Annotated in this window: 40 protein-coding genes (2 of these 40 cut by a window edge); 35 read left to right on the forward strand and 5 right to left on the reverse strand. The window is 44.8% G+C overall.

Translation table 11 applies throughout. The annotated features are described in order from the left end of the window. The 12 genes from A8709_RS09950 to A8709_RS10005 form a co-directional block, all read left to right on the forward strand. On the forward strand, positions 1-3,546 hold the 3' portion of the coding sequence (locus tag A8709_RS09950) for an Ig-like domain-containing protein (protein WP_065852203.1). The gene continues 573 nt to the left of window position 1, outside the view; the window shows 3,546 of its 4,119 coding nt (coding positions 574-4,119); its start codon lies beyond the left edge, outside the window; it ends in the stop codon at positions 3,544-3,546. Continuing rightward, positions 3,543-5,390 carry a heparinase II/III domain-containing protein gene (locus A8709_RS09955; RefSeq protein ID WP_065852204.1) on the forward strand — a complete coding sequence of 616 codons (1,848 nt, stop codon included), beginning with the start codon at positions 3,543-3,545 and terminating at the stop codon, positions 5,388-5,390. The genes A8709_RS09950 and A8709_RS09955 overlap by 4 nt, the downstream gene beginning before the upstream one ends. Positions 5,391-5,456: 66 nt before the next feature. Then, complete coding sequence (locus A8709_RS09960; protein WP_065852205.1) at positions 5,457-7,433, forward strand: beta-galactosidase trimerization domain-containing protein; 1,977 nt, start codon at positions 5,457-5,459, stop codon at positions 7,431-7,433. A 62-nt stretch (positions 7,434-7,495) separates the two neighbouring features. Beyond that, positions 7,496-8,635 carry a serine hydrolase domain-containing protein gene (locus A8709_RS09965; protein WP_065852206.1) on the forward strand — a complete coding sequence of 380 codons (1,140 nt, stop codon included), beginning with the start codon at positions 7,496-7,498 and terminating at the stop codon, positions 8,633-8,635. 274 nt (positions 8,636-8,909) lie between these two features. Further along, a complete protein-coding gene (locus A8709_RS09970) occupies positions 8,910-12,053 on the forward strand; it encodes an ATP-binding protein (protein WP_065852207.1) in 3,144 nt (1,047 codons plus the stop codon). Between the two features lie 3 nt (positions 12,054-12,056). Continuing rightward, positions 12,057-13,154: a BTAD domain-containing putative transcriptional regulator gene (locus A8709_RS09975; protein WP_065852208.1), complete on the forward strand. Its 1,098-nt coding sequence runs from the start codon at positions 12,057-12,059 to the stop codon at positions 13,152-13,154. 202 nt (positions 13,155-13,356) lie between these two features. Then, the gene (locus tag A8709_RS09980) at positions 13,357-14,769 is read left to right on the forward strand and encodes an RtcB family protein (protein ID WP_065852632.1); all 1,413 of its coding nucleotides are present in this window, start codon (positions 13,357-13,359) and stop codon (positions 14,767-14,769) included. A 471-nt stretch (positions 14,770-15,240) separates the two neighbouring features. Further along, positions 15,241-16,356, forward strand: coding sequence for a slipin family protein (locus A8709_RS09985; RefSeq protein ID WP_065852209.1), 1,116 nt, complete (start codon positions 15,241-15,243; stop codon positions 16,354-16,356). A 317-nt stretch (positions 16,357-16,673) separates the two neighbouring features. Next, positions 16,674-18,095 carry an RtcB family protein gene (locus A8709_RS09990; protein WP_065852210.1) on the forward strand — a complete coding sequence of 474 codons (1,422 nt, stop codon included), beginning with the start codon at positions 16,674-16,676 and terminating at the stop codon, positions 18,093-18,095. Between the two features lie 25 nt (positions 18,096-18,120). Continuing rightward, positions 18,121-18,912 (forward strand): TatD family hydrolase, encoded by a 792-nt coding sequence (locus tag A8709_RS09995; RefSeq protein ID WP_065852211.1) that lies wholly within the window; start codon positions 18,121-18,123, stop codon positions 18,910-18,912. Between the two features lie 80 nt (positions 18,913-18,992). Further along, a complete protein-coding gene (locus tag A8709_RS10000) occupies positions 18,993-19,415 on the forward strand; it encodes an AraC family ligand binding domain-containing protein (RefSeq protein WP_141692481.1) in 423 nt (140 codons plus the stop codon). 72 nt (positions 19,416-19,487) lie between these two features. Then, positions 19,488-19,850, forward strand: a complete 363-nt coding sequence (locus tag A8709_RS10005; RefSeq protein ID WP_065852213.1) for a Gfo/Idh/MocA family protein — start codon at positions 19,488-19,490, stop codon at positions 19,848-19,850. 40 nt (positions 19,851-19,890) lie between these two features. Here the strand turns inward: A8709_RS10005 and A8709_RS10010 are convergent, their stop codons facing one another. From A8709_RS10010 to A8709_RS10020, 3 genes are all read right to left on the reverse strand, one after another. After that, a complete protein-coding gene (locus tag A8709_RS10010; RefSeq protein ID WP_065852214.1) occupies positions 19,891-20,568 on the reverse strand; it encodes an ABC transporter ATP-binding protein in 678 nt (225 codons plus the stop codon). Further along, positions 20,565-21,692: an FtsX-like permease family protein gene (locus A8709_RS10015; RefSeq protein WP_065852215.1), complete on the reverse strand. Its 1,128-nt coding sequence runs from the start codon at positions 21,690-21,692 to the stop codon at positions 20,565-20,567. Before A8709_RS10015 ends, A8709_RS10010 begins: the two co-directional genes overlap by 4 nt. A gap of 427 nt (positions 21,693-22,119) precedes the next feature. Then, entirely contained in the window at positions 22,120-22,677 is a 558-nt protein-coding gene (locus tag A8709_RS10020) for a GbsR/MarR family transcriptional regulator (RefSeq protein WP_065852216.1), read from the reverse strand. A 347-nt stretch (positions 22,678-23,024) separates the two neighbouring features. On the opposite strand from A8709_RS10020, the gene A8709_RS10025 reads away from it, so the two are divergent. The 19 genes from A8709_RS10025 (at position 23,025) to A8709_RS10115 (ending at position 52,022) form a co-directional block, all read left to right on the forward strand. After that, the gene (locus A8709_RS10025) at positions 23,025-24,119 is read left to right on the forward strand and encodes a putative 2-aminoethylphosphonate ABC transporter substrate-binding protein (RefSeq protein ID WP_065852217.1); all 1,095 of its coding nucleotides are present in this window, start codon (positions 23,025-23,027) and stop codon (positions 24,117-24,119) included. 90 nt (positions 24,120-24,209) lie between these two features. Continuing rightward, positions 24,210-25,244, forward strand: a complete 1,035-nt coding sequence (locus tag A8709_RS10030; protein WP_065852218.1) for an ABC transporter ATP-binding protein — start codon at positions 24,210-24,212, stop codon at positions 25,242-25,244. A gap of 13 nt (positions 25,245-25,257) precedes the next feature. Further along, entirely contained in the window at positions 25,258-26,958 is a 1,701-nt protein-coding gene (locus tag A8709_RS10035) for a putative 2-aminoethylphosphonate ABC transporter permease subunit (protein ID WP_065852219.1), read from the forward strand. Positions 26,959-26,992: 34 nt separating this feature from the next. Then, positions 26,993-27,787, forward strand: a complete 795-nt coding sequence (locus A8709_RS10040; protein WP_065852220.1) for an HAD family hydrolase — start codon at positions 26,993-26,995, stop codon at positions 27,785-27,787. Further along, the gene (locus A8709_RS10045) at positions 27,777-28,118 is read left to right on the forward strand and encodes a DMT family transporter (RefSeq protein WP_084224797.1); all 342 of its coding nucleotides are present in this window, start codon (positions 27,777-27,779) and stop codon (positions 28,116-28,118) included. The genes A8709_RS10040 and A8709_RS10045 overlap by 11 nt, the downstream gene beginning before the upstream one ends. Before the next feature lie 374 nt (positions 28,119-28,492). Beyond that, positions 28,493-32,560 carry an S-layer homology domain-containing protein gene (locus A8709_RS10050; protein WP_065852221.1) on the forward strand — a complete coding sequence of 1,356 codons (4,068 nt, stop codon included), beginning with the start codon at positions 28,493-28,495 and terminating at the stop codon, positions 32,558-32,560. Positions 32,561-32,656: 96 nt separating this feature from the next. After that, positions 32,657-34,270, forward strand: a complete 1,614-nt coding sequence (locus A8709_RS10055) for an Ig-like domain-containing protein (protein WP_065852222.1) — start codon at positions 32,657-32,659, stop codon at positions 34,268-34,270. 87 nt (positions 34,271-34,357) lie between these two features. Then, entirely contained in the window at positions 34,358-35,485 is a 1,128-nt protein-coding gene (locus tag A8709_RS10060; protein ID WP_244163146.1) for a HupE/UreJ family protein, read from the forward strand. A gap of 224 nt (positions 35,486-35,709) precedes the next feature. After that, a complete protein-coding gene (locus A8709_RS10065) occupies positions 35,710-37,173 on the forward strand; it encodes a spore germination protein (RefSeq protein WP_244163147.1) in 1,464 nt (487 codons plus the stop codon). Beyond that, the gene (locus A8709_RS10070; RefSeq protein ID WP_244163148.1) at positions 37,151-38,248 is read left to right on the forward strand and encodes a GerAB/ArcD/ProY family transporter; all 1,098 of its coding nucleotides are present in this window, start codon (positions 37,151-37,153) and stop codon (positions 38,246-38,248) included. The genes A8709_RS10065 and A8709_RS10070 overlap by 23 nt, the downstream gene beginning before the upstream one ends. Further along, on the forward strand, positions 38,245-39,360 hold the full coding sequence (locus A8709_RS10075) for a Ger(x)C family spore germination protein (RefSeq protein WP_065852225.1): 1,116 nt from the start codon (positions 38,245-38,247) through the stop codon (positions 39,358-39,360). The genes A8709_RS10070 and A8709_RS10075 overlap by 4 nt, the downstream gene beginning before the upstream one ends. Before the next feature lie 244 nt (positions 39,361-39,604). Continuing rightward, positions 39,605-40,909: an ABC transporter substrate-binding protein gene (locus tag A8709_RS10080; RefSeq protein WP_065852226.1), complete on the forward strand. Its 1,305-nt coding sequence runs from the start codon at positions 39,605-39,607 to the stop codon at positions 40,907-40,909. Between the two features lie 13 nt (positions 40,910-40,922). Then, positions 40,923-42,761 carry a sensor histidine kinase gene (locus tag A8709_RS10085; protein ID WP_065852227.1) on the forward strand — a complete coding sequence of 613 codons (1,839 nt, stop codon included), beginning with the start codon at positions 40,923-40,925 and terminating at the stop codon, positions 42,759-42,761. Further along, on the forward strand, positions 42,739-44,286 hold the full coding sequence (locus tag A8709_RS10090) for a response regulator (protein WP_065852228.1): 1,548 nt from the start codon (positions 42,739-42,741) through the stop codon (positions 44,284-44,286). The genes A8709_RS10085 and A8709_RS10090 overlap by 23 nt, the downstream gene beginning before the upstream one ends. A gap of 289 nt (positions 44,287-44,575) precedes the next feature. Next, positions 44,576-47,362 carry a beta-galactosidase gene (locus A8709_RS10095; protein ID WP_167357045.1) on the forward strand — a complete coding sequence of 929 codons (2,787 nt, stop codon included), beginning with the start codon at positions 44,576-44,578 and terminating at the stop codon, positions 47,360-47,362. Between the two features lie 18 nt (positions 47,363-47,380). Then, entirely contained in the window at positions 47,381-48,355 is a 975-nt protein-coding gene (locus A8709_RS10100) for an ABC transporter permease (protein ID WP_065852230.1), read from the forward strand. A 59-nt stretch (positions 48,356-48,414) separates the two neighbouring features. After that, positions 48,415-49,311: a carbohydrate ABC transporter permease gene (locus A8709_RS10105; RefSeq protein WP_084224866.1), complete on the forward strand. Its 897-nt coding sequence runs from the start codon at positions 48,415-48,417 to the stop codon at positions 49,309-49,311. A gap of 38 nt (positions 49,312-49,349) precedes the next feature. After that, on the forward strand, positions 49,350-50,927 hold the full coding sequence (locus A8709_RS10110) for an ABC transporter substrate-binding protein (RefSeq protein ID WP_065852232.1): 1,578 nt from the start codon (positions 49,350-49,352) through the stop codon (positions 50,925-50,927). 24 nt (positions 50,928-50,951) lie between these two features. Next, positions 50,952-52,022 carry a LacI family DNA-binding transcriptional regulator gene (locus tag A8709_RS10115; protein ID WP_341833419.1) on the forward strand — a complete coding sequence of 357 codons (1,071 nt, stop codon included), beginning with the start codon at positions 50,952-50,954 and terminating at the stop codon, positions 52,020-52,022. A 102-nt stretch (positions 52,023-52,124) separates the two neighbouring features. On the opposite strand, the gene A8709_RS10120 is transcribed toward A8709_RS10115, so the two are convergent. Beyond that, positions 52,125-52,811, reverse strand: coding sequence for a response regulator transcription factor (locus A8709_RS10120; RefSeq protein ID WP_065852233.1), 687 nt, complete (start codon positions 52,809-52,811; stop codon positions 52,125-52,127). A 35-nt stretch (positions 52,812-52,846) separates the two neighbouring features. Further along, positions 52,847-54,322 (reverse strand): sensor histidine kinase, encoded by a 1,476-nt coding sequence (locus tag A8709_RS10125; RefSeq protein WP_065852234.1) that lies wholly within the window; start codon positions 54,320-54,322, stop codon positions 52,847-52,849. A 128-nt stretch (positions 54,323-54,450) separates the two neighbouring features. On the opposite strand from A8709_RS10125, the gene A8709_RS10130 reads away from it, so the two are divergent. From A8709_RS10130 to A8709_RS10145, 4 genes are all read left to right on the forward strand, one after another. Further along, on the forward strand, positions 54,451-55,767 hold the full coding sequence (locus A8709_RS10130; RefSeq protein WP_244163149.1) for an ABC transporter substrate-binding protein: 1,317 nt from the start codon (positions 54,451-54,453) through the stop codon (positions 55,765-55,767). A 75-nt stretch (positions 55,768-55,842) separates the two neighbouring features. Beyond that, positions 55,843-56,733 (forward strand): carbohydrate ABC transporter permease, encoded by an 891-nt coding sequence (locus A8709_RS10135; RefSeq protein WP_065852235.1) that lies wholly within the window; start codon positions 55,843-55,845, stop codon positions 56,731-56,733. A gap of 34 nt (positions 56,734-56,767) precedes the next feature. Then, positions 56,768-57,646, forward strand: a complete 879-nt coding sequence (locus A8709_RS10140; protein WP_084224799.1) for a carbohydrate ABC transporter permease — start codon at positions 56,768-56,770, stop codon at positions 57,644-57,646. 7 nt (positions 57,647-57,653) lie between these two features. Beyond that, positions 57,654-57,671: the 5' end (the start) of a sulfatase family protein gene (locus A8709_RS10145; RefSeq protein ID WP_065852236.1), read on the forward strand. It continues 1,392 nt past the right edge of the window; only the first 18 of its 1,410 coding nucleotides appear in the window; the start codon lies at positions 57,654-57,656; its stop codon lies off the right edge, out of view.

Here is a 57,671-nt window from a genome sequence, read left to right on the forward strand (position 1 = left end):
ATGACGCTGGCGCGCTGGCCGAATAATGGGACGGTTCAGATGGGCGATATTATCGATGCGGGGCCGACTCGCAAAGATGCTGATTTGCAGAACCGGGGAGGCACGTTCAGTTACACTTACGACCGGCCGCAATTCTGGACGAACGCGGATGATATTTGGCTGGACGGGATTTTCGGCTATAGTTGGGAATGGTCGTACAACAAAATCGCTTCAATTGATACCGTGAATAAACAGATTACACTGCGCTACGGTGAAATGAGCGGTTTGTTCAAGAACTGGTATCCGGATTTTCATTTCGCACAAAATTTGCTGGAGGAAATCGATATGCCCGGCGAATATTATATTGACCGTACGAGTGGTATCTTGTACTTCTTGCCAACAGCCGCCTTTGAAGCGGAGCATCCCGAGATTCAAGTTACGATGCTGAAAACGCCGATGATTAATTCGGTCGGTGTTTCCCATGTCACATTCGAAGATCTGACGCTGGAGAATGGCCGCGATTCGGCTGTGGTGATTATGGGAGGCGATCACGTTCTGCTTTCCCACTGTGAGATACGCGATTTTACCAATGGCGGTGTGCAGATTAATACGCAGAGCCGGTGGCTCTATAATGATTTTGCGACAGCAACGGGGGTGTATCACGGGATTACGGGAAGTCATATCCATCATATCGGCGGGACGGCGGTCACATTGAACGGTGGCAGCCGTGTCACGCTGGAGCCAGGTAACAACTATGTAGAAAACTCTCACATCCACGATTTTGCTTACTATCACAAGGCGTACAATCCGAGTGTTATTCTGACGGGCGTCGGTAACCGCGTGTCACATAACGAAATTCACGATGCGCCGCATCCCGGCATTTTGATTTTCGGCAACGATCAATTGGTGGAGTACAACAACATTTATGATGTATGTAAAATGTTTTCGGACCTCGGGGCCATTTATATGAACGCAGGCGAGACGCCGCAGCAGCGGGGAACGGTCATTCGAGGAAATTATTTCCATAACATTGGTGAATCCAAAGCTGGCGTTGAAGGCGTCTATCCAGACAATTTCACGATGGGGCTGACGATCGAAGATAATATTTTTTACAAAATGGGCAACTCCGCCGTAAAAAATAACGGCGGCGCACATATCAAGACCCGAAATAATCTGTTTATCGACAGCGAAGTTCCTTATGATTATGCGGATATTTACTTGGGGGATGCGCCAACCAAACCGATATCGAGCAATTATATGCCTAAATGGCAGGCTTTGTTTACCCAAAATAATAATTTCGTAGGGACGCCGTATTTGGTTAAATACCCAGAGTTGGCTGACTTTTTTACCGAAAATAGATATTATCCGACGACGAATACGTATCAGAATAATGTGATATATAACCCTAGCAAGGCGCGCAGCTTCATCACCAACGCGCAAGGGGCGTACGATAAGTTTAATCTGCTGCAGTATGCGAACAATTGGGTGACGAACCAAGATCCAGGCTTTGTGAATCTAGCAGCAGGCGATCTCAACTTGAAAAGCGATGCTGAGGTTTTCCAACAAATTCCCGGCTTCCATGCTATTCCATTCAATGAAATGGGGATTATCGGAAAAGCGGGGCCATATCTGGCACCTGATATCATTCCAGTCCAAGGTGTCCGGGCTTACGACGCAAACGTGACTGTTGGAATCGGCAAAACGTATGCGCTGTACACGGCCGTGCTGCCTTGGGACGCGACGAATCCGAAACTGCTGTATACGTCCAGTGACTCGAGCGTGGTCAAAGTGGACAGTAAAGGAACGATTAAGGGAGTCAATGTCGGCCAGGCGGTCGTCACAGTCACTTCAGCAGATAATCCGCTGCTTCAGGACGAGGTACAGATTAACGTCGAAATAGGAGATGGTATCTATGAATATACCGACTTTGAAACAGGGCGCAACAGCTGGCCAGTGGATCCGAATCGGGCTGTCATAGATGTGGACGGCAATCATATGTATAAAGTGCTGAAAGGTGCGACGGCGGTTTCACCGAACGAATATACCAATTACGAGTTAACGTTCAAAATGAAGACACCGCCAACCATGCCGAGCCTAGGTACGATTTATATGTTCGACAGGCTGGGTTCGAATGGTGGTGGGCGCATCGGCTATCGCAAGCTCGAGGACGGCACGTCCAAATGGCTGCTGTATAATTCGGCTTGGGCAACCGTTAAGGAAGTGAATCTGCCTTATGCAGATTTGGCGCCAAATACGGTATATAGCCTCAAGCTGCTGGTAAAAGGCGCTGAGATTAGCCTATACGTGAATGGTAATCTGAAGCTAAAGGCGACAGATGCTACGCATAATCCGTCTGGTACGGTCGGCTTCTATGCCGGAGGCTTCGACTACTTACTGTTCGATGACATTAAGCTGTCGGTGCCGACGACGAAGGTTGCCGGGCTGCTGCTGGATCGAACCAGCGCGAATCTCGGTGCTGACGAACACCTGCAGCTGCAGGTGAGCTTCGATCCTTCGGACAGTGTGAATCACGCTGTCACTTGGACATCGAGCAATCCGAGCGCAGCCAGTGTTGATGCGAACGGGCTGGTGACGGCGGTCGGAACGGGCGAGGCGGACATTACCGTCACGTCGGTTGAGACGCCTGAGGCGACGGCAACGAGCCACATTATCGTATCGGACGTACTGCTGAAGACGGATTTTGAATCCGGTGGAGGCGGCTGGCCAGTTGATCCAAACCGTAGCATTGTTACCGTAAATGGTAACCATAAGTATCGGCTGCTGAAAGGGGCGTCCGCCACGTCCCCGCGTGCATTTACGAACTACGATCTGACGTTCAAAATGACAACGCCGGCCACGATCCCGAGTGCAGCTACGCTCTATATTTTCGACCGTTTGGTATCTGGCAGCGGTGATCGAATTGGATACCGGAAGACGGTGGACGGCGCGTCTCAATGGATTCTTTATAATGGGGCCTGGGCAACTGTGAAACAATCGAGCCTGAACTATGAGGACTTGGTTCCGAATACAGAGTATACCTTTGAACTGATCGTCAATGGCGCGGATATTTCCCTATTTGTCAATGGGGTACTTAAGCTCAAAGCTTCTGATCCTGCGCACAATTTGACCGGCACGATCGGGTTCTATGCAGGCGGCTTCGATAATCTGATGTTTGATGACATCATGGTCACCCAACTTCGTCAGCCGATAACGGAGGCATCTATGACGCCAGCCCAGCCGGATGGAGCAAACGGCTGGTATGTACATCCGATTACGATTCAGTTAAGTCGGGGTGATCGTTCGTCCACCTTGGCACAAACGAGCTACAGTTTGGACGGCGGAGCGACCTGGCAGCCCTATCAGACACCGATTGTGATTGATACGGACGGCGTACACTCCGTTTCATATCGCTCTGTGGATCAAGCAGGGAATGAGGAGGCCGTCCAAACGGTTAGCATTCAGCTAGCTATGACGGCTCCAGACCAAACCGCTATGACACCTGGCGTGAATCAGGCGTTGAAGGACAGCGAAGTGCTTGACGTTGGGCCCATAAGGAGATTTCGATGATTTCGTTCCATCTATTAAGAGAAGCAATAATAGCCGTTCAAGAAAGGCCCCCAACGTTGGCGGGCGAGGCGCTGACTGCTGGGAAAAGAAAAGAGCTGCTGGAAGCGCCGCATCTGGCAGAATTGATTAATGAAATACATGTGGAAGCGGAGAGGGCCGGGCGTGAGCCTGTTCCTCCGCTGTCTTTTGCGGATTTCCAGATTGTTCATTCGTCAGGAAGCCGCAAGGAATACGAAAAACCGTACTTCGAACGAAGGAGACGCTTGCTTGCCCTTGGGCTGGCAATGGCTCTTGATGATACCGATGCATATAAAGAAACGCTGGAAAATCTGATCTGGGAGATTTGTAATGAATATGCTTGGGCCGTACCAGCGCATTTACCCAATTCGATTGAACAAGTGTTGGCGGCGCGTGTCCCTCCGAACCGCTATGTTGACTTGTTTGCTGCTGAGACGGCTCATGCCTTGGCTGAAGTGCTGTATCTCATAGGGAATCGCTTGAATGATTGGGTGACGCACCGGGTGAAGCAAGAAATCGAGCAGCGGGTGTTCCAGCCTGTGTTCGAAAGCTCACACCATTTCATCTGGACATCGATGACGAACAACTGGTCGGCCGTATGCGGCGGCGCCGTTGGCATGGCAGCGCTGCTGCTGATCGATGACCGGGAGCGTCTTGCAGGTATGCAGGACCGGGTTGTAAGCGCGATGGACAGCTTTCTGGCGGGTTATGGAATTGACGGCTGTTGTCCGGAGGGGTTCGCTTATTGGCGTTACGGTTTTGGCTATTTTGTTTATTGGGCAGAGATGCTTTACGAATTTACTCGCGGTACGATTGACTTGCTGAAACAGGACAAAATCAGGCGCATTGCACAATTCCCGGCAGCCGTTGTGCTCAGCGCCTCCGCCTGCATCAATTATTCCGATTGCAGGCCGACCATCAGGCCGCCTACCGGAATGATCAGCCGCTTGTGCAGCAGACTTACGATCGCTCCGCCGGCAATGACGAGCGTGCCTTCGTTCCATGACGATCATTGCTACCGATGGCCGTTCCTGGTCCGCAACTTGCTTTGGACCGAACCCGAACGGCTGCATGCGCCGGGAGCGGTGGGGATCTTCTACTTTGCCAGTACGGATTGGCTGGTGGTTAAACGCGAAACTTCGAAGGGCTTGCTTGCTTTTTCGGCCAAGGGAGGTCACAACCACGAGCCGCACAACCATAACGACCTCGGTCATTTCATTCTTCATACTGAGGGCGATACACTGTTAGCGGATCTCGGCATGGGTGTGTATACACGCGAATACTTCGGGAAAGAACGCTACACCCATTTGCATACTTCCTCTTTGGGTCATTCGGTTCCTGTCATTAATGGGGAGCAACAGGCAGCAGGAGAAGCGTACAGAGCAGTTGTGACGAGAAATGATACAGAGAATGGCACTGTCAATTTTGAAATAGATCTCACGCATGCGTACAGACCGGAGGCAAGAATCCACGCTTTACACCGCTGTTTCGAGTGGAAAGTCTGCCAGGATGAAGCAAGAGCAGAGTTAAAGTTAACGGATCATTTCGTATTTGGTGAGGCTTCGGTTGAGACTGAACGGAGCATAATAGAGCATTTCATCAGTTTCCACAAGCCAGTTATTTGCAATGACCAAGTAGTCTGGCAAGGAGAAAAGGGGAGTGTCGTTTTACGATATGAACCGTCGGAACTGTCGGCATATGTGGAAGCGATCGAACTGCCATCTCGTGATACGAATCCATTGTCGGCATATTGCTTACGTCTCTACGCCGGACATTTGAATCAAATATATGCGTGCAGACTGGTCATGGAATGCCGTCTCCACTGAACTTGTTCAATGAAGAGGGGAATATTCAACTATATTTAGGTATTGGAATAGAAAGGAAGAGAACACATGCGATTTCGTCAGGTACATCTTGATTTCCACACCTCCGAAGCAATAACTCCGATTGGAGCTTGCTTTGATAAGAAGCAGTTTCAGGAGATGCTGAAGCTTGGCCATGTGGATTCCATAACCGTTTTCTCCAAATGCCATCACGGCTGGGCTTACCATCCGTCTGAGGCGGGCGAAATTCATCCTGGGCTGAATTTCGATTTGCTGGCCGCCTTGATCGAGGCAGCTCATGAAATTAACGTGAAAACACCAGTATACGTATCGGCTGGCTTGGATGAGAAACTGGCAAGACGACATCCAGAATGGCTCATTCGCGATGAGAATGACCAAACGAATTGGGTAAAGGGCTTCATGCTGCCTGGCTATCACCAGTTTTGCTTGAATTCTCCCTATTTGGAAATCCTGAACGACCAGATTCGGGAGGTCGTGTCTACATATGATCTAGACGGCCTGTTTTTGGATATCATTGGAGTCCGTAAATGTTACTGTCATAACTGTGTAGAGAGCGTAAGGCGGATGGGCAAGGATCCAAGGGATGAAAGCGTAATGCGAAGCCTCTGGGAGAAAACGTACGCTACTTATACGGCAAGGGTGAAGGACACGGTTGAATCGATTAAGCAGGGGCTGCCTATCTTCCACAATGGCGGACACATTGCGCGCGGCCGTCGCGATCTGATTCGTATGAATACCCATTTGGAACTGGAATCGCTGCCGACTGGAGGATGGGGCTATGACCACTTCCCACTTTCGGCTAGGTACGCGCAAACGCTTGGTGTCGATTTTCTCGGCATGACCGGAAAATTCCACACATCTTGGGGAGAATTTGGCGGTTATAAGCACCCAAACGCTCTCCGTTACGAAACAGCGCTCAGCATCGCCAATGGCGCCCGCTGCTCAATCGGAGATCAGCTGCATCCCGACGGGTACATGGATGAAGCGACGTATGCTCTGATCGGAGCGGCCTATCGTGAGGTCGAGTCCAAGGAGGCGTGGTGCGTAAAGGCGATGAATGTTGCGGATGTAGCGCTGCTGACATTGGAAGCAACCGGCATGCATCCGAAGGCAAAAGCGGAATCCGGGCGCTCGTTGGATTCCGACGTAGGGGCCGTACGCATGTTGCTTGAGGGGAAGTTCCTGTTTGATGTCATCGATCAGGAGAATGACTTTACAGCCTATAAGGTGTTGGTCCTGCCGGATTATGTAGCGGTAGATGATACGCTGCGAAGGAAACTGGAGCAATTCTTGCTTCAGGGTGGTAAAATTCTAGCTACGGGCTGGTCCGGACTGGATCCAGAGGGCACTCGATTCGCAATTGACTTCGGGGTGCGGCATTTAGGGGAAAACCCCTACCGTCCCGACTATTTCCGGCCACTGTTCAAGCCAGGAAGTCTGAGTGAAGCTTCGTATATTTTCTATTCTCAGGGGCAGCAAATCGAGCTCGCTGGCGGATTGGAGCTGGCACACCGTGAAAATCCCTATTTTAACCGCGATATGTTAACCTTCTGCTCGCATCAGCATACGCCAAGCAGTTATGCATATGGAGGACCAGGTATGGTCGAAAGTGAAAGCGGTATGTATATCGCCTGGAACCTATTCGAAGATTATGCAACCAAAGGCAGTCTGATATTGAAGGAAGCGGTCTTGTATGCGTTGAATCGTCTGCTTCCTGACAGGACATTGCAAACAAATCTACCGGCCCAAGGTGTCGTCACGCTGCAAGAACAAAAGGAAGAGAAGCGTCTGGTCAATCATCTGCTGTATGCGTCCCCTGTCCGCAGAGGAAAAAACGTCGAAGTGATCGAGGATATTGTTCCAATCTATGACGTCGAGGTTTCCGTTCGAACTTCCAATTGCGTGAAGAAGGTCTATTTGGCACCGCAGATGGAATCGCTCCCTTTCAGGCAAGAGGATGGGACGATTTTCTACACAGTACCTAAGCTGGAGTGCCATCAGATGGTTGTTGTCGATTACGAATGACACGTGATGGGGTTGCTCAAGGCACAGGAAAAAATCAATTATTCGGAAAAAGGTGAGGTATCATGGACTTCAAACCGCTATCTCAATTTATCGACAGCATCACTTCCTGGCGCATCCCGTGGGCGGAGGTGCTTGTCATGTACCGGAATGAAACGGTTTTCCGTTATCGTAACGGCTACGTCAACCTAGAAGAGAGGACACCAATTGATGATAGACGGATCATCAATATCTATTCGATGACGAAGATCATGACGTGCGTTGCTGCACTTCGGCTCGTTGAGAAGGGAGCTATGCTACTGAACGACCCGCTATCAGCGTATTTGCCGGAATTCACTGAAATGTTTGTGCAGAAGACTTTGTCGGACGGAGAAGTCATACGCGAGAGGGCAAAGCAGCCCATCAGGGTGCGTGATCTGTTTACCATGACGGCTGGTTTCTCCTATGACCTCGGAGCGCCTTCCATCAAGGATGTTGTGACACGGACAAATGGCAAAGTACCGACCCGTTCCTTTGCAGCGGCGCTCGCGAAGGAGCCGCTTCTATTCGAACCAGGTACACGATGGAATTACAGCTTGTGCCATGATGTCCTTGCAGCACTCGTCGAGGTTGTGGATGGAAGACGATTCAGCACATATATCCGGGAGGAAATAACCGGACCATTGGATATGCAGGATACGGGCTTCGCTCTTTCGGGCGAGCAACAAAGCCGTCTGGCTCCTCAGTATACGTATAACGAAGCGTTAGGCAAGCCCATACGCAAGGATGGGAACGCGTATCGGATCGGTACGGAATTCGAAAGCGGCGGGGCGGGGTTGCTGTCTACCGTAAGCGACTACGTTCTGTTTCTAAATGGGCTGACCAATCAGGGAACGAGCCCGAATGGCATACGCATTCTGTCGCCGGCTTCAGTGAACCTGATGCGGGCGAACTATTTGTCCGAGCGTATACGCGACGATTTCTCCTGGGAGCAACTGAAAGGTTATAGTTATGGACTGGGCGTCAGAACGCATGTCTCCAAAGCAGACAGTGGATCGCTGAGTCCGCTCGGCGAATTTGGCTGGAGCGGTGCAGGCGGATGCTTGGCCATCATGGATCCGGATTCACAACTGACCGTCATGTATGCACAGCATTTGCTGAACAATCAGGAGCCCTACGTGCATCCGCGTTTAAAAAATATCATGTATGCCTGCTTGGGTTTGTAAATGCCATTTTGTTCATCTCTTGTTTATCCGGTATTTGTATAATAATACGGATTACTGTCGAAAAGTTAATTCAAAGTTGCTTCTATTGTGCAGCGTCTGCTTCAAAAATCGGAGCTCATCTAGTTTCATTTCGTTCAGCTACAGAAACCGCTTCGCTAGCAGCGAAGCGGTTTTATTTTTATTATTTTAGGACGCATGTCAAATAGGAATTCACGGTGGCGATAACGAAATAGTTTATATCGTTAAGTAATCGTACAGGAAGGAGGAATTGAGTGTGATTCGAAACGAAAGAATGAATTGGTTTGCAAGGGTCTTATTTGTCAGTCTGATCGGATTGATCGGTTTTTCGCTCGTTCCTCTTTCCGGGAAGATCGGAGGCGGCGAGCACCACAGCCAATGGGTCGTGCAGCATGGAGTTTTGGATCTCAAGCAGTGGAATCCCGACGCTGATCCGGTCATTCCATTGGATGGCGAATGGGAGTTCTACTGGAACCAATTGCTAGAACCGGATGATTTCTTGCAGCCGTCTAGCTTGCCTAATGACGGCGCAATTTCTTATATAAAAGTCCCATCCCCGTGGAACGGGAAGCTAATTAACGGCGTCAAGCTGCCGGTGTATGGGTCGTCAACGTACAGGATGGTACTGACTGGACTTTCCTATACCGGTGAGTTAGCGTTGAAAAAAACGAATATTCGTTTTGCCAGCAAGATTTATGTGAATGGACGTATGCTGATGGAGGATGGGCAATTGTCCGGCGACAAAACAGGCTATCGTGCGGGTAACCATCCGCAGCTAGGCGTTTTTTCCGCGAATACGAACCGTATCGAAATTATCGTGCAGGTAGCTAACTACGATTATGTAAATTCAGGTTTGGTTGACTCGTTGCGGTTAGGGTCAGCCGACGGATTGATTGCAGAACGGCAGCTAGCGCTCAGCAAGGATTTCGTCGTACTAGCTATCCTAGGAACGCTGGCGTTGATTTACTTGATCTGTTTCGTGGCTGCTTTCGCTTATCGCATCAGAGACTATTCGCTTGTGCTGTTGGCGTCCATCTGTCTGTTGTTCGGACTTTACCATGGGCTAATGGGAGAGCGGTCGCTGTTTTTTCTGTTGGAGGGCAGATTCTCTTTCGAAGTCTTATATAAAATGAAGGATTTCGTCTCGGTTGCTGCTTGCCTGGCACTGGCGTTATTTTTTTACGATTTGCATCGTAGTAAGCTGTCGCTCAGGATTGCGCAAGTCGTGTCATTCGCGCTAATCGGATTTATGGTCATCATTCCGTTGATATCCATCCGTGCCTATACGCCAATTCAGGTCTATGTTGTCGCCTTATATCAAATCGTTCAAGTCTGGAATTTCCTTATAGCTGCGCAATTATTTGTACGAGGTGAGCGGGGATCACGGTTTAAATTGCTGATGCTGTGCGTTGCCGTTTTAATGATTAATATGTATTCACTGGATGTTATCCTTTTCGGATTAGGCATTCACAAAAGCGCCTGGCTGGCTCAGATTTGCATTATTATTTTCAATGTCGTTATGGTACCTGTTGTTGTACTTCGTTTTTTTGAAGCGTATCAGACGATTGACAAAATGAAAGATCAACTACAGCGGCTTGATAAAATCAAAGACGACTTTCTGTCGAACACCTCCCATGAACTGCGAACGCCGTTGAATGCCATCGTCAATATTTCCCAGTCATTGCTTAAGGGAGTGGAGGGTCCGCTTACAGATACGCAGGCTCGCAATGTGTCCATTGTGGTAGAAAGCGGCAGAAGGCTGATGATGCTCGTTAATGAATTGCTCGATTACTCGAGGCTCAAGCACGGTGATTTGGCGCTTCAACGAAACGCAGTTGATGTGAAATCGTATGTCGAGTCGGTTATCCAGATTCACGTCTTTTTGCTGGAGGGCAGAAGCACGAAGCTCATCAACGGCTTGCCGGATCATCTGCCTCTCGCTTATGCGGACGGCAATCGCCTCATTCAAATTTTGCACAATTTGATCGGTAATGCGATTAAGTTTTCCGATCGAGGTGTCGTCAAAGTGAGCGCTGAAGTGAGGGGAGAATGGATGGAGGTACGTGTGAGCGATACCGGAATTGGAGTCGCTGCGGATATGCGCGAACGCATTTTCCTGGATTTCGAGCAGGGAGGAGCGGCTGAATACGGCGGAGCTGGACTCGGACTAAGCATTACGAAGCGTCTGGTAGAGCTGCACGGCGGACATATCGAGGTTGATTCAGAGCCGAGCCAGGGGGCAACGTTCCGCTTTACACTGCCGCTGGCAGGACAGAAGCAGGAATCGGGTGAAGACGGAAAGTTGGCTGAATCCGTTGCATCGCCTTTGCCCGGAACTGTCAGCGTACCCCCTCCTGCGTATCCTCTTTTTGTTGCCGGGAAGGAAAAGGAGCCTATTCTGCTGGTGGATGATGACTTTGCGAATCTGCAAAGCATGATGAACATGTTCAAGCTGGAAGGGCGTACCTACATCGTTGTCGACCGAGGGCAATTGGCCTTGGAAACGTTGTTCAGTCATCCGGATATCTCTCTTGTCGTGCTGGAGCTTATCATGTCGGACATGTCCGGCTACGAAGTGCTTGGGCGTATTCGAGAAAGATTCTCGCCGTTCGAACTGCCGGTGCTCGTGCTGACGGCCCGCAATAGCAGCGAGGATATTCGGATCGCACTGGAGAACGGAGCGAATGATGTCGTGGCGAAGCCATTTGAATCGGAGGAGCTCATGGCTCGTGTACGTAACTTGACCGAGCTGAAATCATCAGTCAAGCTGGCTAGGAATGCAGAGATCGCTTTTTTACGGTCGCAGATCAAGCCGCATTTTCTGTATAACGCGCTTACGGCCATTGCCGAACTGTGTGTAATCGATGCCGAACAGGCCGAGCAGCTCACACTTCGACTATCGCGTTATTTGAGAAGTAGCTTTGATTTCAAGCACCTCGAAGCGATGACTACGCTGGAGAACGAGTTGGAGCTCGTCAAATCTTATGTCGCCATTGAACAGGCGAGATTTGGTACGAGACTGAAGGTGGAATACGTCTTAGAGGCAAATTTGGGGGTGATGATCCCCCCTCTCGTCATTCAGCCGATTGTGGAGAATGCGATTCGACACGGCGTGATGTCCCGTTCGAAAGGCGGGACGGTGAAATTGACCGTTATCGAAGGGGCACGAGGCGGTGTATTAGTACGTATCGAAGACAATGGCTGCGGCATGAATGAATATCAGTTGAAGTCAATCTTGAAGCCAGATACGGAAGTCGGAGGCATCGGTTTATGGAATATTAGCCAACGGCTGCGTTTGCTGTATGGCACGACATTGCGCATCGATAGTCAGGAAGGCATAGGTACGCGCGTTGAGATGGAACTGTCGACAAGCCACATTTTAGAAAGAGAGGTGACGTAGCGAATGCTGCGCTTAATGATCATAGACGACGAGGAAATGGCGATAAGAAGATTGAAGCGCCTCTTGTCTGAAATGGGTGGAATCGGAAGCATCGAAACATTCTTAGATCCTCAGGAAGGATATGAATATGCAAAAGAGCATGACGTCGATGTCGCTTTTCTTGACATCTCCATGCCCGATATAAACGGAATGAGAATGTCGGTGTTGTTAACCGAGATGCGGCGAAATATCGATATTGTGTTAGTGACAGGTTCTGATGAGCATGCCGTTAGGGCCTATGAAATTAACGTGCTGGATTATATCGTAAAACCCGTTACGTCGGAGAGGCTGGCAGTCACCATGGAGAAGATTCGAAGGGTTCGTCGTCAGGAGGAACCCATCCCGAATCTGGACGTTCAATTGTTCGGAGGTTTGAAAATTATCCGCCGTACGAGCGAAGGAAAGAAAGAGACAGTTCGATTGCGAAGTCCGAAAACTGAGGAATTATTTGCTTTCCTAGCTTGCAAAAGAACGGTCACCCGGGAAGAAGTGACGGACATGTTGTGGCAGGATTTAGCCCCGGACAACGCAATGAAAAATTTGAATTCAACGCTGTACGCTATCCGCAAAGCGATTGGATACGACCGGTCGGGCGGCGGGATTACAACAGCTGGCAACGAGATTCGCTTGGAAACGGACGACCTGAGGTGCGATCTATATGAGTTTGAGCGATTAATGAAGGAACTTAGACGATCGCCCGGTGAGAGCGCGGCTCTGTTGGAAGAGTCGGAAGCTCTTTATAAGGGACCTCTACTGCAAGGCAGATCCTATGAGTGGGCCATCGAGCTAAGTCGATCATTAGAGCATCAGTTTATAGATGTATTGGAGCAGACTGCTCAGCATCATCGGAACCATGATCGTCCGCAGCAAACGCTGCATTTCTACAGTGAAATACTGAAGATCGATGATATGAGGGAAGATATTCATTACAAAATGATGCAGTTATATGCAGAGCTCGGACGAAAAAATGAAGCGATGAGGCAGTATCGCGAATTGGAGCAATTGCTGCAACGAGAGCTTGGGACATCGCCGGATCGTCGACTGGAGGATGTAATTTCATAAACCGACCACAATATGCTGAGAGCGTCCCTGATGGGACGTTTTTTTTACTATTATTTGATGCGGCTAAAGATTTATAGGTTGCCGAGCAATGTTGGAAGAAAATGCTAAAATTCTCACCTGTCGTCATACTTTCACCCTGTTCGTGCGTAGGGAAATAAGCGAAGATAGCTCTAGAAGAAAAACGGAGGTTAACCAAATGGATATGAAAACAATGGTGCACGGCGGTAATCATTACGAAATGAATCTAGAGCATGGCAATCTTCATGTGTTTGCTAATCCGGATGTGTTTCAATCTTTTGAAAACAAAGTATTTGAAATGGCAGATAATAACCTGCGGATTCCGCGCAATATGCATATGAGCTACACGCCTGACGCCCATGTTGGTATTGGTACATGCATTGGGACAACGGCAGTTTGGAGTATGAAAGATGGGTTCGTTTCCCCTTCCATTGTAGGGGTGGACATAGGCTGTGGCATGCGTGTGCACACGACATCTCTGCATAAACGTGATATGCAAGACAAAGGTGTTCGTAGAGCATTAATTAAAGCGATCGAGAAATATGTCCCAACCAACGAGCGTACCAATACGAATTATGCAGATATCGATATCATGGATGTCGTCAAAAACGGTTTAAAAGGACTCCCAGCGAAATATATAACAGCTGAACAGTGGCTGACACATGTCGAAGAGTCAACGTTCAAATTTGATCATGACTACCTTGCAAGGTTGCCGGAAAAAATCCGCAAATATGCCCACGGGCAGCTTGGGTCGCTCGGTGGTGGGAACCATTTTATCGAGATTCAGTATCTCGAAGTGGCGGAGGCTCAGAAGGATTTGGCGGCAAAATGGGGCTTATTCGATGGTCAGGTTGTCGTGATGATTCATTCTGGCTCTCGTGCATGGGGAGCTATGTTGGGGCAAGAATTCACCAAGGTGTTCAGAGAAGCGATGTACAGCTGGGGTGTTGTCAATCCAGATCGGAATCTCTTATACGCGCCAATTGCAAGTCATGAAGGGCAAACCTACTTAAATCTCATGTATTCCGCTCTAAACTTTGCAGTCAGTAATCGTCATATGATTGCCTTCGGTGTGCAAGAAGCGTTCCGAGAAGTATTGGGCGAAAATATGGAAATGCCAGTCTTGTATGACCTCATGCATAACTACGCGCTAAAGGAATTTCACCGCAATCAACCGATGCTTGTGCATCGGAAGGGTGCGACTAGAGCGCTGCCGCCAGGTCATTTCCTGAATGCAGCCCCCTATAGAGAGACGGGTCATCCGGCATTAATCCCTGGTTCTATGGGAACCTCATCCTACATTATGGTGGGGAGAGACGAAGGGGTGAAGAACTTCTACTCCATTTGTCACGGTGCGGGCAGAGCGAGATCACGGAAAGCAACCAAAGAGCTTGTCACCGTTGATCAATTCGCACAATCTATGAAAGTTGGGACGGATGATGAGATATTGGTTAATCATCGCTCCCTGCAAACCATCCTTGATGAATGTCCGCAAGCCTATAAAGATGTGGATCAAATTATTGATAGTGTTGTGGGTGCATCATTAGCTGATGTGGTGGCGACTTGTAAGCCGATGGTTGCGATTAAAGGTGTTTAGAAAATGGTAGTGATGATAGACGTCAATGGACGTATATTCATAAATTTGAATGTAGGTACGGATGACTTTACCTAGGCTAGGATTTCAAATCGTCCAGCAGTGCAACACATTTCTATGTGTTTGTATACTGTAATGTTCATTTCGGCCTACATTTCCCTGGTGAAGGGGTTCGAATCCCCAATCGTGTTGAACGATTAATCTAGCTGTAAAAACCCTAAATGATCGTGTACTGGAGTCTTCTGTGGCTTTCAAATGGCACACTGCGCTACGGCTATGCAGTCTGCAGATACCGATTGCAAGCATGCTTAAAACCGTTTGTAAATGGCGGGCAGATTACGGTTTAATAGTGAAACCCAACGTCTCCAACTAGTTTTCGAATGGCGTTATACATGACTTGTATTCTTAAGCAGAACTCCGCCCTAAGCGCAGGAGGACTCCAACTACGTGATCTACCCTTCAAGGAGGTTTACCATGTTTAAAAAAGTGACGATTCAAAATGACGAACGAGGACTGCTTTTTCGTAAAGGCAGCTACTATAAAAGCTTACAACCAGGCACATATCGCCTGTCACCCTTTTCGGATGATCATGTTGAGATTTTAAATGTCATGCACCGTTTTCATGTAGAAGGGAAAGATCTGCCATTGTTTATACATGACGATATACTCATTCAAGAGCTGGATATCATACAGGTTCAAGACCATGAATATGTCCTGCATTATGAAGATGGCAAGCTCGTTGAATTGTTGACAACTGGAAGCTATGCTTTTTGGAATGTTTTGAAGAAGCACACCTATCTTCGTGTAGATATCCGTCAGCCTGAATTACCTAATGAAATTGATCTCGCGATCCTTCCTAAGATAAGTAGTTACTATCAAACCTTTGATGTGGCTAATCACGAGTGTGGCGTTCTGTTTTATAACCATGTCATGCAAAAAGAGCTGGCTCCTGGCAGATATTATTTTTGGAGGGGACCAATTGGCGTATCTGTGAAAACCATTGATCTGCGTCAACAGCAAATGGATATGACAGGGCAAGAAATGATGACGGAGGATAAGGTAACCCTGCGACTTAACTTTGTATGCCAATATCGTATTATGAACCCACTTCGAGCGCTTGAAATCAAATCGTTTGAAGATCAAATGTACATTGGGCTGCAGCTTGTCTTACGTGAGTATGTGGGTACTTTGAAATTAGATGATTTGCTGAAAATGAAACAAGAAATCTCCAGTTACGTTTTGACACGCTTGAATGAGAAAAGTGTAGATTATGGCGTACAGTTCTTGTCAGCCGGTGTGAAAGATATTATTTTGCCAGGCGATATAAAGGATATCCTGAATACGGTCTTGTTGGCTGAGAAGAAAGCGCAAGCCAATCTCATTACGCGGCGTGAGGAGACAGCTTCTACGAGAAGCCTGTTGAATACGGCTAAGCTTATGGATGAGAACCAAACCCTGTTTCGCCTAAAGGAGCTGGAGTTCCTTGAGAAGATTTGTGAGAAAATCGGGACGATTTCTTTTAACGGTGGAGGCAACTTATTGGAGCAGTTGAACTCATTTGTTGGAGAAAGAAACATGTCCAAGAACTGATAAATTTTATTAATAGACATGATCATTATAATTAATCTTTCCGCCGCAGATGGATTGACAGTTCTTACCTTTGACTCGTATGATGTTTGTAAATGAATGGAAAGGAGGCCGACGATATGATTCGCAATCAAATTTCTATCAATAACCTGACAACTGAAAAGCAATTTATCCCATCGGTCTCAACCGGATTTGTGACGAATACGTAGGTACGCATTACGTACGCCTAGTTTAAATTTGACATGATATAGCCGTAGACGATGTTGGTCTATGGCTTTTTTGCGTCCACATCATAAGGGAAATAGAGAGGAACATAACGAATGAAAGAAAATTATAGTAGGCAGGTCCAGCTCCCATCAGGAGTCGTCCATGTGTACGCAGGATCTGAGTTGTTTAATGCGTTAGACTACCAAGTATTTCAGATGGCCAACAACAATTTGCAGATACCCAATCAAGTGTATATGAGTTATACGCCTGACGTACATGTCGGTGTTGGTACATGTATAGGCACGACAGCGGTTTGGAATATGCATAACGGATATGTATCACCGTCCATTGTTGGCAGCGATATTGGTTGTGGCATGCGCGTGCATATGACGAATTTGCATAAAGATGAATTAAAGGAAGTGAAGCTGCGCCGCAAGCTGGTGAAGACGATCGAGAAGTATTTGCCCGTTGAAGATCACGCGCGTGGCCATTTCTCTGACATTCGATTGGAACACATCGTCACCAAAGGACTGCATGGACTTCCAAAGAAGTATATACCCGACGGCTATACACCTCGTAAGGCGACATCGCTTACACATGTAGAGAGCAGTAAGTTTTCAATGGATGAAAATGCCTTGAATCGATTGTCGAGCCAAGTTTGGCATCGATCACATCGTCAGCTTGGGACGCTGGGGAATGGGAACCATTTTGCAGAAATTCAGTCGATTGAAATTGCGGAAGAGAACAGGGAGGTGGCTGAAGCCTGGGGACTATTTGATGGTCAAGTGGTCATTATGATTCACTCGGGATCGCGCGCATGGGGTGGCTCTGTGAGTCAAACTTGCAGCAGTGACATGTTGAAGGTAATGCGGATGAACGGATTAGGAACGGCCGATCCTAAGCTGTTGTTTGCACCTTTAGAACATTCGGCAGCTCAGACTTATGTGAATCTGATGTATTCAGCGCTCAATTATGCGGTTGTAAATCGCCACTTGATTGCCTATGCCATTCGGGAGGCTGGAAAAGATGTGTTTGGCTCGAAGTTTGAAATGACCACTTTGTATGATCTTATGCATAACTACGCGTGGGAGGAAAAGCATGAAGGGCAGTCCTATTTTGTTCATCGCAAAGGGGCAACGAGGTCGCTTCCACCCGGGCATCCTGATAACCCACAGCCTTATTTAACAACAGGTCACCCCGCACTGATTCCGGGTTCAATGGGGACAGCATCCTACATTATGGTAGGAGCAACGGATGGCAAAGCCAACTTTCACTCCATTTGTCATGGAGCAGGACGAATTCGCTCACGGAGTGCGACGAAAAGATTGATTACCCTGAATGAATTTGCTTCTTCCATGCGAGTAGGTACGGATGAGGAAATTGTAGTAAACCAAAGGTCGTTAGAGTCTATTCTAGATGAATCGCCTCAAGCATACAAAGATGTGGATCAGATTATTGAAAGTGTCGTCGGAGCGGGCTTAGCTAAAGTTGTAGCTAAATGTAAACCTATGGCGACAGTAAAAGGTGCTAAATGAAACATGTGAGAGGAGGCACACTACAATGACTAATCAACTTATCGACATAGGTGTGAATTTAATGCATCGCTCTTTTGATCAAGACCGCGACGAGGTGGTTGCAAGGGCAGTTGCGTCGGGAGTGACCCCACTCCTATTGACGGGCACAAGCATAAGAAGCAGCGACGATGCGTCGCGATATGCAAGTAGATTTCCTGGGAAATTATTTACGACAGCAGGGATACATCCGCACGACACACGCAATTGCAAAGCGCACACGATGGATAAGCTGCGTCAACTGGCGAAGCTGCCTCAAGTGGTTGCTATTGGTGAATGTGGACTGGATTATAACCGTGATTTTTCACCTCGCGATGTACAACGGAAATGGTTTGAGGAACAGATTCAGCTTGCCTGCGAGCTGCAAATGCCGCTTTTCCTGCATGAGAGAGAAGCTCATTATGATTTCGTTCGTCTCATGAAGCCGTATGTCGGTTCAATTAAAAAGGCTGTTGTCCATTGCTTTACGGGATCGCTGCAAGAACTGCAGGTTTATCTACAGCTAGGATTTTATATCGGAATTACAGGCTGGATTTGCGATGAACGTAGAGGCAAGCACTTGCGTGAGTTGGTGAAGAAAATACCATTAGATCGTTTAATGCTAGAAACCGATGCGCCATTTCTTACCCCAAGGGATTTGCCCATAAAGCCGCAGGATGGCCGCAATGAGCCTGCTTTTCTCCCGCACATTGCAGCGACAGTTGCTGCATGTCTGGGTAGATCTGCCCAGGAAGTTTCAGATGCAACAGCACAAACAACGAAGGATTTTTTTGGGATTTGATTTATGATCGCATCGTATCGTGAACCAGGCCAACAAATGGCGTATAATGGTAATCGAAAAGAGATGTCCGTAAGAAGGATGTGGCACGGGTGTTAACAGATGTGATCTCCGCACTGCTGGAAATAGCAGATTTAAAAATCCTAAAATTTGATAGCCATCATCGAAATGAGATGAACTATCGCGATCGGATTTTTGAAGAGTACTATATGATGACTTATATACGTAAAGGATCTGCCAAGCTGAAAGTGCAGGATAAGATATATAATTTGCTGCCTGGAACCGTTATCTTTATACCTCCTCATCTCAAGCATGATCAATACAAAGATAGTGAGGAAGAGACTGAATTCCTTTGGTGGCACTTTACGTACAACATTCATCAGGTTGTGGATGTCTTGCCATTTCTACACATTCCCTACATCTATCCTTTGAAAAACCATACCAGATTTGAGGAAGTAATCAGCGGTTTATGCCGGTACATCGCAAAGCGAAGGAAATTCTACTAAGCGGTAAATTAGGCAAAGTACTTAGTTTTAGCACAACGTTTGGGCACTCAGGACCCGAGCATTGGAGCGTGGATGGCAAAAATAGCTAGTCAAGAGCATGCCTTTTCAGGCGCACTAGGCGATTTAGGCATCCATAAAGTTGATTTGCTGCAGTGGCTGCTGGTTGATCGTTTCAGCGAAGTGGGGGCTTTGTGCTCAACCTTGCACAAGCCTACGAATGTAGATGATCATGCGTTGCTACTGTTAAAAACTTCCAATGGGAATGCAGGCTCCTTAACAGCTAGTTGGACTTACTATGCCAAAGAGATAAATACGACGATTCTGTTCTCTGAAAAAGGGATAGTAATCATCGGGACAGATCCATCTTTCGGTGTGATTGTCGAATATCAGGATGGATCACGAGAGTGCTATGATACGACCACTATAGGAAATTAAAAACAGAGTACGCAACGTTGCGCGCTCTGTTTTCTTTTTTTTATTTCTCGATTAGTTTTCCATTCTCAAGAAAAAGTACGCGATCACAAAGAGGCAGTACTCGCTCATCATGCGTAACCATCACCGCGCTCTTTCGCTGATCCTTGACTTGCTTGGCGATCATACTTACGATATCGAGCCCTCGAGAAGCATCTAGACTGGCTGTTGGTTCATCGGCGAACAGGACAGCAGGGTCATTCATCATGGCTCTTGCGATAGCCACACGTTGACGCTCTCCTCCAGAGAGTTTCTCCGGATAGGCATTACGACGATGAGACAATCCCATCTTATCGAGTAACTCTTTTGCTCGTTTGGCTGCCTTCGACTTTTCCATCCCTGCTAACTTGCTTACAAGAATTAATTGTTCATCAATTTTCAAGTAGGGAATCAAGTTGGCACTTTGAAAAATAAACCCGATTTTTTGAAGTCGAAGCTCAGATAGTTCTTGCTTGTTTTTGCTTATAATGGATTCACCATCGAGAAGAACATGCCCGCTCGTTGGTTCAAGTAGTGCTCCTGCTATGGAAAGAAATGTACTTTTGCCCGAGCCTGAAGGGCCCATTACGGCGACCAGCTCACCTTCGGCGACCTCAAGATTTAGTTTATCCAGAATCGTTCTTTCGATACCGCCATCCTCAAAAGTACGTGTAATCTCCTGTAAGACAAGTCTGTTTGTCATGCTGCTGTCCTCCCAATCGCATCCAATGCGTCAATTTTGGCGACTTTCCACACGGAAAATAGTGACCCGGCCAAAGACATGGTTACAAAAGACAAGCAAGTAAGTAGCAAGGTGGAGAAACCTAATTGGAATGGCATAGAGCTTGGCAATATGGCCTCAAACAATGTAACTAACAGGACACTAAGGAGCAAACTGGCGACCGATAAAACCAACACCTGCAGTGTTACGCTTCTAGCTAGATAGGCAGTACGTGTACCGATGGCTTTCAAGATACCAAATTGACTGGTTTTCTGAATCGTGATGACATAAAAGAATACTGCCAATACAAAAGCAGAGATAACAAACAAGAAGACGATCATCATCATCAGCGAGCCTTGCTCTTCTTTGTAACCAGGAATCGCGGATACGGCATCAGACTTCTTGATCACTTCTGTATTTGGCAGCGCGGACTGAAGTTCTTTCGCTTTTTCTTTAGACGCTTTAATGGCGATTGCATTGTAAATGTTACTGTCAGCAACTGATTCAGTGCCTTGAGTAGTAAGTGACTGTGTTTGAAGTGAAAGCCAATCCTGCTTATTTAGAAAGACTGCCGGCGTATGACTGAAGGACTCGTTTTTAACAAAACAGCCTACCGTCCATTTTATACCGGAAGCTTGATCTACAAGGATTGTGCCAATTTTGACGCCAGAATCAGCCAACTTTTGATCAACTAGAACTTTTCCTTTTATTTGATCGGAAAGTGGGGAACCCTCAGTTATTGCTGGCGCCAGCCAGCTATTGAGATTAACCGCGAGCAGCGTAACATCGATTTTCCCAGTTTCTCCAGATGGAATAACCGTTGTCATTTTCACACCAAGTGGCTCTGCGTTCTCTTGGCCTACGATTAAGCCGGCCTTTTCAAGCTGATTCTGATTGATCTGAGATCGGGTAAAACGGTGATTAGAATCCTGTTGAAAAATAAAATGTGTTGCATCCATATTTTTGACAGAAGCGGCGTTATCATACGCAAGTCCCTGTGCGAGTCCGGTGACAAATAGAACAAGAAACGCGACCAGCACCATAATTGTAGCGATTAATGAATACCTACCTTTAGCAAACCGCATTTCTCGAATAGCTAGATACATAGCGTTTAGCCTCCTTCGTATAGACCAAAGTATAGGCATCGAAAATGAACGGACCATGAACAACAGGTTACAGCTGAGGTAGTGTCATGTTAAAAAGCGTTGCACCAGGCGCTTTACACCTTAAGGAGAGGCATTTCGATGAGATATACGTAGAAAGATAATGAATTTTGTTACTTTTATATATGAAAGTTTGGAAGCTATTTGTGGTGATAGCGCAGGGGGGATTGCTCCGCGGTATTGTCAATCATGGTCCGCGATCGTGGGGAACAGGCTTGTATGAATATGCTTGGATCGGATAGGGTGGAAGAAGTACAACCCGGATGGTGCGCTATTTTCTTAACGTTCTTTCTTCCGGGTCATAGCATATAAAATGGGATTTCGATGTTTTTTGTAACTCAATCAGCGGAGCTATGTCAATTTGGGATGATTAGCAGTCGATTGGAGAAGAGAAATCTTTGAAATATTCTCCACGCTTCAAGGCATTGACAAACTGCTGAAGCCATTCGTAATAGGTTTGTCCATGCCGAAGTTTATATAAATCTTGAAGTGCAAGATTACGCTCCTGGTCCGATATATGTTGGTCAAGAATCAATTCTGTCAATTCAGGAAGAGCTTTACTTATGGACTCTGTCATTACATTGATTTCACGCTGGAGCTTAAGTGTAAAGAAGTTTTGAAACGCCAGAAAAAAATCAACCTCAGCAGCATACAGTTCTTTTCTCTCCTGTTTTTCCTCTAGTTTTTTTACCATTTGAGATTCTACTAATGATCTAACCGCATAGCTCATGTTGCTTTTACTCATATTCATTCGAATTTTCATCTCATCTAGCGTCATTGGCCGATCTTCAAAGAACATAATCCCGTACAATTGTCCAGAAGAATGAGTTGCCCCGTACAAATCCATCGTCTCTGCAATAGCATCAATGATATTTTGTCTGATACGTCCCCTTTGTTCTGTTGCGTAATTTCCTTCTTTTTGAGACATTTGAATGTTCACTTCCTATTCTTGATCGACTAATAGATTCAATGGATTTTGTTTGAATTACATATATTATAGCAAAATAACACTAGAGATAACTAGGAAAATGTAATTGATTCTTTACATAATCTTAACGGTGAGTTAACGCTAGGTTGACACAAAAAGGAATTTATTAGTGTACAATATTTTTTGTACGGAATGAACAATAGGAAATAAAACGCAACAATTTCTTATTAATTCAAAATATATTGAACGAATTGAGGGGTCTTTTTCTACTTGATTCATTCGTACAAACCATAACAATCGAAGTAGAATCATTTCAAAACTATGATATCGAGAAAAGAGGATTAACTATGAAAACGAAATGGAAATCACTTGGGTCTATGTTACTTATTACTGGTTTATTGGCAGGGTGCGGTACAGCAAAGCCGGCAAGTACGGCTCCAACCAGCAACCAAGCGAGTCCGGCAGCAACAGCTGCTGCAAGCAAAGCGGCAGAAATCACGGTATATTCCGCAATGGAAGATGAACAAATTAAAACCTATCTTACTTCATTTAAGGCGCAATATCCTTCAATTAAAGTGAATATTGTTCGTGATTCGACAGGAATTATGACAGCCAAGTTAATTGCAGAAAAAGAAAATCCTCAAGCTGACGTCATCTGGGGATTGGCCGCAACAAGCTTGCTCGTTATGGATGATCAAAAAATGCTGGAGCCGTATGCGCCTAAAGGTGTCGATAAGGTACTCCCTGAATTTAAAGATAAATCGAGTATTCCAAAATGGGTTGGTATTGATATCTGGGAAACAGCCATCATTGTAAATAAGGTGGAAATGGAAAAACGTCACTTGGCCATTCCCCAATCGTACGAGGATCTAGGTAAGCCGGAATATAAAGGATTAATTGCAATGCCGAATCCTGCATCCTCAGGAACAGGATACTTGACTGTGAATGCACTTATCCAATTGTATGGTAAGGATAAAGCTTGGACTTTTATGGATAAATTGCATGATAACATGATGATGTATACCCAATCCGGATCCAAGCCGGCGAAAATGGCAGCTTCAGGAGAAGCTCCGATCGGTATCTCATATGGATATAGCGGCATCCAGGAGAAGAAGAAAGGATCCCCGGTTGAAGTTATTTTTCCTAAAGAAGGATCAGGCTGGGATATGGAAGCAAATGCTTTAGTGAGTAAGAAAGATATTAAGCCTGAATCGAAATTGTTCTTGGATTGGGCGATTAGCGCGGAGCCGATGAAGGAATACAATAAAAATTACGCGATCTTAAGTATTAAACAAGATGGAAATATTATTCCGGATGGTTACAGTAAAGATCCAGTTTCACAATTGAGCAAGTTAGATTTGTACCAAGCTGCGAGAGACCGTGAATCCGTGCTGGCAGATTGGACAAAGAAATACGATTCCAAGTCAGAGCCGAAAAAATAGAGGTGGATTATTACGGGATGCCGATGTGTGGCATCCTTCCCATTTTCGAGCGATTTATTTGCGTAATTTAGTTAAAAAGGAGCAGTTGTTATGAAAAAAGGGTATTTATCGCTTCGCAATCTTTCGAAACAATTTGGGAAGCAAAAGGCGCTGCAGGAAATAAATCTAGATATTTATCAGCATGAGTTTATCTGTCTGTTGGGACCAAGCGGATGCGGTAAAACGACTTTGCTGCGTATCCTTGCGGGTCTTGAAAAAGCGGATGGGGGCCATTTGACCATCGAGGGAAAAGATATCACCTCTGTACCTGCTGGAAAGCGGAACTTCGGCATGATGTTTCAATCATATGCGTTATTCCCTAATCTAACGGTGTCCGAAAATATTGCATATGGACTTCGCAATCGATTAACCAAGTCCCAAATCGTAGATCGCGTGGATGAGCTGCTAGGATTAGTTGAATTAGCGGAACAGTGCAATAAAGTACCCTCACAATTATCAGGAGGTCAACAACAGCGCGTAGCTCTAGCGAGAGCACTCGCCTTTTCACCGGATTGTTTGCTGTTGGATGAGCCCTTATCTGCTCTTGATGCAAAGGTTCGTGTGAAGCTGCGACGTGAAATCTGTCGTCTGCATAAGCAATTTGGGATGACGACAATAATGGTGACACACGATCAGGAGGAAGCTTTAACGATGGCTGATCGCATAGTAGTCATGAATCAATCGCGAATCGTTCAAATCGGTACCCCGAATGAAGTGTATGAACGTCCGAATAGCCCATTTATTGCCGATTTCATTGGCGCGGTTAGTTTTATAGAAACGAATAATGGTATAAAAGGGAACCCAATTCTGGCTATCCGTCCAGAGCATGTTCAATTGGTTCGAGAAGGTCATGAGAAAGGCAGACAAGGAATCGTACGGGAAATTGAATATCGAGGAACACATTATCGCATGGTTCTAGAATTATTGGATCATTTGGATTCTCCGCTTATGCAATTCCTTACCGTTGATCTGCAGGCGCAGGCTATGGGGACTTTTAATATCAAACTGAATCAAAAGGTAACATTCAACTTGCCGCCTGAACACGTCATTCGGTTTGATACGCTTTCCGATATTGCAGTCGGATGAGGAGGTGAATGACATGGATACGTGGTTAAAACGAATACGACCGAATACTAACAATTGGAGTCAAAACAGTTTCATTCTACTCATGATACTGGCGTTGATTTTTACAATTCTATTACCGCTTGGTGAACTCTTGATCAAAGCGGTTAGCAATCAAGATGGGAATTTTATTGGACTTGCTAATTTTTCCAAATACTTTACTACACCAACTCTAGTCACTTCATTATGGAATTCAATTAAGGTTTCACTGATTACAACTGTAGTCTCGGTAACTCTCGGATTTGGATTTGCTTATGCGCTTGAGCGAAGCGGAATCAGGGGGAAATGGTTTTTTCGTTCTGTAGCGCTCCTTCCGCTTTTTGCTCCATCCATGCTGCATGGATTAGCATTAATCTATTTGTTTGGTAATCAAGGACTTATTTCAACTGGTTTTTTCGGGCTTCTGCCTGAATTTCGAATTGAGCTTTATGGGCAGATCGGGATTGTTTTATCCGAAATTTTATATACATTTCCACAAGCATTTCTCATCCTCTCGGTAGCTTTTGCGAGTTCGGATTATCGATTATATGAAGCTGCAGAAACGCTTGGTGCTTCAAAATGGCGTACTTTTTGGACGGTAACCGTACCAGGCACCAAGTTTGCTCTCATTAGCTCTATTTTTGTTTGTTTCGTACTGACGTTTACTGACTTTGGAGCACCCAAGGTTGTAGGCGGACAATTCAATGTTCTTGCGACCGATTTATTCAAGCAAGTGATTGGTCAACAGAATATGCAAATGGGGGCCGCCGTCGGTGTGCTGATGTTAATTCCAGCTGTGCTTTCGTTTGTTATAGACCGAATTTCACAACGGAAGCAGAGCGGGTGGCTTAGCGCGAAATCAATGCCATATCGGATTGAAGCAAATAAGCTGCGCGACGTCTTATTATTCCTGCTTTGTTCGGTTATATCTGCTGCTATTCTAAGTATTATTCTTGTAGCACTCTATGGATCCATAGTAAAAGTGTGGCCTTACAACTTACAAATCTCTTTTTCCCATTACGAAGGTTTTCTTGATGGGGCGGGACCATTTGTGAATAGTTTGCTCATTTCAACTGGTGTTGCGCTGATTGGCGGTGTAGTGACATTCCTATTCGCCTATCTCATTGAAAAATCTCGCGGATATGCATTATTACGAAATAGCGCTTATTTCTTGTCGATGCTGCCGCTTGCATTACCGGGATTGGTGCTGGGTCTCATTTATGTATTCTTCTTTAATAATCCGAACCAGCCCTTACATGGGTTATATGGGACTATATGGATTATGATTATTTGCAATATTGTACATTTTTATTCGGTTTCATTTTTAACGATGACCTCGGCGCTTAAAAAGCTGGATAGCGAGTTTGAGGCCGCCTCCGAAACGATGAATGTCCCCTGGTATAGGACACTTGTCAGGGTTACTCTACCCATGTCATTACCGAGTATTTTGGAGATTTGTATGTATTATTTTATCAACAGTATGGTGACGGTATCGGCAATCATCTTCTTGTATGCGCCGGACCTTAAACCAGCCGCCATCGCAATTGTTAACATGGAGGACTCAGGTGATACCGCTCAGGCGGCAGCCATGTCGCTGCTAATCATACTAGCCAACCTGATTATGCGAACGGTTGTTATGTTGGCGTCCGGAAGACTGCGTCGACGAACGGAAGCTTTATTGGTAAGGAAAGACAGTTAGTTTCACCTATATGAGGATCTCAGGAGCGATTGGAATGCCAAAATTGATCATTAATAAGAAGAGCCATGCTGTAAAAGGAGTGTTATTTGATAAGGATGGTACACTACTCAATTTTATAAGTCTTTGGGGATATTGGAGTGAGTCGTTGTACCGGAATTATTCAAGTACAGTCTTATCTATGGTACCGGATGGTATCATAGATCCCCTCTCAGACTTATGGGGAACGGTTCATGATGCCTCAGGGCATGTGGCTGATTATAGTAGAAATGGGCCACTCGCCATGGGATCGACTGGCGATTTGCTCGCTATATTAGCTTGGCAAGGTTATCGGCTTGGGCTTCCTTGGAGCGAATCCATGCGGATAGCAAGGGAAAGTAAACGGCTGGCAGATGAAGAAATGGCACAAGTTCGGCCCGTTTATCCGATGCCAGGAGTTATCGATTTTCTGAAGCAATGCCATGATCAACAAGTGCCCATGGGCATTGTAACAGCTGATGACACAGCGGAGGCGGAAAAACATTTGCAGTGGTTGGGCATTCGCCAGTTTTTTAAAGCTATTGTTGGTAACGATTTGGTGAAACGGGGAAAGCCTTATCCGGATATGTTATATAAGGCCTGCCTGGAGCTTGGTTTGGCACCGAATGAAGTGGCTGTGATTGGAGATACCAACAGCGATATGCAGATGGGGATATCCGCTGGAGCTGCAGTCACGATAGGGTTAATGTTTCATAATGCGTCACAAACTGACATAAGTTGGCTTGATGACGCGAATGTGATCATCTCTTCTTACGCTGAACTTCACTTGGAGGAATCCACGGATGAAAGGTGAGAGTGGTTTGGGATGGTTACTTCTAATACTTGCCATCCTCTTTGAATTAGCGGGTACGACGTCCATGAAGCTATCCGAAGGATTTACCCGATTTTGGCCGTCAATTTTGATGTTTGTTTTATATGGCTTCAGCTTTACCCTGCTTAACTATGCTCTAACTTACATTGAAGTTGGAGTTGCATACGCCATTTGGTCAGGTGTCGGTATTGTTCTAATTACCATGGTGGGATTTGTGCTTTTTAAAGAGTCATTCAATCCAACTCAATTAGCGTGGATGCTACTCATCGTTATTGGTGTCATCGGCTTAAAATTAAGCAGCAAAGGTCATTGAAATGGCAAATAACAGTCGTATGTTTACAATAAATAAACCCGCATTTTACATGTAATTAACCAATTGGCTAATGTTTAAATGTACAGTAAATATTGTATAAACATGAAAATACAGATTTTTTAATGTTAAATTTATTAGTATAAAATTTATTTTGAACGTAATCCTTTGAGTTAAGCTCGAAAATGCTGTTTAAGCCAAGGCTCGACATCCCGACTATTAATCGTGGCAAACACTTTCGTTATGCTGGTTTTTCCACAGGGATGAGTGCATTTTGGGAGGTGGTGCTTTCGGATTGAATGGCCTTTAGTTGTCGTCTCAGACTTTCTCGATCAGCTTTGTTTGTTTGAAAAACTAAAGTATGGAGGTTTTCTGTAGTGAAAAGAATTTTATCCGTTACTCTCGCATCAACGATGCTATTCGGTATGTTATCGAACACCGCAGTACATGCAGATAATGGCGCCACGAACACAGGTTTAAATACTAACCCACCTATTGCATCGATTAAATTCGATAATAATTTAAAGGATGATGCAGATCAAGATCATCCGTTGGAAGCACATGGAAATGTAAGTTATGTAGACGGTGTATTACCCGGGACCAAAGCTCTGCATGTAGAAAGCGGAAATGGCAATTATGCCAGTATGACGCATAACTTGAATGTTGGTGATGGCAGTTTTACCACATCCTTCTGGTATAAAGGCGACACGAAGACTAACCAGGTAATTCTATCCAACAAGGATTTTAGTAAGAGCTCTAACGCAGGGTGGGCGATTTTTACATCAGCCAATTCAGTCAATATGAATATAGGATTCCCGACCGCATCCGTTAATTTTGGCCGCAACACGTTTAATGCTTCCACTTGGCGTTACGTGACATTTGTTGTAGACAGAGATAAAATGCTTGGGTCGTTGTATATTGATGGTTACGAGATGGCTGAATCATCGCTGGGAATCGGTAGTTTAGATACATCGAACCTAATAAATATAGGTAGCGACGCTTTGGGCGGCAATGGTGGTAATTCATTCGATATCGCTGATCTGAAGGTTTGGAAAGGTGCATTAAGCAGTGATGTCGTTCAAACAAATTATAATAGTTACGATGCAAATAAAGTAGATATGAAGGCACTTAACGACACCCTATCAAAAGCAAATGCACTAATAGCAAGCGGTCTCGGCAACGGCTTCAGCCAAACCGATTTTGATTATTTGAAGAATGTGTTTAATATGGCAAATTCGGTTGCAACAACGCAAAAAGTAAAATTATATACACAGGAAACGATCAACTATAACGATCGTGAACTAAACAACGCCATATTCATCTATGAAAAAAGCAATAAAACGTTAACTCCCGCCGATTTAAATGTAGTTGATAGCAGCGACCCGGAATACAATGGAAATGCTGTGGATTCACGTCAGGAAGCAGATATTAGAAAAGACTTGCAAGTATTCCCGCAGGCCGATGTCATTGTGCAGCCTGGCGACATTACAGGCGGTAACAACGCTAATGAATATGTGTGGATGGATAGCTTTAAAACCGTATACAACAAACTTAAAGCTGAGGGCTTATTCAAGACGACGAAGTTCTATGTAGTAAAAGGCAATCATGATATGGGCGGCTCCGAAGCTTTCATACCTGACGGAACGGCGGGTGCGTGGAACGAATCAACGAATTCGTACGATAATGATTTCTCTAACAGTGCTTATCGGGTAAAGGTAAAAGGATATAATTTAATTGGTTTTGATGGAAATGTGAACAACAGTAACACAGTGGGAAAAGCCACTAATTTCCTCAACGAAATTAAAAGTGAACCGGATTATGATCCGAAAAAACCCATACTTGCAATGGCTCACTACCCGATAGGCGGAACTGTGTGGTCAGGCCAATGGAACAGCGCTGCAACTAATAGTTTCGGTAAATTTGTTGCCGACAATAATTTTTCGCAGGTATTTTATATGTCAGGTCATACGCAATACGACCCGACCGACGAACGTTCTCTCTATCAAGGTGCGGCTACATATCTTGATTCCGGTGGTTCGAACTATTCCAGTTATATTGATAACGGTCCGTACGGTGGATATATAGAGGGATCGTATATCAATTATACGACCACACCTCGTATCTCGAATTTCTTAGAGATCTACGGAACGAAAATTATCATCAAACAGTATAATTTAGCTACAGATGAATTTGTAAGCATACCTCGTGTAGTCAACGTTGGCGATGGCAAAGATGCCTTTACCTATAACAAGAGCGATACAAGAGATCTCGTAGCTCCGCAGTTTGACGAGGGAATTAAGGTCGATTCCTTCAATAACAACGAACTTGCATTTACATTGAAGCAAGCAAATGACAATGTGCGCGATTTGGAATACAATATTGAGCTTATCAACAAGCTAACTGGGAAAGTGGACAAAACGTTTAACAGCCTTTCACTGCCGCTAGACAAACCATACAAAGAATATCGGCAATATAAGTTTACAGGTGTGTCGCCGACGACACCATACATACTCCGGGTATATGCAGCGGATTCCATGTATAACCGTTCGTCGCAGGACATTGAAATTAATGTTAACGGTGGTAAATTAAACAGAATCATTGCGCCAGATGACATTACAGAGGTGGCAATCGGAACGGCTAAGACAGCAGACGCCCTTGGATTACCCAAAGCAGTATCCTTGGCTACCGATGAAGGTATGGGGTATGCCTACGTGACATGGGATGTAGAAGCTTCAAACTATGATCCCACTGTAAAGGCTAACCAGACCTTCACTGTAAATGGAACTGTAACGTTACCATCTGATGTGTCAAATCCTAATAACGTGCCATTGACAATAAGCATTAACGTATCTGTGCAATCTATTATTAAAGTAGAAGCGGAAGATTATGTTGATATGTCTGGGATTCAGACAGAGGACAGTTCGGAGGGGACAAAAAGTGTAGGATACATTGATGCTGGGGACTGGATGGACTACGCTGTAAATGTGCCAATCACGGGAACTTATAAGTTAAATTACAGAGTAGCAGTAAACACTGGTTATACAGGCAAAGTCAATTTCCTTGTAGATGGTGTTTCGCAGAAAATAACATCTTTTCCTTCGACTGGTGGATGGCAGAATTGGAAGACTGTATCAGATGAAGTTTTCTTAAATGCCGGCTCTCACACGATAAGGCTGAACATAGAAGCAAACGGATGGAATCTTAACTGGTTTGCACTGGTACTAGCGCCAGCGCCAGCTGCGCCTAAGTCTGTCTTGACAAGTTTACAACAGGTGCAATCTGGGCAACCATTTGATCTAAAGATGGGACTGACAGGTGACGGTACGCAAAGCGTATACGAGCAAGTGTATGCGCAAGACTTGACGCTTCACTTTGATCCGTTGAGTTTGAAGTTCAATTCGGCTATATCAGTACTAGATGGATTTCAAGTTATCAATCAAACGGAGAAGGTACCAGGTGAAGTTCGGATTATAGCTGCTAGAACGAGCTCGAAAGTGTATGCCCAAGGCGATCTGCTCTCACTCAACTTTACGGCGAAATCTGTGACGCAAGCTTCTAAAAGTTCGGTGATTTCAATAGACAATGTTGTTATTGCCAACGGACAAGGGGATGAACAGAAGGTTAACGGTACCTCCCTTGAAGTGAAAATTAGTGGTAACGATGGTAACAATGGTAACAACGGCAACAATGGCAACAATGGCAACAACGGCAACAATGGTAACAACGGCAACAATGAAAACAATGGTAACAATGGCAACAACAGCAACAATGGTAACAACAATAATAATGTATTTAATAGTGATATTATTAACGAGATTAAACTAGTTAATGAGATCTCTTCCAGAGTTGAGGAAGCCAAGAAGGCTGATAAACCGGTTGAACTGGCTGACATTAAAGGACACTGGGGTGAAAAAACCATAAATACGTTTGTGAAACTAGGCGTTATCGATGGTTATGAGGATGGAACCTTCCATGCGGATGGTCAAATCACACGTGCTGAGTTTGCAATGATCATCTCGCGCGTATTCGAAATCAATGGAAATGCTAGTCCTTCACATTTACTAAAAGATATTGACAATCATTGGGCTCAAACTGCCATCGACAAACTCGCTAGTGCAGGAGTGATAGCGGGATACGAGGACGGAACTTTCAAACCTGATAAAACAATTACCCGTGAAGAAATGGTCGTTATTTTATCCCGTATCGTCAATTTGACTAAACTGGAGAAAGATGCTTCTAAAGGCAATTTAACGGATATGACAAGCGCAAGCTCTTATGCAGTAAATTCAATCAAGGATGCGGCAGAAGCAGGCATTATCAGCGGTAAGGGCAATGGCTTATTTGATCCGCAGGGCATCTCCACACGTGCTGAGGCGCTTACGATCATATTGAATGTATTGAACCTTAACCCTCAAGTAAAAACACTCTTGGACAGTTTAAACTAAGACGAGCAATATGGTACGAGTTGCAGAAATTAAAGGATCTCCAAACACAGTTTAGGTTTTAAAAGTCCTATACCATAGAAATGAGGTTGTGCCAAAATGGATTCCATGCCACAGTTGTCGTTCAGCAACAACCGATACCGAAAGTCGTTGCGTCGCACTGGTTTACTTGCTTTAACCCTTATGTTGATCCTTAACTTATACGCAGCATTTTACATTCAGTTCGCTGATGCAGCCACTAGCCAGATTATAGTTATGGACAAAACCCAATACCTACAATCGGAACCCGTTACCTTATCGTATAAGGGAGCTGCTGCCAATGGGAAAGATTGGGTTGGTATCTACAAAACGGGGGACACTCCTCCAGGTTCCGGTGTAGCGATAACATGGAATTATGCAAAATCCGGAGACGGTAAAGTCAGTTTCAGTGGGCTTGCTCCAGGCACTTATGATGCCCTGTTCCTGTTCAATGACGGATACACGATATTGGATCGCAAGACATTTCAGGTCGTTACAAGCATGCCAGTATCTGGAGTGACACTTGATCAACCGAAAATAAGAATGACACAGGGTGACATCCAAACATTGACCGCCACTGTTTCACCAGGTAATGCGAACGATCAGAGAGTTTCTTGGATAAGCAGCAATCCTAGTATTGTTTCCGTAACTGCCACAGGCGGAATCGCTACGTTAAATGCTAATCTTCCCGGAACGGCGACGGTAACGTCGACAACCTATGATGGTAATTTTAAAGCATCAGCAACTGTAAGAGTGGATCCACCTGGGTATATAAGAGTCTCGGGGATATCGATTGACAAACAGGATGTAACACTCGAGAAAGGGCAAACGACGCAAGTGACAGCGACAGTTGCGCCAGTGGATGCGGCAAACCCTAATGTTCTATGGACAAGTAGCAATCCGAGTGTTGCTTCTGTTGTAGCAGACGTAAACGGCACTGCGACTATCCAAGCAAACAGCGGAGGGATTGCGTCTATTACAGCAACAGCAGCGGACGACGAGGGATATACTGTCGTTTCAAATATAACAGTCCATGTGCCCGCTAACGGAGTCCTACTTGATCAAGCGAATATTCAAATGGTCGCGAATCAATCTGTGCAGCTTCATGCGACTGTTTCCCCAGCGGATGCGTTGAACAAAAATGTGATCTGGTCGTCTAGCGATCCGAGTATCGTGCAGGTCACAGGTTTGAATGATACGACTGATGCCACAATTCTTGGTTTGAAAGTTGGGACTGCCGTCATCACTGTAAGGACAGTGGATGGTAATTTCACACAGGATTGCAATGTAACTGTAGCGGTTTTGGATAATACAGCTCTAAAAAGTGCAATTACAGCTGCTCAAGTGAAGTTAGACTCAGCGTCGATCGGTTCCAAGTGGGGACAATATTCGCAAAGCGCAGCTGGCACCTTGCATGCAGCGATTAGTGCAGCCAACGTAGTATGGAGTAACGTAAACGCAACTCAGACGGAAGTCAATCAGTCAGTTATCGCCCTTAACTCCGCCTTACAAAATTTTGAAGGGGCTTTGAATGTGAATGCAAGTATCGGCGATGTGGCCATCATATCCGCACACAACGGATCAACGTCAGTTAGTAGTGACTGGGCAGACATTCAGAGGTATGACCTCAATCAGGATAATGAAATTTCAATTATCGATCTTCAAGCCATGGCTAAAATGATTGTAAATCAATAAAGGTAAGAAGGTTAGCAGAAATGCTAGCCTTCTCCTCTATATTTGCATACTTTTGGGCTGTAGGGATGATTGTCATACTTGCATCTTATGAAAAGAGGTTCCTTTATGAAGCAGCGTTCTTTCCTGTCCTTGTTCATCATGATCTTATTATTTTTTGGGACTACCACAACTTCGTTCGCGCATGTTCAAAGTATGGGTTACTCAGAATTAAAGATTGAACAGAACGAGATTCTCTATGATCTTTTTATTGATCAAATAGATTTGTTTCCACAATTCGGTGGCAACTTGGATAATCAGGTGAACGAAGATCAGTTCTCGCAAAAAATCGAATCCTATCTGCAGAAAAATCTTCGCATAGATGCGAATTCGAAGCCTTTAACGATGAAAATGAATTCGATGAGCATGGCAAATAAGGGTACCTCAAGAGGTATAGAATTTCATCTAACATTTACCGCCGATGAAGTGATCCAACACTGTAATCTTCATTACAATCTGGTGTTTGATGATGTGCCTGCTCATACAAATGGAATCTTGATCCAAGCAGGTGAATATGTCCAACAGGATTTGATTGATAGCACGAAAAGAGATATTCTGATCAACCTTCCTCAGGATATCCAGCAAGATACGAACATCTCGAAAACGAATAACCTTATCAACATTCCCCAGCCTAAGCTTGGCGCTGTTTTGTGGAAATATTATAAGCTTGGAATCGAACATATTTTGACAGGTTATGATCATTTGGTATTTTTGTTATCCTTAGTATTAATCGCCTCTCGTTTCAAGGAGGCATTGAAAATTGTCACTGCTTTTACAATCGCTCACAGCATTACACTTTTCTTGGTGGCTTCGGGTCGCCTTCATGTCATCCCCTCTTGGGTCGAAGCGTTGATTGCGGTGACGATCTGTTACGTGGCCGTGGAAAATTTGTTTGTTCAGAAGGCGAAATGGAGATGGGCACTGACAGCTCTATTTGGTCTGATTCATGGTATGGGTTTCGCCGGGGCTTTAGCTGAAACCGGACTTCCAAAGGGCAATTTGATTGGCACGCTCTTGACTTTCAATTTAGGTGTAGAAACAGGTCAACTGATGGTGCTATGCTTGTTACTGCCACTCTTGATTTGGCTGCGAAGGTTCCCATGGTATCGTAAAATGATGATTTCAACGTCTTGTCTTATTTTTGTTCTGGCATTTTATTGGTTGATCCAAAGACTGTAAGCTATTCATCGATGCATACGAGAGTTAGCCCTACTCAAATAACGAAAAGACGACTTTTGCCCCCAATAGGATGGGAATAAAGGTCGTCTTTTTATTGTTGGATAATGTTGATAATAATGGGTAAATTAATATAAATTGGAGTGAATGTAGGTGGAGCAGGGATGAGGAATCGTTTTAGAAAATATGTTTCGAAAAACAGTGAAGAAAAAAGGCCACTTTCAGAAATGAAAGTTTACCCATCTTTGCAAGAAAATATGGCCTACATTCAGAATCAGTTGTTTCATTCGAGTGATTTGAAGTCGCGGAATATTAGGCTAAATCAATTAGAAGGGCTTATTGTCTTTTTGGAATCACTATCTGACCAGCAGAGAATTCAAAAAGAAATCATTAAGCCGATAGAAGAAATAAAAGAAGGAACCTTGGATGAACTCATCACTTCCATGGAGGTTGCGAAGAAAACGGATCTGAATGAGGCTTTGGATGCCCTAGTTCAAGGGAATTGTATATTGGTTTTTGAAGATAGCGTAGAATTTTTTTGTGTCAATGTAAAAGCAGTTTATAAACGAAATATGTCTGAACCAGTAAACGAAAGTGTCGTTCGCGGAGCACATGATGGCTTCATAGAGAACCTCATCACGAATCTTTATTTGGTTCGAAAACGCATTGAAAATCCGAACCTGGTCGTTCGTTATTACACGGTTGGAAGTGCAACCAGTACTAAAGTGGCTCTTCTTTATATGCAGGATCTAGCGAATCCGGAGTTGGTCCAAGAAGTGGATCAAAGACTCGGTTCCATTGCTATGGACACCGTTATCTTACCTGGATTCATTTCCGAATGGATTGAAGATAACTCATTTTCTCTCTTTCCACAAATCTTATTTACGGAAAGACCTGATCGGACTGTAGCCCATCTCATGGAAGGCCGTGTTGTTATTTTATCGGATGGAGATCCGACCGCACTTATTTTGCCAGTAACTTTCTTTGCCTTTTATCAAAGTCCGGATGATTATCACAGCAGATGGATTGTCGGATCGTTTATTCGTTTGATTCGATTGGGGAGCTTTTTCATTGCATCGATAGTACCTGCACTATATATTGCGATTATTGGCTTCCATCCTGAAATTCTTCCAACCAATTTGATTTATACCGTAAAAAGCAGTATTGACAAGATACCATTTCCACCCATAGTGGAGGCTCTAATTATGCAGATCGCCTTAGAAGTACTTCGTGAAGCAGGGATTCGTTTACCAAGCCGAGTCGGTCAAACCGTAAGTATTGTTGGCGGTTTGGTCATCGGTGAATCTGTCGTACGGGCCGGTTTGGTTTCCTATCCCATGGTAATCGTTGTCGCCTTGACGGCTATTTCGTCATTTGTAGCCCCGTCTAGTGAAATTAGTACGGCGACTCGCATACTGGGCTTTCCTCTCATGATTCTGGCAGCAATGTTCGGATTGATCGGCATTACGTTTGGCCTTCTTTTCCTCTTAATCCACTTATGTAAATTAGAAAGTTTTGGTACGGCCTATTTTGCACCTGTAACGCCGCTGCGAATCAGAGATTTGAAGGATGCATTAACACGGTTTCCAATCTGGAGCATGTATCAGCGCCCTCATGACGCGCATCCCCAAAAGTTAAATCAGGTAAAAAATGCAAGGGAGTGGGAACATGATGATTCCGGAAAAGAGTAGAATTACTCAGGGACAGTTCATGTTTTTTGTCATCCAGTCTCAGGTGGGGGTAGGCGTTTTATCTCTTCCCCATAAAATGCAAGCTATAGCGAAGGGAGGCGGATGGATTTCAACCTTAATCGCTGGGCTCATCGTACAAGTGATTATATTGATTCTATGGGCTCTTTGCAGAAGGTTTCCCTCCGATACCCTATTCAGCTTCTTACCGAAAATCGTCGGTAAACTTATTGGGAATCTGCTAGGCCTTATTTATATTGGCTATTTTCTGTTTTCGGCGGGATTTGTCTTAACTATATTTGCCGATGTCATAGGAAAATGGGTTCTCCTAAGTACGCCAAGATGGGCATTATTGATGCTGACCCTTCTCACCTGTATGTATTTGGTAAAGGAAAATCTGCGCGTGATAGCTAGACTATTTGTCATTTCTTCGTTATCGATCCTTGTTATGCTGCTACTCTCGTTGATATGTTATTTTAATATGAGCCTTGATTATATATTTCCTATTACGGAAGCAGGATGGGGTAAAATATTCGAAGCTGCAAATGAGGGGTTATTTCCTTTATCTGGGTATGAAGTGATAATAGTGATTTATCCTTTTGTAGAAGGGAAAAGCAGTGGAAAATTAAAGGCAGCATCTTTAGGGAGTTTGGTAATTACTCTTTTTTACGCATTCGAGGTGTTCACTAGTTTAGTCATTTTCAGCCCGTCGGTTATGCCCGCGATCTCGGAGCCTCTTCTCTATATGTTGAAAGGATTCTCTTTCCAGCTCATTCAACGAATTGATTTAATCTTTTTATCTTTATGGGTTTTTGTGGTCAGCACTGCGATTGTATCTTGGATATATATGGCAACAACGGGATTAGGTCGTCTCTTTCACCGGGGTGAACATAAAAAGGCAGTCCCCTATGCCGTTCTCCTTGTTTTTATCCTGGCTATGATTGCTCAAGATCCATCAATTACCGCACTTTTTGATCGAATGTTTAAGATTTTTCATTATACACTAGTGATGGGGCTTCCTCTGATCCTGCTGATCTTATCCTATCTGATTAGAACAAGGAGAGTGAAATCAGGGTGAGAAGGAGCCTCTCTACAATCACTGTTATTTGTATCCTCATCTTGATGACCGGGTGTTGGGATCAAGATCTCTTAAAGAATGCACGTTTACTTTATGGAGCTGGGTTCGATGTCGCGCCGAATGGAAAGCTGCTATCCACCTTGGTTATACGGGAAATGCCTGCCAGCGAACAACAAAGTCCTAAAAACGATATTATTTATTCGATCGGCAATACGACAATGGAAGCCCGCGATAAAGCAGATGATAAAATATCCCGTTTTCTTCGAGCTTACAGAAATCGGATTATTCTCATTGGAGAGGAGCAAGCCAAGCAAGATATTTATCCGATCCTCGATACGATTTACCGCGACCCCAAGAGCGCTTTGAATGCGAGGATCGGAGTGACAAAAGGGCGGGCGACAGACCTACTATCCCTTGAGAAAGTAGGTAATGTCTTAATCGCGGAAGAAATTGATGAATTAATAAAGAGCAAAGAAATGACAACAAACGTTCCGAAAGTGACCGTAGAAACGATTTACCCTGTGATAATGGACTCTGGAGAAGACTTTGTTCTTCCATACCTTCTGGAAAAAGGGAAACGAGTAGACGCGGGACAAATCGCCATGTTTCATAATCGTCAATTTACAGGGGTACTGAACACCGCAGAATCTACCATGTTCTTATTGTTGAAAGGCGATAGAGGAAAAGTGGTGAGATTCACCCAAAAAATTAGTAACAGTCACCATGATGGTTATGATTTTATTACATTTAATGTAAATAAGACAAAGCGAAAGATGAAGATACGGATTCAGTCAGGTGATCAAATTACGGTCATGTTGGATTTAAAATGGAAGGTGAGTATCGTAGAATATCCGAAAAATCACATAGCGGATAAAGAAACGGTTGTTCAATTAAATCAAATCCTTTCTGAAGAGATGAATCGTTTGATTAACGAAACGATAAACAAAATGCAAATAGCCCACTGTGATGGGTTGGGTATCGGCAGAAAACTCAGGGCGTTCTATCCTGAAATTTGGAAGAAACAGAAGGAAGACTGGGGGAGTAATTACCAGAAAGTACTTTTTGTTCCTAAGATTCAGGTCGAAATTACGAAGAAAGGAATTATCAATTAAGATGAATAGGGCTGGTTTAGTGAAGTGAACAAGAGTAGTAACCAATATTAGCCTTACGAGATAAGATCGTAGGGCTTTTTATGTTCTTTACGAAGATGACCTCGATGTAGGGACAGCCTTTATCAATACTCGTTTTTTCATGCTCGCAACATCCGCCGCAGCGGGAGATTACAAATGCTTGTTTTTTTTATGCGCTCAGTTCGCTATACTAATTGTAAACGTTATCATAGAATGGGTGGAGTGAATGAAGCTTCGTTTAATGGTGATCAGTGTTGCGATGTCTCTGTTATTTACAGCTTGTCAGAAGCAGTCTACACTCGTTGTTCCGATTAGCCAGCCCAAACAACAGACGCTGGTCTGGATTCATCATTTTGATGAGGAAGGCGCTCGCAAATGGCTGGAATTGGGGACACAGTTATTTACGAAGAAGCATCCCTCTTATACGTTTACACTTACAGGTGTGGATGGAGGGAATTATATGAGCTTGCTGCGAACGCGAGCTATTTCTAACAATATGCCGGATATGTATATGATCGATAACTTGGAAAGCGCGCAGGACTTAATTCGTACTGGTTATGCCTTGGATCTTACCCATCAGCCGTTTCTATCGCAAATCGATGAGCGATTCTTGAGCGGAGTGAAATCAGCCGATGGTCAGATTTGGGCGCTGCCGATTGATGTCAACGGCGCAGGTGTTATTTACAATAAAGATGCTTTTGCCAAGGCAGGAATTCAGCATCCGCCAACGACATGGGCTCAATTTATAGAAGACTGTGCAGCTTTGCGGAAGGTTGGCATTGTGCCCATTGCTGCTGGCTACAAGGATAGCTGGACGATTCTTTGGGATATAGCGGCGGATTTACTTGCCAATCAGCATGCGGCTGCGCGCAACTGGATGGCAGATATCGAAGCAGGCCGAACGTCTTTTGCGGAAGACGGGATTCATTTTAAGGATATTCTCAAACGGTTTGGCGAACGGTTAACCTATGTCAACGCAGAACCATTTGAGACGGACTGGATTCAGGCGCAGTTGCTGCTAGCACAGGGGAAAGCGGGGATGATTATTAATGGCACGTGGACGGTAGATGGTGTGAAATCCAAAAATCCAGCCAGTAATCTTGGTTTGTTCGCATTTCCTTATTCGAATGACCCAGATGATGCGAAGTTCGGTTTGAAATCGACCGGGGGAATTGTCATCAATGCCAAATCACCTAATAAAGAAGCGGCACTGCAAGTATTAGAACTGTTTGCTTCGAAAGAAGTAGGAACCATTTTTCAGACGAATAAAAAGGCGCTTTCTGTTATTAAGGGTTTACCCAATGATTTCGATCCGACCTATGTCGAATTGAACGATACGTATATTCAAACGGGAAAAACCTATGATTGGTCCCGTTTACCTACTGATTTCTTGAACCAAGATCTGCAGAAGGTGTTCATTAATGCCCTTACGAAATTCGTTCTGGACCCTAATCATAATGTTAACCTGTGTATCAAGGAACTTGATCAAGCCTTCGATCGGATTCGTAAACCAATCAATGACAGTCGATGAGGAGCGTTGACACATGGCAGCTACTCGGTGGAATCTAACAGATCGAATAAAAGATTTTCGCTTCCGGACCAAAATATTTCTGTCTAATATGATTCTCATTTTGTTTATTTCAACGGCAATAGGCGGAGTTGCGATCTATGCTTCTACCACTTTTATCGAGTCCAATACGAGAGATTTATCGATGCAGGTCATTCATCAGGTTTCCGATAATATTGAAAACCGAGCGAAGGAGATATTCACCTCTTCTGTTTATGTACTAAGTGACAGCAACATCCGTCAAATTGTAGCGGAGCAAGAGGAACAGGTCACTGCGGCTAATTATCCCGCATATCGCAGTCGCATGGAGTTCCTATTAGCTCAATATGGCAATGGCAATCCCTACCTGAATGCCATTATGATTCAAACAGCCAAGGGGCAGGTCTATTGGTGGGAGAATAAGAAGGGATTGGATCATACACTAAATCAGGATGATATTGCGCAGCTGACACGAAGTGGTGCGGCGTATTTAACACAGCATGGACTGGATATGGGCTGGTCTCCATCTTTGAGGAAGAGAAATGAAGTGCTGCTTGTCAGAGATTTTGTAGATCTGAGTCAAATTGACCGTAACTTAGGAACCATTGTGTTCAGTATCGATTCCGACTATTTCCTTTCTCTTGGACGTGGAAGCTCGCTCATTACATCTAACAATGTTGCCATATTGAATCCATTTAATGAATTGCTGGCAGGTGGCGGTGATTCGGGTACAGACAAATTAATCCTAAAAAGTGCAGACTACGTACTGGGTGAACAGGATTCATCGATGGCAACAGTCGAGAACGCCGGAACGGGCAAGCATTTATTCGTACAAGAGCGAACCCCGACATTGGGCTGGCGAGTTTTATGCTTTATTCCGATGTCGATCTTGCTATCGGATACACGTGTTTTGATCTTAGTTATCGTGCTCGTATCTTTTGTCGCAGTTCTTATCTCTACCGGGGTTGCTGTACAGCTGTCCAAATCGTCGACACGCAATATCAAAATTTTGGAACAGACAATGCGAAGGGTTGAGGATGGCAATTTTGACGTGAGGATTGTCCCGTTAGGTAAAGATGAAATCGGTATATTATCGGTGCGCTTTAATTTTATGCTTGCACGGATTAATGAGCTAATTAACACGGTGTATAAAGAACAGATTGCTAAACAGCAAGCAGAGTTTACCGTTCTGATGAGCCAGATTAATCCTCATTTTTTATATAACACGCTAGGTACAGTGAAATGGTATGCCCGCATGAATCAACAATTAGAAATTGAACGCATGGTCACTTCGGTGATCGATTTGCTTAAGTCCTCTGTTCGTCGTGTTGGTGAGTTCCATAGTCTGGAGCAAGAAATTAGCCAATTAAAGAATTATATTTATATACAAAAGATCGGGTATGGAGAGGCTTTTCAGGTGGATTACGAAGTGGAGGAGCAATGGCTCGATAGCGAGGTGCCCTATTTTATTTTGCAGCCGCTGGTTGAAAATGCGATCCTTCACGGAATCGAAATGTCCAAAGGCAATGGACGCATTCGTGTTGCCGCGAGTATGGTGGACAACCAGCTTCTCCTTACGATTGAGGACAATGGGACGGGGATGACCGAGGAACAAGCTGCTAATTTATTGATTACTGTGACCAGAAAAGAATCTGTTCCAGGTGTAACGAGTATAGGTATTCACAATGTAAATGAACGAATTCAGCTCTATTATGGGCAAAATTACGGACTGAGCTACGAAAGTGTTCTCGGCGTGGGAACGAAAGCAATCGTTCGGATTCCGCACCGCAAGTATCGTCAAAGGAGGAACGAGCATGTTGAACGCTATGATCGTTGAAGATAATGCGATATATCGATATGCGATTACATCTATTCTACGCTGGGAGGATTATGGTTTTCAAATCGTATGCGAAGCACTGAATGGCGTGCACGCACTTGATTTAATGCAGCATCAGCATGTCGATCTGATTATCACCGATATATCGATGCCAGAGATGAACGGAATTGAATTGATCCAACAGGTAAAACGTAAGAACGCGTCAATCAAAATTGTGGCGCTAAGCTCGTACGATGATTTCCGATTCGTCAAGGAGGCATTGAAGCTAGGGGCGGAGGACTATTTATTAAAACATGATCTCCAGCCAGAAAATCTTCAACAAATTTTAGAGCTGATGAAGGTCAAAATTGATGCGGATCATGAATTCCAGAAACAGGGCAGTATTCGGGAAGCGAACTTGCAAGAGATGCGGTGTCTGTTAGGTCGTAAACTTTTGCTTAATGAGATAAAGACAGTCAAGGAAATGGAAGATCATGCGATTGCCGTCCAGTTCCCTTTTGGCGGTGATCCCATTGTCGCGATGCTATTCGACGGTTATTACAATCACTCAGCCAATCTGCCATCTATCGAAGTGGAGCATGATCTTATCTCCATGGCGATTCCGATGACGAATCAAAGGACCGTGGTCATGACGTCTTTTACTCATGAAAAGAGTGAGCGAGCATGCATCGAGGAAGCATTACGTCAGGCTTCATTTGCGGTTAACCGTAGTAGCAAGGAGAACGGCACTTTGACAGTTGGCGTTAGTGCAGTCGGATATGGTTTAAAGGAGTGGTCGATGGTATACCGACAGGCTGAGAGCGCTCTTGAGCAAAAGGTATATGAAGGATCGGGACAAATCTATGCGTATTCAGCAAAAAGTGTGCAGGATAGGGTATCTATTCAAAGTAATTTTTCGATACAACCGCTTGCTGTTGCACTGAAAAGTGGTCAATTGACAGAAGCTGAGGCTCAAATTGAACTTTTATTCCAATATCTGCAGCAAAGGAAGCCCTCACTTTCTGAATTAAGAGGTCACCTGACAGAAGTTGCCATACTAATGAAAACGATAGGTCTCGAGCGAAGCCAGTTCTCGGATAACATGGAACACATCATGAAACAAATCATTCAAGACAGCGAGGAGCTTCCAGCGCTAGTTAAAATGAAACACCTTCTATTGGAGTTGCAACGTGGTATCTTAGAGCCTCGTACCTGGGAGAAAACAAAGATCCGAAAGGAAATTCAAGCAGCTATTTCCTATATAGAAGAGCATTGTACGGAAGATATTACGCTAGCCCAACTGGCGGAGGTACTCCATCTTAGTGGCAACTATTTATCAAATTTATTTAAAAGTGAGACAGGCATGCGCATTGTGGAGTATATGAATCGATGTCGGATTCACAAGGCCAAGCATCTGCTGAGGGATCCCTCACTGAAGGTATATGAAGTCGCAGAAAAAACAGGATTTCAAGAAGCTTCTTATTTTTGCAAAGTGTTTAAAGAGCTTGAAGGGAAAACAGTCAGAGAATTTAGAAGCGAGAAATAAGAAAAGTGATAGCTCTGATTCCAAATGAGAAGATAATTCTGTGGTTTGTATAAGAAATCTGTGAAATATGGAAGGAAAGATGCCGTGAATTCGAGTAGGATTCACGGTTTTTTGTTATGCTCGTCATCTGTAAATGTCTAAGTTTTGTTATATATTTTAATGTTTCGTTCAATGTAAGCGCATCCAATAAATCATATACTAATATCAATGAGACAACAGTTACACCTTCCTAGTGAATGAAATGGGTTTCATACATAGACATGTGCATGTAGATAAAGGAGGAAAAGACTTGCAATTATCGACAAGTAAAGAAGCAAACGTTCAATTATCACCTGAGGCGCTGCGTATACAAGGAGAATCGAAAATCATTCTGTGCGCTTCCCTATTTTACTTTCGTCTTCCTCGTGGACTATGGAAAGAGAGATTGCAGCAGGTAAAAGCATTCGGCTACAATGCCATCGATGTTTATTTTCCTTGGAATCACCATGAGATCGAGGAGGGCGTGTGGGATTTTACGGGTGAGAAAGATGTGGCGCATTTTCTGCAGGAAGCATCCGAAACGGGAGTATGGGTGATTGCGAGACCAGGCCCTTATATTTGCTCCGAGTGGGATGGTGGTGCTTTACCGGCCTACTTATTCGTCAAGGAGAACATGCGATTGCGAGACAATGATCCGTCTTACTTGCAGCATGTGGCCAGATGGTATGGTCAGATCCTGCCGATCATTCAGTCGTATGAGGAAGGAAAGGGAGGCTCTGTCATCGCGGTTCAACTGGAAAACGAGCTCGACTACTATCCTTGCTCAGATCCCCAAGGCTATATAGCTGCATTGAGAGAGATGGCTATGGAGCATGGAATAGGCGTTCCATTGATCGCCTGTGCAGGTCAAGGAGGTTTGCTTGAGGCAACAGGATTTGCTGAAGGCGTCGTGCCGACTTGTAACTTTTATCCGAATGACCGGGATCCTGCCTTTGAGGAGAAGGTTCTTTGCTACAGAGGAGAATTAGAACGGCGTGGTTATCCATTACTTGTCACGGAAACGAATCGTTCACACTTCTTGCTGCGAAGATTGTTATCAGCGGGAGCAAAGCTGCTCGGTCCTTATTTGCAAGCTTCAGGGACGAATTTTGGTTTCACGAATGCAGCGAATAACTGGGGAGATCCTGTTGCCTTCCTCACATCTGACTACGATTTCCATGGCATGATAACGCCAGAGGGACATATTCGGGAAGAAGCGTATGAAGGGAGATTGCTGCATAACGTTATCCAAACGTATGGAAGCACTTTGGCGGAAGCAACACCTGTTTCCAGCGCGACTGGTCCCTTTCGACTGGCATTAAAACAAGGCGGAGAGCTCGTATTCCTAGTGAATGTTCATGATCATGATGAATGCGTTTATATCGAAAATGGAAGGGAACAAGTTCCGACTCATACTACGCTCACTGCTGTTGCGGGACATTGCCCGATATTGCCACTTCAGGTTCCCTTACAGACATGGGGCATACCTGTGAATGGATTCCTGGATTATGCAACCGCCGAGCTCTTGCAAGTAAAGCAGTTATCAGATCGGACATTGTTCGTGTTTCATACCGATGGAGTAGGCGAAATCAGGTTCTCTTCGGACGCTGCTTTACAAATGGAAGTCGGTACCATGCAGGGTCATCAAGAAACCGATGATCAAGCTATCCTAATCTTTCAAGGTACTGAAATAGAAAAGAGAGCTAAGGTTCAACTCACTGATGATAATCTTATCGAAATCATCGGTATAAGCCGTGCAAGCGCTTTGCTTTTTGAAGGCATAGATGAGGTAGGCAATCTGAGCTTTGGCACACCACGGACGGCATCACAAGAAAGCCAAGTAGTTGATATCACTTGGAAGGCAAGTCAAGTGAATCCGGCGCTGTCCCTTGCTGATAACGAGATGAGTCTAGGAGAAGCGGCTAGCTATCTGGAAATGAATGGTGTGTACCGCGGTTTTGCTTGGTACAAAGCACAATTGGCTCACTCGCCAGCAGCTAACTATCAGGGTTTTATCGTCCAGCAGGCATGTGATATCGTCTCCCTCTATGCGGGTGAAACGTATCTAGGTACGGTAACGCCAGGTGGAGCAAGTCAATGGATACCGACTACTAGCAGCGTCTCACTGGATTCAGAACTTACTGCTCGTGTGGAAATATGGGGGCATACCAATTTCCATGACACTAATCTGCCTGCTCTGCATCTGAACAGTCTGAAAGGACTGACAGGTATTGTAGGGGTCACCTCGCAGCGTGATCTGAACCAAAATTGGCGATTCAAACTTATGCAGCAAGCGGATGATAAGGAGGAATACGCAAATACGAGCTTGGATGATCAGGAGTGGCCCATTGTAAGTATTGGTGGATGGTTATCTGCGGAACAGCCGGCACATCAGTGCTACCGTAAGAGAGTGAAACTGTCTGAAGAAGCAGATAGCTGGATCCTATATACGCCGGGCAATTTCACGTATGCCTATGCTTTTGTAAATGGTCATTCACTCGGTCAAATCAACCCGAACAATCCTTATCTGGATCTTACGCCTCATGTTAAAGCGGGAGAAAGCGCATTGTTAACTGTCTTTTTGGATAAAACCTATGTCGCGCTAAGTGGGCAAATCACCCTTTATGAGGGTATTTCAGCCACACGCTGGACGTTATCGGCTTGCCAGGAACAAGGCTTGCTGCAGCATGCCCAAACATCAAAGTTGTCCAGTCGAGCTATAGATGGAGGCATCACGCTGAAGTCTGGTGCAGTCTCTTGGCTTTATGGAGAGCTCAAGGACGATAATCAAGGATTAGGTTGGCGTGTGTATGCCAAAGGCAAAGATATGAAGCTGACTGTATTCTTTAACGGCCATTTGGTGGGCAGATTATGGACAGCAGGCGGGGCGAACAGACCTATCTTCCGTGGCGGCAGTGATGATTCCTTTTATTTACCAGGACCGTGGTTTCATGAACAAGAAGAGGGCAATGAACTTATGATTTTACTAGAAGCTGTAGCGAACGACGATGATGCTGTACTAGAGCCATTACAATTCGTACCCGTCTCCGCCAGTTAATTTGAAAGGAGTTTGCGTATGAAAACTGCCACCTCAACGAAGCAAATCGATGTTGTTTCACCGGCCGTCAGAAAGCGAGTAGCACCGTTTCGAAAATTGTGGTCATTTCGCACCTTATTGCTCATGTGTGCTCCTGCTGTGCTATTTTTCTTACTAATGTCGTATCTCCCGATGCCAGGGCTATATCTCGCTTTTATCAACTATAACTACTCGGCAGGTATCTTCGGGAGTGCCTTTGTTGGATTTGATAACTTCAAATTTTTAGTATCTTCAGGTGCGCTGTTGAAACTAACGACCAATACCATTCTCTATAATTTAGCTTTTATTTTAATAGGCAATACCCTTCAGATCGGCATAGCTATTCTACTCAATGAGCTCCGTAAAAAGTGGTTTAAGAAAATTACGCAATCGCTTATGTTTCTGCCATTTTTCATCTCATTCGTGCTGGTTGGCCTCATTGCGTATAACATCCTCAGCTACGATTTCGGTTTGCTGAACGGCATTCTAAAATCGATTGGTTGGGATCCCGTTAAAACCTATTCAAACCCAAGTATTTGGCCTTTCATCATTGTGATCACCTACTTGTGGCAGTCTACCGGCTACGGCTCGATCGTCTATTTCGCTGCCATTATGGGGTTAGACTCCGAGATCGTGGAAGCGGCAGAGATTGATGGTGCCAACGCTTTACAGCGTATTCGCTACATTGTTCTGCCTTGGCTTAAGCCGACTTTCATTATTTTGCTTCTGTTCTCAATGGGAGGCATTCTCCGTGGGAATTTCGGATTGTTCTATAACTTAGTTGGAGCCAATAATACGGCACTCTTCGATTCAACTGATATTATCGAGACGTTCGTATTCCGCTCTTTAATGAACAACTTTAATTTCTCTTTAGGAAGCGCTGTCAGTTTATATCAATCTGTTTTCGGATTCTTCATTGTCATAACAGCGAACTGGCTGGTTAAGAAGGCTTCGCCTGAGAATACCTTATTTTAAAAGAAATCTTGCATATTCAATCATGAATAGCTGAGGAGGGACATCCCGTGGAGCATGTTATCGCTCGCCAGAGGGGGACGGATTTAACGTCCGTGGCTATACGACTTTTCGGTTACTGCTTTATTGGTTTATTCGCACTATGCTGTTTAATCCCATTTCTTCTCGTACTAGGTACCTCGTTTACTTCAGAGAAATCAATTACGCTGCACGGTTATAATCTGTGGCCCAAAGAATTCAGTACGTTTGCTTATAAAATCGTGTTTGAGAACCCCGGCGTTATTATTGGCTCCTATAGTGTGACACTGGGGATAACGATTGTGGGAACAACCCTTGGTCTGTTTATCGTCGCGATGACAGGATATTCCTTGCAACGTCCAGACTTTCCGTATCGGAACCGGATATCCTTCTTCATCTACTTTACAACGTTGTTTCAAGGGGGAGTCGTCCCTTTTTACCTAATTATGACCCAATGGCTGCACCTTAAGGATAGTTATTTGGCGGTGCTGCTGCCCGGACTCATGAGTCCCTTCCTCATCATTATGATGAAAAGCTTCGTCACCTCGATTCCACATGCCATAACGGAGTCAGCGAAAATGGATGGCGCAGGCGATTTTAAAATCTTTACGAAACTAATCCTGCCTATGACGACCCCCGCTTTGGCTACGATTGGATTGTTTATTGCATTGGGCTACTGGAATGAATGGTATAATGCCATGCTCTTCCTTTCTCCAGATATGAAATATAGACCGCTTCAACTGTTTCTCTATAACGTTGTTACAAGTGCCGACTTTATCAAGAATTCATCGGTCTCCTCCAACGTACAGCCTAGGGATATGCCGCTCGAATCGATGAAAATGGCCACAGCTGTTGTTGCAACTGGCCCCGTTATCCTGTTTTATCCGTTGGTTCAGAAATATTTTATCCAAGGTATCACCGTTGGTGCTGTTAAAGGCTAACGTCAAGCATAGACCACAATAAATGGGGAGGCAATTCCATGGTAAAGAACATGAAAATGATTAGTATCGCACTCGCAGCAACGCTGGCAGTAGGTTTGACGGCATGTTCATCATCCAGCAGCACGTCTTCAAATTCATCAGCACCAGCAACAGCGGCAGGGGGTAAAATCGATACGTCTGAGTTTCAAACCATTTCTTATGTCATGTTGGGTGACAAACCGAAGAATGGTCAGTTCGAGAAAGTCATGGATAAAATCAATGTCCTTTTGAAGCAAAAGGTTAATGCGAAATTGGAAATCAAATGGGTAGAATGGGCAGATTGGCAAACAAAGTACAATTTATTACTAGCTTCGGGTGAGCCTGTTGATTTAATTACGGGTGCAACGGATTGGTTAGATACGTGGCAAAATTCGCAAAAAGGTGCTTTCATGGCGCTGGATAAGCTGCTGCCAACATACGCACCGATCACATGGAAAGAAGTGCCGACTGAGGATTGGGCCGAGACGAAATACAAAAATCAGATCATGTTGATCCCTGAAGATCACTATACACAATGGGTGAATCACGGTTTCATGTATCGCGGGGATTGGGCTAAGGAATTCGGCATCACCTCACCGATCACTGATTGGGCTACATTAGGCAAATACTTGCAAGGTGTCAAGGATAAGAAGCCAGGTGTTGTTCCTTGGGATACCAACGGTACTTCAGCAGGAAATATTGGCGGGTACATCAATTCCTACACAGATGCGATCGAGCTCCCAATCAGTACAGGGTTATTCTCATTAATCTACGGCAAATCGTATACGGATAAATATAAAGCGTATAGTCCATTTCTAGATAGTACGTTCGTTGATTTTGCTAAAATGATGAAGGACTGGGGAGATAAAGGCTTCTGGCGTGAGGATGTCCTGAACTATAAAGGGGATAATCGTGCTGAGATGGAAGCTGGCAAAGCCTCGGTAGACCAACATCATACACAAACTTATCTCGGCGAGCGCATCAAAATGGATAAGTTGCAACCAGGTTCAGATCTGCAGTTCTTCCCGTTCTCAGCGCCTAAGAACAATCTAGTTTCGATGTCAATTACACATGGCGGCACGTCTCTCGGCGCAAAAAGTAAGCATCCAGAACGCGCGTTGATGGTCTATGAGCTTATTCGTCAAGACCCTGAAATCTATCATTTGATGAACTATGGTCTTGAAGGCGTACAATATGTCGTGAAAGACGGCAAACGATTCCGTCCGGATGGTTACAATGTTCAAAGAGATGATTTCTACTCCGATTTCTGGGGTGGCCGTATCGATAAGAACGAAATTCCTAATGGGGAAGACTGGGTTGGAAAAGACAAATTATACGCTTCTTATGACAAGATCAAGAAAGCGTATCCCTACGGCCGATTTGTATTCGACAAAACGAACGTGAACAATGAATTGACAGCGATTACACAAGTAGTTGGATCCAAAGGACCTGCCATTATGTATGGTAAAGCGGGTGACCCTGTGAAAGCGGTAGAGGATTTCAGAGCGAGTTTGAAAGCTGCCGGCTTTGATAAAGTGATGGCGGAGGTTCAAAAACAACTAGATGAATTCAAGAAGTTGGTAGAAAGTTCGAAATAACGGCATGCACATATCGAAGGTCTGTTGAGAACAGGCCTTCGATCTTTCGCTTTTCATTTCGACGTAACGGAGAGTGAGCTCCTGGAAACCATTACAGTTTATGATATTGCTAGGGAAGCGAACGTTTCTGTTGCTACGGTTTCCCGAGTTCTCAATGATACAGCACCTGTACGAGCCTCTACTAGGCAGAAGATTATCGCCATTATTGAAAAACACAAGTTTCAACCAAATGCCTTAGCCCGTAGTTTAGTGAATAAGAAAACAGGCATGATTGGTGTATTGTTTCCTGATAGCAGCAATATGTTTTTCCCTGAGGTGTTTGGAGGGGCAGAGAAAGCTGCGCAAAAGCTAGGATATACGTTGTTTCTATGCAACACATTTAGCAATAGCCGTAGAGAATCGGAATATTTAACGCTACTGTGTGAAAGGCAAGTAGAAGGACTCCTCTTTATGGGTGGACGCATAAATTCACGTGATTGCTCTGATGCTCTCGTACAGGAATTAGAGAATATTCAGAAGAAAATCCCGATTGTGCTCATTAATGGCACGCTGCCGGGAAATCCATGTCATCGTGTGAAGACGGACGAATTTGCAGGGACGCAACTCATTATGCAGCATTTGATTGATCGCGGTCATCGCCGAATTGGTTTTTTGGGCGGAACTGCCGAAACCACAACAACGCTTGAAAAACTTCAAGCTTATCGACAGGTTTTAGCGGCGAATAATCTCACCTACCGCAAAGAATGGGTACGTCTGGGGGACTTCTCTATGTCATGCGGTCGTAAGTTGATGGAACAATGCATCGCCCTTTCTGAGCGGCCAACAGCTTACTTATGCATCAATGATTATGTGGCGATTGGAGCGATGAAAACGGCGATATCACACGGTATGAGAATTCCGGAGGACATGGCAATTGCGGGCTTCGACGACACCCAGCTGGCCTCAGCGATGAATCCAGAGTTGACGACGGTGTCACAGCATAGCGACCAGCTCGGCCAAGAGGCGATAATGATTCTATCTAAATTGATTCAGAAAGAAAAGGTGAAGAAACAGACGGTTTTATCTCCTGCACTCATCATAAGGCAAAGTACATAAGGAGAGGAAACATGGATAAGATCCCCTTCAAGCAAACGCCCAGAAATAACCTTAGGATAGCATAAGGTTTTCTCTGGACGTCACTTGGAGGGGTTTTTTTTCTCATAGCTTCTTCATAACCTCAAAAATGCGCAAATCGTTAATCGTTTGGATAACAGTTACCGAATCAGGCATTTGAAACTTCTTTAGAATGGAGTTGATTTGCTTCTTGATCGTTTCATACTCGACGCAGCGCTCCTCGGCAATTTGCTTCCGTTTCTTACCTTCGCATAGCAGCCTCAGAACCTGCAATTCACTGGGCGTAAGCTCCGAAATGATTTGAATAATATTCAGCAGGGAGCTTTCAGCTCGCTTCACACGTGCAAATTCTTCGCGAATCTTCTCGGCGATCATGGGGCGGATCGGTGATACGTTCATGTAGGCAGATCGCACAGCTTCCATGATTTCGGCGTCAGCAGCGTTTTTAAGCAAATAGTCGGTGATTCCCGTCTGGAAGGCTGCGAAAATAAAGTTTTCATCCTTGTGTACGGTGAGCACGATGATTTTCATTAGCGGGTACTTCTCGTTAATTAATTTCGCCGCTTGAATGCCTGCAAACTGGGATTCCATCTCGATATCCATGAGAATCACATCCGGTTGATGCAGCGCTGCTTGTATAACCGCATCGTGACCCGATGAAGCTCGTGCTACGCAGGCAAAATCATCCTGTTTGGCGAATGTTCTTTCCAGCCTTCTAAGGTGGGCTTCCATGTCATCAGCGATGAGAATTCGAATTGGTTGTTGGGTCATTAGGCAGGGTCCCCTTTCGTCAGCTGTCCATTCTTTTAGATAATCGGCAGGAACACGGTAAAAGTCGTTCCGAAGTCTTTCTTGCTTTCTACGACAATCTTGCCATCGTGGCCTATAATGATTTTATGACAGTAGGACAAGCCAATTCCCCAGTTGTTAACCGAAGCCTTCGTCGTGAAAAAAGGATCGAAAATCGCCTCCAGATGCTCTTCGGGAACGCCAGGGCCGTTATCAGAAATCCGGATAAGTGCCCAGCCATTCTGCTGACTCCGTTCGACCACGATGCGGCCGTCATCCCGAAACTGCAAGGATTCACTGGCATTGAGGAGCAGGTTATAGATGGTTTCAGTCAGATGGCCCGAATCAATATAGCAATTAGCGGGTACCGTGCCAGGTGAATAGTCTATTTGACAGCCGATGGCTTGTTCGCTTAACCGAGCAATGGCTTGCTCTACGGGAAGATCGATAGACATCGGTTGGAGATTCAGGCTCATGTGTTTTAATTTATCGGCGGCATCGTTAATACTAGTAAGTGCCGACTGCGATGAGTGTAAGATGAGGTCAAGACTATATAGGGATTCGCTGTCCGCTTGATGGCGTTCTTTGAGATAAGCAGCTTCGGACTGAATGCCGATCAAATGATTCTTGAGCGCATGGGTAAATGCCCGCGTTCCGAGAGTTGCCGTATCAATGCTTTTATTAATTTGAATATCGCGATTTTTGCGATAATTCTCAATCGAATTAAATTTGTAAACCAAGTAAATCATAAGTATTAAGGTTAAATAAATGGCAAATGGAAACACAGGAAGCAAGATCGACTGATAGCCAAGCGGAGGCTGCAGGTAGTTGAAGTATCCTTTCAAATACGTTTCTTTGACCAATACTTTCGGGGCCCATGAGAAAATAAAGAGATGGATCACGACGAGTGGAATAAAGAGCAGCACATGATACAGCGTCAAATTTTTGATAAACCTAATTTTCGGATAATTCAAATAATAGTTGATGAGCACGCCAAAAGCAACAAAAAGAATGAGAAAGCGAAAGCTCATTAAGGCAATTTCAATTGTGTTCAAGACCTGCAGGCTGTTGATCCAATTGCTTAGTGTGATATGAAAAGCGGGATCATAATAGGCTGTCTCGATGATAAAAAAGAAAGCGATGCCGCCATAAGCGAGTCGCAGCTTCGAAAGACTGAGACTGCGGGTGAAGGCAATGGCAAAGCCAAGCAGCGAGCAGTAGAAGAGACCTACGCCGACGTTTAACATACGAATGAGCCAGTTTGGATTGAATTTGGTTAAAACCAAATAGTTCCATGTGCCAGGACTGAAATCAAAAAAGCCGTTAATGACATTGTAGTAGTAATTGAATTTACTTAAGTATAACGTGAAGGCTACGAAAGAAAGCACCCAGCCGATGATGATGCCGTACATGAAGCGGGTTGAGGCATGATTTAGCTTTTTATACGTGAACAATATGGTGAAAATAAGCAGGACTAGCGTAACGAACAGCATGGGATCACTTCCTTCTCATCCGCCAAAAGGGGGAATAAAACATTCATCTGTCAGACTCCTTGGTATCTCCGTATAATTCAAATTAAGAAAGCGCAAACAAATCATAACAAAAAAAGGGTGAGTGTCCAATGAAAAAAAGTTTGAAGCTTGGTGTGACTGGCACATTGCTGATGGGATTGCTGGCAGGATGCGGCTCCACTGGGACAACAACGGGAGATAAAAGTACAACTTCTCCAGATGCCAAAGCAGCGCAAGTCAATTTGAAAGCAACCGTACTTCCGGACGATTTGGAAACGTTTAAAACCGCGTATGCTGAATTTAGCAAAGAGAACCCGAATATTCAAGTGCAATTTGATACAATTCCACAAGCACAATACTACGAAAAGCTTCGTATGCAGCTGTCCTCCGGTGAAGATATGGATTTATTCGGCGGGACGATGGACGTATTCTTAGATACGGGTATTTTAGAGCCGTTAGATGATTATGTCAAAAAAGCAAACGTAGATGTCTCCGGCTATGGCCCGTTGTACGATGCGTTAAAAGTGAACGATAAAGTATACGGACTTCCTTATCGGAAATCCAACTGGATGCTGTTCTACAACAAAACATTGTTCGACCAAGCTGGCGTTGCTTATCCGAAAGCGGATATGACATGGAACGATTTCCGTGAACTGGCGAAGAAAATGACAAAGGGCGATGGCGCTTCGAAAATTTACGGGGCATTCGTACACCCGTGGGCACAAACGTGGTATATGCAAGGCGTTCAAACGGGCGCTTCAATCATCGATAAAGATTTGTCCGTATTTAAGAAGGGGCTTCAATTCCGTATGGACATGGAGAAAGACGGTTCAATTATGGGCTGGGCAGAGCAAATTACAACGTCCGCTCATTATAATTCCGCTTTCCAAAAAGGAAATGTAGCGATGAACTTGATCGGGGACTGGCACGTGGCACAGCTTAGACAGGCAGAAGCGGAGAAGAAAATTAGTTTTGATTGGGATGTTGTCCCTATTCCGCATCCAGATGGCGTAGCTGCTAACACAAGCTTGGCGACACCGGTATCTTTAATGGTTAGTAAAAACTCCAAACACAAAGAAGAAGCGTTCAAAGTGGTTCAATTCATGACCGGTGTGAAGGGCGCGAAACAATTTGCCGCAAAAGGCTTCCTCACAGGGTTTATCAATGATGAAATTCGCAAGACGTACATTGGCGACGGCAGTCTAAAGCCGAAAAACATTCATTATTTCGTAGAACAAAAAGAATATCCTGAATATCCATTGCTGCCTGGTGTGAAAAACATTTTGGTCAACAGTGTCTACAAGCAAGAAGGCGAAATGGCGTTGACAGGCGCTCAAACTGTCGATCAGGCGATTCAAAAGATCGGTCAGCGTGTTGCTTCTGAATGGGCAGATAAGTATGCCAAGGATTACAAATCAGGTAAGTAATAAGGAATAGAACAGAAACAGTCGGGCTTCGCCGAATGAAGGTGGGGCTCGATTGCTTCAATAGGGGTGAGGAAGATGAAGGTTTCAAGCAAAGCATTACGACGTAGTCGGTTGACAGGGTATACATTTTTGCTTCCCAATATACTTGGATTTTTAATTTTCATTTGCTTGCCGGTGTGTGCTTCTTTCCTTATGAGCTTTACAGAGTGGAATGGGTTTGGCGAAATTAAATTTGCCGGATTATCGAATTATACGCACTTATGGCAGGATGAAACGTTCCGGATTTCTTTGCTCAACAGTTTAATTATGACAGCTGTCTCCGTACCTGTGACACTGATCCTTGCAATTTTGGCAGCAGTCGCCCTCAATAAAGGTTTGAGAGGCGTTAAAATATTCCGAACGGCAGTTTTCCTGCCGCACATTACCGCAACAATCGCCGTAGCCGTCGTATGGCAGCTGCTATATAACCCAACAATGGGGCCGATCAACGGGTTGCTCAGAAGCCTAGGCATCGATAATCCGCCCATGTGGTTGGCTTCGACGCACTGGGCACTTATTTCCGTGATCATCGTCAGCATCTGGCATTCCATCGGTTACTACATGGTTCTATATCTAGCTGGCTTGCAGGGGATTCCGAAGGATCTGTATGAAGCAGCTGAAATTGATGGGGCTGGCAAAGTCTCGCAATTCCGCAATATTACGCTGCCCATGCTGTCGCCTGTCATTTTCTTTACCGTGATTATGGGGATCATCAATTCGTTCAAAGTATTCGACTTGGTGTTCGTCTTGACCAAAGGAGGGCCAGGTCGCTCTACGCACATGCTGGTTTATGACATTTACTATACGGCCTTCCAACGTTTTGAATATGGCTATGCGTCTGCGATGGCTTATGTGTTATTCACGATCATTCTCATTATTACCTTGATTCAATTTAGAGGACAAAAACGTTGGGTGAACTATTCCTAACGAGCTTATCGGGTTAGAGAAAGGAGAAGCCAGCATGAGTATGCAAATAGAATCAAGCCAGGTCACCATGAAGCTGCCGAGGCGTCCTCAGTTTGGCGCAGTAGTCAAAAAAACGGTGTTATATGTCATCGTCACAGTCGTTGCTATGTCCATGGTTGTTCCTTTCCTCTGGATGCTTTCAGCATCCGTCAAGTCCGAGGCGGAAATCTTCAGCTTCCCGATTCAGTGGATACCGAGTCACTTCTACTGGTCGAATTACAGCAAGGTATGGACACAGCTTCCTTTCTTCACCTATTACTTGAATACGATCAAAATTGCTGTGCTTACGACATTGCTGCAAATTATTACATGTTCCACGGCGGCGTACGCGTTTGCCAAAGTGAAATTTCCTGAACGGGATAAACTGTTCTTCCTCTATGTGGCGACGATGATGGTACCCTATCAGGTCATGATGATTCCGCAGTTCATGTTAATGAAGAAAATCGGGTTAATCGATTCGCATTGGGCTTTGATTCTTCTAGGTGCTTTTAGTCCATTCGGCGTGTTTTTATTCAGACAGTTTTTCATGTCCATTCCGGAAGAACTCTCGGAAGCTGCAAGAATTGATGGCCTTAGTGAGTTCGGGATCTATTCGCGGGTTATCCTACCGTTGATTCGGCCGGCGATTGCCAGTCTGACGATTTTTACATTCATGCATGCGTGGAACGATTTCCTTGGTCCGTTAATCTACTTGAATTCGGATAAATTGTTTACACTCCAGCTCGGCATGCAGCATTTCCAATCGGAGCATGCGACGGAGTACGGCCCGTTAATGGCAGCAGCCGTTTGCGCCATTATTCCAACTATTCTGATTTACTTTATGGCCCAAGACCATTTCGTCGAAGGGATATCCGCAGGAGCGGTTAAAGGGTGAGTCGATGATGAAACCAAATGTGATT

The organism is Paenibacillus pectinilyticus, from assembly GCF_001700435.1.
GTDB classification, from domain to species: domain Bacteria; phylum Bacillota; class Bacilli; order Paenibacillales; family NBRC-103111; genus Paenibacillus_E; species Paenibacillus_E pectinilyticus.

What these genes read in the sequence shown, in the direction of transcription:
- A8709_RS09955 (WP_065852204.1), top strand. Translation starts at nt 3,543, where the DNA reads ATGATTTCGTTCCATCTATTAAGAGAAGCAATAATAGCCGTTCAAGAA.
- A8709_RS09960 (WP_065852205.1), top strand. Translation starts at nt 5,457, where the DNA reads ATGCGATTTCGTCAGGTACATCTTGATTTCCACACCTCCGAAGCAATA.
- A8709_RS09965 (WP_065852206.1), top strand. Translation starts at nt 7,496, where the DNA reads ATGGACTTCAAACCGCTATCTCAATTTATCGACAGCATCACTTCCTGG.
- A8709_RS09975 (WP_065852208.1), top strand. Translation starts at nt 12,057, where the DNA reads ATGCTGCGCTTAATGATCATAGACGACGAGGAAATGGCGATAAGAAGA.
- A8709_RS09980 (WP_065852632.1), top strand. Translation starts at nt 13,357, where the DNA reads ATGAAAACAATGGTGCACGGCGGTAATCATTACGAAATGAATCTAGAG.
- A8709_RS09985 (WP_065852209.1), top strand. Translation starts at nt 15,241, where the DNA reads ATGTTTAAAAAAGTGACGATTCAAAATGACGAACGAGGACTGCTTTTT.
- A8709_RS09990 (WP_065852210.1), top strand. Translation starts at nt 16,674, where the DNA reads ATGAAAGAAAATTATAGTAGGCAGGTCCAGCTCCCATCAGGAGTCGTC.
- A8709_RS09995 (WP_065852211.1), top strand. Translation starts at nt 18,121, where the DNA reads ATGACTAATCAACTTATCGACATAGGTGTGAATTTAATGCATCGCTCT.
- A8709_RS10005 (WP_065852213.1), top strand. Translation starts at nt 19,488, where the DNA reads ATGGCAAAAATAGCTAGTCAAGAGCATGCCTTTTCAGGCGCACTAGGC.
- A8709_RS10010 (WP_065852214.1), bottom strand. Translation starts at nt 20,568, where the DNA reads ATGACAAACAGACTTGTCTTACAGGAGATTACACGTACTTTTGAGGAT.
- A8709_RS10015 (WP_065852215.1), bottom strand. Translation starts at nt 21,692, where the DNA reads ATGTATCTAGCTATTCGAGAAATGCGGTTTGCTAAAGGTAGGTATTCA.
- A8709_RS10020 (WP_065852216.1), bottom strand. Translation starts at nt 22,677, where the DNA reads ATGTCTCAAAAAGAAGGAAATTACGCAACAGAACAAAGGGGACGTATC.
- A8709_RS10025 (WP_065852217.1), top strand. Translation starts at nt 23,025, where the DNA reads ATGAAAACGAAATGGAAATCACTTGGGTCTATGTTACTTATTACTGGT.
- A8709_RS10030 (WP_065852218.1), top strand. Translation starts at nt 24,210, where the DNA reads ATGAAAAAAGGGTATTTATCGCTTCGCAATCTTTCGAAACAATTTGGG.
- A8709_RS10035 (WP_065852219.1), top strand. Translation starts at nt 25,258, where the DNA reads ATGGATACGTGGTTAAAACGAATACGACCGAATACTAACAATTGGAGT.
- A8709_RS10040 (WP_065852220.1), top strand. Translation starts at nt 26,993, where the DNA reads ATGCCAAAATTGATCATTAATAAGAAGAGCCATGCTGTAAAAGGAGTG.
- A8709_RS10045 (WP_084224797.1), top strand. Translation starts at nt 27,777, where the DNA reads ATGAAAGGTGAGAGTGGTTTGGGATGGTTACTTCTAATACTTGCCATC.
- A8709_RS10055 (WP_065852222.1), top strand. Translation starts at nt 32,657, where the DNA reads ATGGATTCCATGCCACAGTTGTCGTTCAGCAACAACCGATACCGAAAG.
- A8709_RS10060 (WP_244163146.1), top strand. Translation starts at nt 34,358, where the DNA reads ATGAAAAGAGGTTCCTTTATGAAGCAGCGTTCTTTCCTGTCCTTGTTC.
- A8709_RS10065 (WP_244163147.1), top strand. Translation starts at nt 35,710, where the DNA reads ATGAAAGTTTACCCATCTTTGCAAGAAAATATGGCCTACATTCAGAAT.
- A8709_RS10070 (WP_244163148.1), top strand. Translation starts at nt 37,151, where the DNA reads ATGATGATTCCGGAAAAGAGTAGAATTACTCAGGGACAGTTCATGTTT.
- A8709_RS10080 (WP_065852226.1), top strand. Translation starts at nt 39,605, where the DNA reads ATGAAGCTTCGTTTAATGGTGATCAGTGTTGCGATGTCTCTGTTATTT.
- A8709_RS10085 (WP_065852227.1), top strand. Translation starts at nt 40,923, where the DNA reads ATGGCAGCTACTCGGTGGAATCTAACAGATCGAATAAAAGATTTTCGC.
- A8709_RS10090 (WP_065852228.1), top strand. Translation starts at nt 42,739, where the DNA reads ATGTTGAACGCTATGATCGTTGAAGATAATGCGATATATCGATATGCG.
- A8709_RS10100 (WP_065852230.1), top strand. Translation starts at nt 47,381, where the DNA reads ATGAAAACTGCCACCTCAACGAAGCAAATCGATGTTGTTTCACCGGCC.
- A8709_RS10110 (WP_065852232.1), top strand. Translation starts at nt 49,350, where the DNA reads ATGGTAAAGAACATGAAAATGATTAGTATCGCACTCGCAGCAACGCTG.
- A8709_RS10120 (WP_065852233.1), bottom strand. Translation starts at nt 52,811, where the DNA reads ATGACCCAACAACCAATTCGAATTCTCATCGCTGATGACATGGAAGCC.
- A8709_RS10125 (WP_065852234.1), bottom strand. Translation starts at nt 54,322, where the DNA reads ATGCTGTTCGTTACGCTAGTCCTGCTTATTTTCACCATATTGTTCACG.
- A8709_RS10130 (WP_244163149.1), top strand. Translation starts at nt 54,451, where the DNA reads ATGAAAAAAAGTTTGAAGCTTGGTGTGACTGGCACATTGCTGATGGGA.
- A8709_RS10135 (WP_065852235.1), top strand. Translation starts at nt 55,843, where the DNA reads ATGAAGGTTTCAAGCAAAGCATTACGACGTAGTCGGTTGACAGGGTAT.
- A8709_RS10140 (WP_084224799.1), top strand. Translation starts at nt 56,768, where the DNA reads ATGAGTATGCAAATAGAATCAAGCCAGGTCACCATGAAGCTGCCGAGG.